The sequence below is a fragment of the Methylomarinovum caldicuralii genome (assembly GCF_033126985.1).
GTDB lineage: Bacteria > Pseudomonadota > Gammaproteobacteria > Methylococcales > Methylothermaceae > Methylohalobius > Methylohalobius caldicuralii.
This window is the reverse complement of the sequence record NZ_AP024714.1, coordinates 2177176-2234109: the sequence shown is the minus strand read 5'-3', so window position 1 is coordinate 2234109 and position 56934 is coordinate 2177176. Positions and strand designations below refer to the sequence as shown.

General features: G+C 64.8%; 52 protein-coding genes and 1 CRISPR repeat array (2 of these 53 cut by a window edge). Of the genes, 30 read left to right on the top strand and 22 right to left on the bottom strand.

The window, feature by feature from the left end; all coding sequences use genetic code 11:
• The 5 genes in view from cas7e to cas2e are tightly spaced (each overlapping or abutting the next) and all read left to right on the top strand, a layout consistent with a single transcriptional unit that may run on beyond the window.
• Positions 1-992 carry the 3' portion of a type I-E CRISPR-associated protein Cas7/Cse4/CasC gene (gene cas7e / locus MCIT9_RS11350; protein WP_317704994.1) on the top strand. It extends 172 nt beyond the left edge of the window, so 992 of the gene's 1164 nt are visible here — the last part of the coding sequence; its start codon lies beyond the left edge, outside the window; its stop codon occupies positions 990-992.
• Positions 989-1729: a type I-E CRISPR-associated protein Cas5/CasD gene (cas5e, locus tag MCIT9_RS11345; RefSeq protein WP_317704993.1), complete on the top strand. Its 741-nt coding sequence runs from the start codon at positions 989-991 to the stop codon at positions 1727-1729. The genes cas7e and cas5e overlap by 4 nt, the downstream gene beginning before the upstream one ends.
• The gene (locus tag MCIT9_RS11340) at positions 1726-2436 is read left to right on the top strand and encodes a type I-E CRISPR-associated protein Cas6/Cse3/CasE (protein WP_317704992.1); all 711 of its coding nucleotides are present in this window, start codon (positions 1726-1728) and stop codon (positions 2434-2436) included. Before cas5e ends, MCIT9_RS11340 begins: the two co-directional genes overlap by 4 nt.
• Positions 2433-3329, top strand: a complete 897-nt coding sequence (cas1e, locus tag MCIT9_RS11335) for a type I-E CRISPR-associated endonuclease Cas1e (protein ID WP_317704991.1) — start codon at positions 2433-2435, stop codon at positions 3327-3329. Before MCIT9_RS11340 ends, cas1e begins: the two co-directional genes overlap by 4 nt.
• Positions 3301-3609, top strand: coding sequence for a type I-E CRISPR-associated endoribonuclease Cas2e (gene cas2e, locus MCIT9_RS11330; protein ID WP_317704990.1), 309 nt, complete (start codon positions 3301-3303; stop codon positions 3607-3609). The genes cas1e and cas2e overlap by 29 nt, the downstream gene beginning before the upstream one ends.
• Positions 3610-3669: 60 nt before the next feature.
• Positions 3670-5769: a CRISPR direct-repeat array (repeat unit 28 nt; unit sequence GGCTCCCCCGCGCCCGCGGGGATCGACC).
• A 70-nt stretch (positions 5770-5839) separates the two neighbouring features.
• Here cas2e and MCIT9_RS11325 read toward each other — a convergent pair.
• Positions 5840-7159 carry an IS4 family transposase gene (locus tag MCIT9_RS11325; protein WP_317706681.1) on the bottom strand — a complete coding sequence of 440 codons (1320 nt, stop codon included), beginning with the start codon at positions 7157-7159 and terminating at the stop codon, positions 5840-5842.
• Positions 7160-7590: 431 nt separating this feature from the next.
• Between MCIT9_RS11325 and MCIT9_RS11320 the strand changes: the two genes are divergently transcribed.
• A complete protein-coding gene (locus tag MCIT9_RS11320; RefSeq protein WP_317704989.1) occupies positions 7591-8229 on the top strand; it encodes a hypothetical protein in 639 nt (212 codons plus the stop codon).
• Positions 8230-8326: 97 nt separating this feature from the next.
• Here MCIT9_RS11320 and MCIT9_RS11315 read toward each other — a convergent pair whose 3' ends face one another.
• The gene (locus MCIT9_RS11315) at positions 8327-9604 is read right to left on the bottom strand and encodes a hypothetical protein (protein WP_317704988.1); all 1278 of its coding nucleotides are present in this window, start codon (positions 9602-9604) and stop codon (positions 8327-8329) included.
• A gap of 72 nt (positions 9605-9676) precedes the next feature.
• On the opposite strand from MCIT9_RS11315, the gene alaC reads away from it, so the two are divergent.
• The 9 genes from alaC to MCIT9_RS11270 are packed head-to-tail and all read left to right on the top strand — an operon-like array spanning position 9677 to position 17153.
• Positions 9677-10861 (top strand): alanine transaminase, encoded by a 1185-nt coding sequence (gene alaC, locus MCIT9_RS11310; RefSeq protein ID WP_317704987.1) that lies wholly within the window; start codon positions 9677-9679, stop codon positions 10859-10861.
• Between the two features lie 28 nt (positions 10862-10889).
• Positions 10890-11078, top strand: coding sequence for a type II toxin-antitoxin system HicB family antitoxin (locus MCIT9_RS11305; RefSeq protein ID WP_317704986.1), 189 nt, complete (start codon positions 10890-10892; stop codon positions 11076-11078).
• Between the two features lie 15 nt (positions 11079-11093).
• The gene (locus tag MCIT9_RS11300) at positions 11094-12404 is read left to right on the top strand and encodes a homoserine dehydrogenase (protein WP_317704985.1); all 1311 of its coding nucleotides are present in this window, start codon (positions 11094-11096) and stop codon (positions 12402-12404) included.
• Positions 12405-12408: 4 nt separating this feature from the next.
• Positions 12409-13479 (top strand): threonine synthase, encoded by a 1071-nt coding sequence (gene thrC, locus MCIT9_RS11295; protein WP_317704984.1) that lies wholly within the window; start codon positions 12409-12411, stop codon positions 13477-13479.
• Entirely contained in the window at positions 13476-13709 is a 234-nt protein-coding gene (locus MCIT9_RS11290) for a DUF433 domain-containing protein (protein WP_317704983.1), read from the top strand. Before thrC ends, MCIT9_RS11290 begins: the two co-directional genes overlap by 4 nt.
• A gap of 2 nt (positions 13710-13711) precedes the next feature.
• On the top strand, positions 13712-14080 hold the full coding sequence (locus MCIT9_RS11285) for a DUF5615 family PIN-like protein (RefSeq protein WP_317704982.1): 369 nt from the start codon (positions 13712-13714) through the stop codon (positions 14078-14080).
• 6 nt (positions 14081-14086) lie between these two features.
• Complete coding sequence (gene recJ, locus MCIT9_RS11280; protein ID WP_317704981.1) at positions 14087-15787, top strand: single-stranded-DNA-specific exonuclease RecJ; 1701 nt, start codon at positions 14087-14089, stop codon at positions 15785-15787.
• Complete coding sequence (gene nadC / locus MCIT9_RS11275) at positions 15787-16614, top strand: carboxylating nicotinate-nucleotide diphosphorylase (protein ID WP_317704980.1); 828 nt, start codon at positions 15787-15789, stop codon at positions 16612-16614. The genes recJ and nadC overlap by 1 nt, the downstream gene beginning before the upstream one ends.
• Complete coding sequence (locus MCIT9_RS11270; RefSeq protein WP_317704979.1) at positions 16611-17153, top strand: hypothetical protein; 543 nt, start codon at positions 16611-16613, stop codon at positions 17151-17153. The genes nadC and MCIT9_RS11270 overlap by 4 nt, the downstream gene beginning before the upstream one ends.
• Here MCIT9_RS11270 and MCIT9_RS11265 read toward each other — a convergent pair.
• Genes MCIT9_RS11265 through gltA form a run of 3 tightly spaced genes read right to left on the bottom strand, consistent with a single transcriptional unit; the run spans position 17150 to position 20708 of the window.
• Positions 17150-17515 carry a YraN family protein gene (locus tag MCIT9_RS11265; RefSeq protein WP_317704978.1) on the bottom strand — a complete coding sequence of 122 codons (366 nt, stop codon included), beginning with the start codon at positions 17513-17515 and terminating at the stop codon, positions 17150-17152. The two genes, MCIT9_RS11270 and MCIT9_RS11265, sit on opposite strands and share 4 nt — an antisense overlap.
• On the bottom strand, positions 17493-19340 hold the full coding sequence (locus MCIT9_RS11260; protein WP_317704977.1) for a penicillin-binding protein activator: 1848 nt from the start codon (positions 19338-19340) through the stop codon (positions 17493-17495). Before MCIT9_RS11260 ends, MCIT9_RS11265 begins: the two co-directional genes overlap by 23 nt.
• Positions 19341-19343: 3 nt before the next feature.
• Positions 19344-20708 (bottom strand): citrate synthase, encoded by a 1365-nt coding sequence (gene gltA / locus MCIT9_RS11255; protein ID WP_317704976.1) that lies wholly within the window; start codon positions 20706-20708, stop codon positions 19344-19346.
• Between the two features lie 125 nt (positions 20709-20833).
• Here gltA and MCIT9_RS11250 point away from each other — a divergent pair, with 125 nt between their 5' ends.
• Together MCIT9_RS11250 and MCIT9_RS11245 are read left to right on the top strand one after the other, a co-directional pair.
• A complete protein-coding gene (locus MCIT9_RS11250; protein ID WP_317704975.1) occupies positions 20834-22414 on the top strand; it encodes a peptide chain release factor 3 in 1581 nt (526 codons plus the stop codon).
• A 303-nt stretch (positions 22415-22717) separates the two neighbouring features.
• The gene (locus tag MCIT9_RS11245) at positions 22718-23155 is read left to right on the top strand and encodes a c-type cytochrome (RefSeq protein WP_317704974.1); all 438 of its coding nucleotides are present in this window, start codon (positions 22718-22720) and stop codon (positions 23153-23155) included.
• A 61-nt stretch (positions 23156-23216) separates the two neighbouring features.
• Here the strand turns inward: MCIT9_RS11245 and MCIT9_RS11240 are convergent, their stop codons facing one another.
• Both MCIT9_RS11240 and cysG read right to left on the bottom strand, forming a co-directional pair.
• Entirely contained in the window at positions 23217-24176 is a 960-nt protein-coding gene (locus tag MCIT9_RS11240; RefSeq protein WP_317704973.1) for a WD40 repeat domain-containing protein, read from the bottom strand.
• Positions 24173-25564, bottom strand: coding sequence for a siroheme synthase CysG (cysG, locus tag MCIT9_RS11235; RefSeq protein WP_317704972.1), 1392 nt, complete (start codon positions 25562-25564; stop codon positions 24173-24175). Before cysG ends, MCIT9_RS11240 begins: the two co-directional genes overlap by 4 nt.
• A gap of 56 nt (positions 25565-25620) precedes the next feature.
• Between cysG and MCIT9_RS11230 the strand changes: the two genes are divergently transcribed.
• Positions 25621-25848, top strand: coding sequence for a sulfurtransferase TusA family protein (locus tag MCIT9_RS11230; RefSeq protein ID WP_317704971.1), 228 nt, complete (start codon positions 25621-25623; stop codon positions 25846-25848).
• Here the strand turns inward: MCIT9_RS11230 and MCIT9_RS11225 are convergent.
• On the bottom strand, positions 25845-26561 hold the full coding sequence (locus MCIT9_RS11225) for a histidinol-phosphatase (RefSeq protein WP_317704970.1): 717 nt from the start codon (positions 26559-26561) through the stop codon (positions 25845-25847). The two genes, MCIT9_RS11230 and MCIT9_RS11225, sit on opposite strands and share 4 nt — an antisense overlap.
• An 88-nt stretch (positions 26562-26649) precedes the next feature.
• Between MCIT9_RS11225 and MCIT9_RS11220 the strand changes: the two genes are divergently transcribed.
• From MCIT9_RS11220 to MCIT9_RS11210, 3 genes are read left to right on the top strand one after another with little or no spacing between them, the layout of a single operon-like run.
• A complete protein-coding gene (locus MCIT9_RS11220) occupies positions 26650-27165 on the top strand; it encodes an RNA pyrophosphohydrolase (RefSeq protein ID WP_317704969.1) in 516 nt (171 codons plus the stop codon).
• A 57-nt stretch (positions 27166-27222) separates the two neighbouring features.
• Positions 27223-27663: a hypothetical protein gene (locus MCIT9_RS11215; RefSeq protein ID WP_317704968.1), complete on the top strand. Its 441-nt coding sequence runs from the start codon at positions 27223-27225 to the stop codon at positions 27661-27663.
• A 24-nt stretch (positions 27664-27687) separates the two neighbouring features.
• Positions 27688-28878, top strand: coding sequence for a TonB-dependent receptor (locus MCIT9_RS11210; RefSeq protein WP_317704967.1), 1191 nt, complete (start codon positions 27688-27690; stop codon positions 28876-28878).
• Here MCIT9_RS11210 and cpdA read toward each other — a convergent pair.
• The 6 genes from cpdA to MCIT9_RS11180 form a co-directional block, all read right to left on the bottom strand.
• Complete coding sequence (cpdA, locus tag MCIT9_RS11205) at positions 28875-29702, bottom strand: 3',5'-cyclic-AMP phosphodiesterase (protein ID WP_317704966.1); 828 nt, start codon at positions 29700-29702, stop codon at positions 28875-28877. The genes MCIT9_RS11210 and cpdA overlap by 4 nt on opposite strands.
• Positions 29693-31000, bottom strand: a complete 1308-nt coding sequence (gene argA, locus MCIT9_RS11200; RefSeq protein WP_317704965.1) for an amino-acid N-acetyltransferase — start codon at positions 30998-31000, stop codon at positions 29693-29695. The genes cpdA and argA overlap by 10 nt, the downstream gene beginning before the upstream one ends.
• A gap of 140 nt (positions 31001-31140) precedes the next feature.
• Entirely contained in the window at positions 31141-32838 is a 1698-nt protein-coding gene (gene ilvD, locus MCIT9_RS11195) for a dihydroxy-acid dehydratase (protein WP_317704964.1), read from the bottom strand.
• A 28-nt stretch (positions 32839-32866) separates the two neighbouring features.
• The gene (locus MCIT9_RS11190; protein WP_317704963.1) at positions 32867-33538 is read right to left on the bottom strand and encodes a TIGR04211 family SH3 domain-containing protein; all 672 of its coding nucleotides are present in this window, start codon (positions 33536-33538) and stop codon (positions 32867-32869) included.
• Between the two features lie 84 nt (positions 33539-33622).
• Positions 33623-34516: an ornithine carbamoyltransferase gene (argF, locus tag MCIT9_RS11185; protein ID WP_317704962.1), complete on the bottom strand. Its 894-nt coding sequence runs from the start codon at positions 34514-34516 to the stop codon at positions 33623-33625.
• Positions 34513-35688, bottom strand: a complete 1176-nt coding sequence (locus tag MCIT9_RS11180; RefSeq protein WP_317704961.1) for an acetylornithine transaminase — start codon at positions 35686-35688, stop codon at positions 34513-34515. Before MCIT9_RS11180 ends, argF begins: the two co-directional genes overlap by 4 nt.
• Positions 35689-35881: 193 nt before the next feature.
• Here MCIT9_RS11180 and MCIT9_RS11175 point away from each other — a divergent pair, with 193 nt between their 5' ends.
• From MCIT9_RS11175 to miaA, 3 genes are read left to right on the top strand one after another with little or no spacing between them, the layout of a single operon-like run.
• Positions 35882-37180 (top strand): N-acetylmuramoyl-L-alanine amidase, encoded by a 1299-nt coding sequence (locus MCIT9_RS11175; RefSeq protein WP_317704960.1) that lies wholly within the window; start codon positions 35882-35884, stop codon positions 37178-37180.
• The gene (gene mutL, locus MCIT9_RS11170) at positions 37177-38946 is read left to right on the top strand and encodes a DNA mismatch repair endonuclease MutL (protein WP_317704959.1); all 1770 of its coding nucleotides are present in this window, start codon (positions 37177-37179) and stop codon (positions 38944-38946) included. The genes MCIT9_RS11175 and mutL overlap by 4 nt, the downstream gene beginning before the upstream one ends.
• The gene (gene miaA, locus MCIT9_RS11165) at positions 38946-39890 is read left to right on the top strand and encodes a tRNA (adenosine(37)-N6)-dimethylallyltransferase MiaA (protein ID WP_317706741.1); all 945 of its coding nucleotides are present in this window, start codon (positions 38946-38948) and stop codon (positions 39888-39890) included. The genes mutL and miaA overlap by 1 nt, the downstream gene beginning before the upstream one ends.
• On the opposite strand, the gene MCIT9_RS11160 is transcribed toward miaA, so the two are convergent.
• The 8 genes from MCIT9_RS11160 to MCIT9_RS11125 form a co-directional block, all read right to left on the bottom strand.
• On the bottom strand, positions 39867-42665 hold the full coding sequence (locus tag MCIT9_RS11160) for a TonB-dependent receptor (RefSeq protein WP_317704958.1): 2799 nt from the start codon (positions 42663-42665) through the stop codon (positions 39867-39869). The genes miaA and MCIT9_RS11160 overlap by 24 nt on opposite strands.
• 327 nt (positions 42666-42992) lie before the next feature.
• Complete coding sequence (locus MCIT9_RS11155) at positions 42993-44147, bottom strand: tetratricopeptide repeat protein (protein WP_317704957.1); 1155 nt, start codon at positions 44145-44147, stop codon at positions 42993-42995.
• Positions 44148-44149: 2 nt separating this feature from the next.
• The gene (locus MCIT9_RS11150) at positions 44150-44803 is read right to left on the bottom strand and encodes an energy transducer TonB (protein ID WP_317704956.1); all 654 of its coding nucleotides are present in this window, start codon (positions 44801-44803) and stop codon (positions 44150-44152) included.
• Complete coding sequence (locus MCIT9_RS11145; protein ID WP_317704955.1) at positions 44800-45204, bottom strand: ExbD/TolR family protein; 405 nt, start codon at positions 45202-45204, stop codon at positions 44800-44802. Before MCIT9_RS11145 ends, MCIT9_RS11150 begins: the two co-directional genes overlap by 4 nt.
• On the bottom strand, positions 45197-45787 hold the full coding sequence (locus MCIT9_RS11140) for a MotA/TolQ/ExbB proton channel family protein (RefSeq protein ID WP_317704954.1): 591 nt from the start codon (positions 45785-45787) through the stop codon (positions 45197-45199). Before MCIT9_RS11140 ends, MCIT9_RS11145 begins: the two co-directional genes overlap by 8 nt.
• Before the next feature lie 15 nt (positions 45788-45802).
• Positions 45803-47254, bottom strand: coding sequence for a MotA/TolQ/ExbB proton channel family protein (locus tag MCIT9_RS11135; protein ID WP_317704953.1), 1452 nt, complete (start codon positions 47252-47254; stop codon positions 45803-45805).
• Positions 47251-48006: a DUF3450 family protein gene (locus tag MCIT9_RS11130; protein WP_317704952.1), complete on the bottom strand. Its 756-nt coding sequence runs from the start codon at positions 48004-48006 to the stop codon at positions 47251-47253. Before MCIT9_RS11130 ends, MCIT9_RS11135 begins: the two co-directional genes overlap by 4 nt.
• 78 nt (positions 48007-48084) lie before the next feature.
• Positions 48085-49710: a hypothetical protein gene (locus tag MCIT9_RS11125; protein WP_317704951.1), complete on the bottom strand. Its 1626-nt coding sequence runs from the start codon at positions 49708-49710 to the stop codon at positions 48085-48087.
• A 234-nt stretch (positions 49711-49944) separates the two neighbouring features.
• Here MCIT9_RS11125 and gap point away from each other — a divergent pair, with 234 nt between their 5' ends.
• The 6 genes from gap to fba (MCIT9_RS11095) form a co-directional block, all read left to right on the top strand.
• On the top strand, positions 49945-50958 hold the full coding sequence (gap, locus tag MCIT9_RS11120; RefSeq protein WP_317704950.1) for a type I glyceraldehyde-3-phosphate dehydrogenase: 1014 nt from the start codon (positions 49945-49947) through the stop codon (positions 50956-50958).
• A 3-nt stretch (positions 50959-50961) separates the two neighbouring features.
• Complete coding sequence (gene pyk / locus MCIT9_RS11115; protein ID WP_317704949.1) at positions 50962-52434, top strand: pyruvate kinase; 1473 nt, start codon at positions 50962-50964, stop codon at positions 52432-52434.
• 28 nt (positions 52435-52462) lie between these two features.
• The gene (locus MCIT9_RS11110; protein WP_317704948.1) at positions 52463-53494 is read left to right on the top strand and encodes a class 1 fructose-bisphosphatase; all 1032 of its coding nucleotides are present in this window, start codon (positions 52463-52465) and stop codon (positions 53492-53494) included.
• 87 nt (positions 53495-53581) lie between these two features.
• Positions 53582-55588 (top strand): transketolase, encoded by a 2007-nt coding sequence (gene tkt / locus MCIT9_RS11105; RefSeq protein ID WP_317704947.1) that lies wholly within the window; start codon positions 53582-53584, stop codon positions 55586-55588.
• Between the two features lie 21 nt (positions 55589-55609).
• Positions 55610-56656, top strand: coding sequence for a class II fructose-bisphosphate aldolase (fba, locus tag MCIT9_RS11100; RefSeq protein WP_317704946.1), 1047 nt, complete (start codon positions 55610-55612; stop codon positions 56654-56656).
• An 80-nt stretch (positions 56657-56736) separates the two neighbouring features.
• A protein-coding gene (fba, locus tag MCIT9_RS11095) for a class II fructose-bisphosphate aldolase (protein ID WP_317704945.1) crosses the window boundary here: on the top strand, positions 56737-56934 show its 5' portion. It continues 867 nt past the right edge of the window; the window shows 198 of its 1065 coding nt (coding positions 1-198); the start codon lies at positions 56737-56739; its stop codon lies off the right edge, out of view.

Below are 56934 nucleotides of genomic sequence, written 5' to 3'. Positions count from 1 at the left end.
GGGGGTTCCGCTCCCGCCATTTCTTCAGCCGGATTTTGAAACCCAGGCTGATGGAGGCGGGGATGGACGAGGAACAGGCCCATGAACTGATCCTGCATCTGGCCAAGGGAATTCTGACCGCAGCGGGAGAGAAGGACGCGCTCGACAAGGAAACCCTGGAAATGAAGCAGCCGGTCCTGTTCGGCCAGCCGGAGGCAGAGTATCTGCTTGCCTTGCTGAAAGAGGCGGCAGCGCAGCAAGATCCCAAAGCCTTTCTCGACCAGAAGATCAGGGAAGGAAAAAAGAACTTCCAGGCCCTGCTGCGTGAAGCGGGCCTGAAAGATCCGGCTGCCGGTTTCGAGGGCGCCCTGTTCGGGCGTTTTGTCACCTCCGACGTGCTCGCTCGGGTCGATGCCCCGGTGCATGTGGCCCACGCCTTCACCACCCACGCCCTCCAGACCGAGGTGGATTTCTTCACCGTGGTGGACGATCTGGCATGCGACGAGGAAACCGGTGCCGCCCACGCCAACGACATGGAGCTGGGGGCGGGTATCTTTTACGGCTATGTCGCGGTGGACGTACCCCTGCTGGTTTCCAATCTGACCGGCTGCGAGCGGGAAGAATGGCGTGGGCAGGATCACAGCGACGCCCGCCGTCTGCTCGAGCGGCTGGTCCAGGCCATCACCCAGGTGACCCCGGGGGCCAAACTGGGCGCCACCGCCCCCTATGCCCACGCCGAGTGTGTGCTGCTGGAGGCAGGGGATGCCCAGCCCCGCAGCCTGGCCAACGCCTTTCTCGACCCGGTGCGGCTCTCCCGGCAGCAGCATCCCATCGCCCAGTCGGCGGCGGCCATGGCCGATTACCTCAATCGCCTCGAGGGCATGTACGGCGGCAATGGCGAACGCCGCTTTCTTTCCTCCCTCCATCCCTGGCCCCGGGAGCAGGAACCGGCGCTGCCGCTGCCGCAGGCCATCGATGGGGCGCTGGAAGCGGTGTTCGGAGGCGGGGCATGAAAGCCCTGGTGCTGCGCCTGGACGCACCCCTGCTGAGTTTCGGCACCGTGATGGTGGACCAGCACGGCTTCATCGACCGTTTTCCAGGGACGGCGATGCTGACCGGACTCATCGCCAACGCCCTGGGGTGGCGCCACGGGGACTTCGGCCTGCTGCAGCGGCTGCAGGACCGCATCCGGTTCGCGGCCCGGTGGGACGTTCGGCCCCAGCCCATTGTCGATTACCACACCGTCGATCTGGGGCAGGGGAAGATGCGCCATCCCGGTTGGACCACCCGCGGCTGGCCCGAGCACCGCGCCGGCGGCCAGGATGCCCGCTTCGGTATCCACCAGCGCTACCGCCATTACTGGGCCGACGGCTTGATGACCTGCGTCCTGACCCTGACCGGCGCTGACGCGCCGGATCTGGACGCCGTGCTTGCGGCCCTGCGCCGGCCCGCCCGCCCCCTGTTCCTGGGGCGCAAGACCTGCCTGCCGGCCCGGCCCCTGCTCGATCCCGAAATGCCGGTGGCGGAAGGGGAAAGCCTGCTTGAGATTCTCAGGCGCGTGCCGGTATGGGACCGGCAGGGATGTCCAGTGGCGCAGGCGGGAAAGCGGGAAGCCTGCTGGCCGCCGGAGGCGGAAGCCGGGGCGTGCGGCGAAATCCGCCGGGTGTACGATCTGCGCGACTGGGCCAACCAGCTGCCGGCGGGAAGCCGGCAGCGGGTCGACGGCCTGATCGGGGATGGGGAGTCATGAGTCAGCTGTTCATGGTCGAGCTGCGGCCGGACCCTCGGCGGTTGATGCGCTTCCTGTATGGGCAGAGGCTGGGGAGCGGCAACGACGGAGATTTCGGCTACGGCATCCATGCCTGGCTGCGCGCCGCCTTCGCCGACCTGGCGCCCCAACCGTGGCGCCTTTTGGACGGGCGCGGAATGCCCGGGCGCATTCTGGCTTACAGCCGTCACGATGCCGAAGCCTTACGCCTGCAGCTGCAAGGGTTTGCCGATCCCTTGACGTTTGAAGCCTGTCCGCCCCAGGCCATCGCCGGCAAACCGCTGCCGGCCTGGCGGGCTGGGCAAAGGCTGGGTTTTGAGGTGCTTTGCTGTCCGGTGGGACGCAAATCGGCGACCGGAATCGAAAAGGATCTGTTCCTGGTCCATGCCGACAGTGGCGGCGAAATCCAGCGGGACCAGGTCTATTGTGACTGGGCCCGCGCCCGGCTTGAGCGGGACGGCGCCGCCGAGGTGACGGAGTTGCGCCTCGAGGGTTTCCGGCTGGTCCGCCAATTGCGCAAAAGCCACGGCCAACGCCGGAAAAAATCGGCCTTGCTGCGGCCCCAGGCCCTGATCCGGGGAAGTCTGACCGTGGCCGATCCCGATGCCTTCACCGGACTGCTCGCCCGGGGAGTGGGGCGCCACCGGGCCTTCGGCTACGGCATGGTGCTGGTGAAGCCACCGGCATGAGCAGGACGACCTTGTTCCCCGGCCGCCTGGGACTGGCCGAATCGCGGATTCCCCATGCCGACCGCCACGGCCTGTTGTGGCTGACGCGGGGGAACCTCTATGTGGATGATGGCACCCTGCATTTTCTTGCCGCCGGCAGCGACGATATCGCTCCCGGGGATTACGCCATCCCCTATCAGACCATCTCGATGATTCTGCTCGGTCCCGGAACCAGCATCACGCACGATGCCCTGCGCATTCTGGCCCGGCACGGCACCCTGTTGGCTGCGGTGGGTGAAGGCGGAGTCAAGTTTTACACCGCCCCACCGATGGGGCAGGGGCGTTCCGACATCGCCCGTGCCCACGCCCGATTGTGGGCGGACAAGAGCAAACGTCTGGACGTGGCGCGGCGCATGTACGCCTTCCGTTTCGGTAAGGTGTTGCCCCACAAGGATATTGCCGTCCTGCGGGGAATCGAGGGCGGACGCCTGAAGAAAGCCTATCGGATCATCGCCGACCGCTACGGGGTCAAGTGGAAAGGACGCCACTACGATCGCGAGAATCCGGAAGCGGCTGATCCGCCCAATCAGGCGATCAACCATGCCGCCACCTTCGTCGAGGCGGCCGCCGACATTGCCATCGCCATGGTAGGGGCATTGCCGCCGCTGGGTTTCATCCATGAGGATTCCAGCAATGCCTTCACCCTGGACGTCGCCGACATGTGGCGGGTGGAAATCACCTTGCCCCTGGCCTTCTCCGTCACCGCCCGGGTGGCCGGGAACCCGGAGCTTTCCCTGGAGCGCGAGATCCGTTACGAGGCGGCCAAATGGTTCAAGAAACACAAGCTGATCCCGGCCATGATCGACCGGGTCAAGGAGTTGCTCCATGTCGATGACCGTGGTGGTAACCCGTAACGTTTCCGACCGTGTTCGTGGGTTTCTGGCCTCCTCGATGCTAGAGCTGGCCCCTGGTGTTTACAGCGCACCCAAACAGTCTCCTGCGGTCCGGGACCGGATATGGGCTGTCCTGACGGAGTGGTTCCGGTATGAGGAGGAAGCATCCGTCATTCAGATCTGGCAGGACAGCCAAGTCCCCGGTGGACAGTCGGTGCGGGTTTTGGGGCTGCCGCCGATTGACTTGGTGATGCTCGATGGCATCGTCCTGAGCAGAAGACCTGGAAAATCAATCAGTTAAGTCGATGACCTGGGGCTTTTTAAAAATTTGGGTTATATTTTCAAGCGCTTAAGGCCATGAGGCTCCCCCGCGCCCGCGGGGATCGACCCGATATTGCCGGATGCATCATCCATTGGATAGTGGCTCCCCCGCGCCCGCGGGGATCGACCGTTCGAAATCACCTGTTCCACCGTGGTATGCCGGGCTCCCCCGCGCCCGCGGGGATCGACCTTGCATAAGTGCCGGTAGCGGTCATGGTGAAACGGCTCCCCCGCGCCCGCGGGGATCGACCTGTGGAACAAGTGGAACAAACCGCGGCCGCCCTGGCTCCCCCGCGCCCGCGGGGATCGACCCATCCGCATTCTTTGGTCAGTATTATGGTGAACGGCTCCCCCGCGCCCGCGGGGATCGACCTCGTACTGTCTGAATGGGACCAGTCTATACCGGGGCTCCCCCGCGCCCGCGGGGATCGACCAGACCCTCGCGGAAGCTCCAGGCCTCGGCCAGGGCTCCCCCGCGCCCGCGGGGATCGACCCCTGACCACAAGACCACACATGCAGAGACTGAGGCTCCCCCGCGCCCGCGGGGATCGACCTCCGTCTGCCGCTGCCGGGCGGCGAGCACGATCGGCTCCCCCGCGCCCGCGGGGATCGACCCAGACTCAACAGCATTACGCGGAATCCCATGTTGGCTCCCCCGCGCCCGCGGGGATCGACCCGGGCCGGCGATGATGAAATTGAAGCGCACCGGGGCTCCCCCGCGCCCGCGGGGATCGACCTCTGATGGAGTGGTGGCTGTGCCTGGTCATGCCGGCTCCCCCGCGCCCGCGGGGATCGACCTTGTCCGCCCCCCAGGTGCGACAGCTCCGTCAGGGCTCCCCCGCGCCCGCGGGGATCGACCCCGCCTACACCCAGACCTGGTCCGACATCGAGGGGCTCCCCCGCGCCCGCGGGGATCGACCCAGGTCGTAAAGCCCCGGATTGGCCCGTTGCAGGGCTCCCCCGCGCCCGCGGGGATCGACCCAGTACCGCCTCGGCAAGCGGGGACGGCCCCGGGGCTCCCCCGCGCCCGCGGGGATCGACCCTATAAACTTTCGCCCCATGCGGGAGGAGGAAGGGCTCCCCCGCGCCCGCGGGGATCGACCGCAGGAGGGGGAGGTTGCTGCAAGGATCTATTCGGCTCCCCCGCGCCCGCGGGGATCGACCCCGCTTTTGGACCAGTTCGGCCCGTTCCTGCTCGGCTCCCCCGCGCCCGCGGGGATCGACCTGGGGCATAGCCAATGTACCCCGCCCTCATAGCGGCTCCCCCGCGCCCGCGGGGATCGACCCGCCGGCAGGGACGCGATTGCGGAGCTGGCCGCGGCTCCCCCGCGCCCGCGGGGATCGACCGCCGCGACTAGTCCGCCGAAAAGAGTCAGACACGGCTCCCCCGCGCCCGCGGGGATCGACCCCCACAAATATTCACGCTGGCCGCCCAGGGCACGGCTCCCCCGCGCCCGCGGGGATCGACCTCGCAGTAGCGTTTAACGATTTGGCTTACTGCGGGCTCCCCCGCGCCCGCGGGGATCGACCCTGGACGTCATGCGGAACATATCGACAGCGACCGGCTCCCCCGCGCCCGCGGGGATCGACCCTAAATCTGCCATCCTGCCCGTTTCGTTACATGGGCTCCCCCGCGCCCGCGGGGATCGACCCGTACAGCACATCCCCGGATGCCGGGACGCCGCGGCTCCCCCGCGCCCGTGGGGATCGACCCTCCTTGAGACCCTCCACGGCGTCGTTCCCGGTGGCTCCCCCGCGCCCGCGGGGATCGACCATTGTGGTATGTACTGGTATCGTCGCGAATTGCGGCTCCCCCGCGCCCGCGGGGATCGACCCATAGACAGCGCGTTGCGTCCGATCAGCCAACGGGCTCCCCCGCGCCCGCGGGGATCGACCGTTGCCGGTCAGGGGTGAGCGCGTGGTGAAAGAGGCTCCCCCGCGCCCGCGGGGATCGACCCGCGCAGACCGTCGAGAGAAGAGGCAAGAAAAAGGCTCCCCCGCGCCCGCGGGGATCGACCCGGCGCTATTAAATAGTAACGAAAACAGCAAAAGGCTCCCCCGCGCCCGCGGGGATCGACCTTGGACAAAAAGACCCGGGAGCTGCTGGTACGGGGCTCCCCCGCGCCCGCGGGGATCGACCGGCGTGCTGGCGGCGCGGCGGATTCCTTAAAGCCACCCTATTACCCGTATCTTCCCCCTTCTCATAGGAATCAATGTCTTATCCGTTTTCTCTGAGGGAACTTGATCTCGGCCGCCCGGATGGCGGTCACGGCCTCCACGTAGGCGCTCAGTTTGGTCATGCCCTGCCACAGGGCTTTGGGACCGGGCGGGGGATCGTTCTTGCGCCCCAGCCAGCCGCCAAAGCCGGCCACGATGCGGACGATGGTGCCCAAATCCGGCGGCGTCGCGGGCGGCGGGGTGCGATGGTGGATGGCCCAGGCGGTCTGCCATTCTTCGACAGAGAACACCACTTCACAGCACCACTCGGGATGTTCCCGCCCGAGCGTCATCAGCATCAGGATGCGCCAGGCGACGATCAGATACAGCACCAGGGCCCGTTCCAGGCGTTCCCGGGTGCGAAGTTGCAGGGCTTCGATGCGGCAGCCGCTTTTGAGGATGCGGAAGTAGACCTCGATCCACCACCGTTTGCGGTACCATTCGATGCGCGCTCTGGCCTGTTCCAGGGTGGTGATTTCTTCGTTGGTGATCAGGCACCATTCGACCGCTTCCTGGCCTTCGGGGGGCGCCTCTTCCCGGGCCAGGATGACGGTGACTTGGGGACCCGGGCCGCTTCGGGTCTTCAGTTCGACCCGGGCGAGCCGGATTGTTTGTGTGACCTGCCGGGCCGGGCGGTTGCCGCCGGCCGGCAGGTCAAAGGCGATCGTCCCCAACACCGGCTGGGCTTCGACCGCGGCCCGCAGTTTGCCATCGAGGGGGTCATTGAGCTTACGGTCGTGCTGCACCCGGATCAGGTAATCGGCGGCAAAGCCCAGCTGTTCGGCCCGGTCGATCAGGGCCCGAAGGTCACCTTCGCGGTCGGCGACATACACCAGCCGGGTCTCGGGCGCCAGGGCGGCCATCTCGGCCACCCGCTCATAACCTTCCACCCAACGCAGGCTTTCGGCCAGGTCCGGTTCCCCCTTGGGCAAACGCGCCCAGTGCCAGCAGTCGGTCACCCCCAGGGCCACGCCCGCCTCACTGATCACCAGCGTCGGATGCAGGTACAACCCCTGACGCTGCTCGTAATTCAGCCGTCCCAACCCCGCCATCGACGGCCGCCCGGAATAATCCAGCTCGGTGGTGTCCTGCAGGCACAGCACCCGCGACTGCTGCCGGATCCGTTCCAGGGTCGGCACACTGTGGGCCCGCAACACCTCCCGAAAATCCAGCCTGGCATTGTCCAGCAGCCGGTAGGCCGCCTTGGTCTCCGCCCAGCCACCCCCGCAGACGTTGGGAACGCTCGCCATCGGATCGCTTGCCATCGCTTCTATCACCCGGCACAGCCGCCGGTTCAGGCGGGCATCGCCCAGCGCCAGGGAAAAAATTCTTGTTCAGCCCAGCTCATGTCAACGCCTATCCAAAGAAATCAATATCTTACTACAGGGGCGAGAGATGTGGGTAATAGGGTGTCCTTAAAGCGGCTCCCCCGCGCCCGCGGGGATCGACCCGTCACGCTCATCTGGAACGTTCTCCACCCCCTGGCTCCCCTGGGGGCAAGATTCAATAAGAGTTGTTCCCGGGTGGTTATTGGCGCTGGAAATCATTTGTCACTTGGTTTACGGGTAAGGATCGGAATAGCCGCTGTGCAAACAATGCCTGGATTCTCTCTGCCCCCATGCCGAACTAATCATTTGACCGGTGGGAAAGCGCCGACTTGGAGCTCTGGCCTTATCAAACCAGGCGGGTTAAGATGCGGAATATGAAAATCCCTGAAGAGATTATCCATCTCCTGGAAGCGCATTTGGAGCCGAAAGAAGCGGTCAGAGCGATCAACGCCCTGAATGACCTGCTTTTCAATTTGGAGAGTCGGTTTCAGGCGCAGCAGCTGCGCTTCATGGAGGAACTGAAGGTCTGGTTGAGCACCGAGCTGGCCACCAAGAGCGAGGTGGCCAGTATTGAAGTGCGGATCAGGGAGGACATCAGTGCCCTCAAGGAAAGGATGAGCGCCATTGAGGAGAAAATGGCAGCCACGGCCACCCGGGAGGATTTGGCGAGGATCGAAGGCCGGATGGAATCCCTGGCCGCCAAGGATGCGCTGACTAAAGTGGAAAGCTCCCTGCGGGAGGATCTGGCGAGGATCGAAGGCCGGATGGAGTCCCTGGCCACCAAGGATGCGCTGACAAAAGCGGAAAGCTCCCTGCGGGAGGATCTGGCCAAAGTGGAAAGCTCCCTGCGGAAGGATCTGGCCAAAGTGGAAAGCTCCCTGCGGGAGGATCTGGCGAGGATCGAAGGCCGGATGGAGTCCCTGGCCACCAAGGAGGAATTGGCTAAGCTCAACACAAGGATGATCGTGGGCTTCCTGATCCTGCTGTTCACGATCATCTTTCTCAACCAGAACGCTCTGGAATTCATCGCCCGTCTTGTCGGGTTGGTGAAATGAATTGCTCCCGCCAACCCGGTGCAATATAGAAATTTCGTGCTTTAGCGGAACCCTACGCAAGGATAAATTTAAGGCTGGCGTTCGTACCCGGACCCAACTAGAACATCCCTGCCACCCATACCGTTACCTGATTTCCGTACCCCGTCCCACCTCTCTGAAGGCCAAAGTTGTGGGCGTAGTCCACGACCAGTAACAATCGGCCGGGCAGGCCGGTGCTCAGGCGCATGCCAGCGAAGGGCATCAGGGTGTTGTGGCGCTGGCGTTTGCCGTGGCGGTATTGGATAGGGTCCAGATGGGCGGCGCCGCCGTAGAGGTGGACGAAGCTGAAGAAGGTGGGGGCGAAGCGGTATTCGCCGTAGCCGATGGCATAATGGCGGGGGAAGAATTCCAGGTAGGCCGCGCCCGGGAGAACGGGAAAGCCGGTGGTGTGGAAGTCCATCCCCAGGGGGTTGACGCCGCCGCTCAGACGGCGGGTGATGCTGCGGTTGAAGCGGTCGGGGTGGTGGGTGATGCCGGCGTTGACGGCGGCGATCAGGCGATGGCGTCCGCTGGCGAAGGGAACGGGCAGGGCGGCCAGGGCGTAACCGCTTCCTGTCAGGTAGTGGCGGTGACCGTTTTCCCGTCTGTCCACGCCGAAATCCCGCCAGCGTGCCCGCCAGCCCCATGCCCCGTCGGCACCGAAGGCGAAGCCCCGGTCCGGCAGGCTGAGGAGGTTGCGGCGCAGCCGGTCCCAGCGCAGTTGCAGCCGGGAACGCAGTTCGAAGGTGTCCTTAGGCGGCTTGAAGCGGTTGGCGTGGTCGCCAAAGTAAAGCAATCCCGGTTCCACGATCAAGTCGGCGGCGGCCATGTTGTCTATCGCCGGACCCACCTGGCGCCGGTAGCCAAGGCCGATGCCGGGGCGCACGTATCCCCATTCAACTTCGCCGTCCTCGTCCTCCTCGCCCTCGATCAATTCCGCCTGCTGCAGCTTGGGCAGGGTATAACTTTCGAAGCTGGTGACCCATTCGAAAGGCGAACCGTCACGGAAGGCGTTGGCGTAGAACAAATGGTTGTAAACCAGGGCAATGTTGCCGTAGAGGAGGTGGCTGGGGTCAGGACGGCGCCACAGGTACAGGGAAGCGATCGGGTCAGCGGCACGCTCGCCGGGGGTGGGGAGGTTGATGGTGGTGCCAAGGGTCCAGGCGTTGAGACGGCGGCGGTCGAAGCCGGGGAAGCGGATCTCGCGGCCGAGGAAACGGGTGTGGAAGGGCTCGCCCAGGGCGGGGGGCTGGTCCGCCAATGCCGCCGCCGGCGTGAAGCCGCCGCTGGGCTGCGCCGCCAGCGCCGCACTGAACAGAGCCGCCGCGATTCCGTGAAACCAACGCCTTTTCGCCATCGTCTCAACTCCTGTTTGACAGTTGCAAACCACCCAAGTAACTTTAACCCATTTATCTCACCGACTAAACGGATGGAAGAATTCCAACGCATCAAGCGCCTGCCTCCCTACGTCTTCAACATCGTCAACCAGCTCAAGGCCAGGCAGCGGGCCGCCGGCGAGGACATCATCGACTTCGGCATGGGCAACCCGGACCAGCCGCCCCCGCGCCACATCATCGCCAAGCTGGTGGAGGCAGCCCAGCGCGACAACACCCACCGCTATTCCCTGTCGAAGGGGATTCCGCGCCTGCGCAAGGCCATCTGCGACTGGTACGCGCGCAAGTACGACGTCCAGCTCGACCCGGAAACCCAGGCCATCGTCACCATTGGCTCCAAGGAGGGGCTGGCCCATCTGGCCCTGGCGACCCTGGGGCCGGGGGACGTGGTGCTGGTACCCAACCCCGCCTATCCGATCCACCCCTATGGCTGCGTTATCGCCGGGGCCGACATCCGGCACGTGCCGCTGACCTCGGGTCGGGATTTCTTCGAGGAGCTGGAGCAGGCCATCGCCGACCTGTGGCCCAAGCCCAAGATGCTGATCCTCAACTTCCCCGCCAACCCCACCACCCAGTGCGTGGATCTGGATTTCTTCGAGCGCGTGGTGGCCATCGCCCGCGAGCACCGTATCTGGCTGGTGCACGACATCGCCTATGCCGAGATCGTCTTCGACGGTTACCAGGCGCCGTCCATCCTCCAGGTGCCGGGGGCGATGGATCTGGCGGTGGAGTTCTACTCCCTGTCCAAGACCTACAACATGCCCGGCTGGCGGGTCGGATTCATGTGCGGCAACCGCGAACTGGTGGCGGCTCTGGGGCGGCTCAAGTCCTATCTGGACTACGGTATGTTCACCCCGATCCAGATCGCCGCCATCACCGCCCTGGAGGGTCCCCAGGACTGCGTGGACGAGATCCGCGCCATGTACAAGCGCCGCCGCGACGTGCTGTGCGAAGGCTTGAACCAGCTCGGCTGGGAGGTGGAGAAGCCGAAGGCCACCATGTTCGTGTGGGCCCCGATTCCTGAAAGCTACCGGGCCATGGGGTCGCTGGAATTCTCCAAGAAGCTGCTGCTGGAGGCCAAGGTGGCGGTCTCCCCCGGCGTCGGCTTCGGTCAGTATGGGGAAGGATTCGTGCGCTTCGGCCTGATCGAGAACGAACACCGCACCCGCCAGGCGATCCGCGGCATCCGCCATATGATGCGCCGGGACGGGACGTTATAATGCTGCCCAGGAACGGGGGAAGATAACCGTGTTTCGCATCGAATTGGAGCAGGAGCAGGACGGACGCTGGATTGCCGAAGTTCCAGAGTTGCCTGGTGTCATGGTCTATGGGAAAAACCGCCGTGAGGCCATCGCCAAAGCTGAGGCGCTGGCATTGAGAGTGCTGGCGGACCGGATCGAGCATGGTGAGGAGATTCCGGCGTTGGTTTGTGATTGATAAGGAGTGAGGACATTGGAACCGGTCAAAGTCGGCCTTCTGGGGCTGGGAACTGTCGGCGGGGGCACGGTCAACGTGCTGGCCCGCAACGGCGAGGAGATCGCCCGCCGCGCCGGCCGGGCGCTGGTGATCGCCAAAGCCTTTACCCGCAGTCCGGACAAGCCGCGCATCTGCGACCTGTCCGGGATCGAGTTGGCGACCGATCCCTGGCAGGTGGTGGACGATCCTGAGATCGCCATCGTCGCCGAACTGATCGGCGGCACCGACATCGCCCGCGAGCTGGTGTTGGGCGCCATCGAGCGGGGCAAGCACGTGGTCACCGCCAACAAGGCGCTGATCGCCCTGCACGGCAACGAGATCTTCGCCAGGGCCTCGGAAAAAGGGGTGATGGTGGCCTTCGAGGCGGCGGTGGCCGGCGGCATCCCCATCATCAAGGTGCTGCGCGAGGGGCTGGCGGGAAACCGCATCGAATGGCTCGCCGGCATCATCAACGGCACCGGCAACTTTATCCTCACCGCCATGCGCGACCAGGGGCGCGACTTCGACGATGTCCTCGCCGAGGCCCAGCGTCTCGGTTACGCCGAGGCCGATCCCACCTTCGACGTGGAGGGCATCGACGCCGCCCACAAGCTCACCATCCTCGCCGCCATCGCCTTCGGCATCCCGCTCCAGTTCGACAGGGTCTATACCGAGGGCATCACCCGCATCACCCAGGAGGACGTCCGCTACGCCGAGGAACTGGGCTACCGCATCAAGCACCTGGGGATCGCCCGCCGCCGCGAAAACGGCGTGGAGCTTCGGGTCCATCCCTGCCTGGTGCCGGCCCGGCGCCTGCTGGCCAACGTGGACGGGGTGATGAACGCCGTGGTGGTCAAGGGGGATGCCGTCGGCCCGACCCTCTACTATGGCCCCGGCGCCGGGGCCGAGCCGACCGCCTCGGCGGTGGTGGCCGATCTGGTGGATGTGGTCCGTACCATGACCGCCGATCCGGAAAACCGCGTCCCCCATCTGGCCTTCCAGCCCGACGCCCTCTCGGACCTGCCGCCCCTCCCCATGGCTGCGGTGGAGACCGCCTATTACCTGCGCCTGCGGGTGGCCGACCGCCCCGGGGTGCTGGCCGACGTGGCCCGCATCCTCGCAGGCGAAAACATCAGCATCGAGGCGGTGATCCAGAAGGAGCCCCAGCTGGGCCAGACCGACGTGCCGCTGATCTTCCTGACCCACCGGGTGCAGGAGTGTGCCTTCGACGCCGCCCTGGAACGCATCACCGCCCTCGACAGCGTCAAGGCCCCGCCGTACCGTATCCGCCTGGAAACTTTGGAGTGAATCCGTGACCCGTTACACCGGCCTCATCGACCGTTACCGCGACCGTCTGCCCCTGCAGCCCGCCACCGTCCCGGTCTCCCTGTGCGAGGGGGACACGCCCCTGATCCGGCTGGAGAACATCCCCAAGCTGATCGGGCGGAATGTGGATCTGTACGTCAAGTTCGAGGGGCTCAATCCCACCGGCTCCTTCAAGGACCGCGGCATGACCGTGGCGGTGACCCGCGCGGTGCGCGAAGAGGGCAGCCGGGCGATCATCTGCGCCTCCACCGGCAACACCTCCGCCTCGGCGGCGGCCTATGCGGCCCGCTGCGGCATCAAGTGCTTCGTGCTGATCCCGGAAGGCAAGATCGCCCTCGGCAAGCTGGCCCAGGCCCTGATGCACGGGGCCGAGGTGATCCAGATCCAGGGCAACTTCGACGACGGCATGCGCATCGTCAAGGAAATCGCCGACCACGCCCCGGTGTCCATCGTCAACTCCATCAATACCTACCGCATCGAGGGCCAGAAGACCGCCGCCTTCGAGATCGTGGACGCCCTGGGGGACGCCCCCGACTACCACTGCCTGCCGGTGGGCAACGCCGGCAACATCACTGCCTACTGGAAGGGATACAAGGAATACCACGGCGACGGCGTGGCCTCGAAGCAGCCGGTGATGTGCGGCTACCAGGCCGAGGGGGCCGCGCCCTTCATCAAGGGCGCGCCGGTGGCACACCCGGAAACCGTCGCCACCGCCATCCGTATCGGCAATCCCCAGTCGTGGGAGGGTGCCCTGACCGCCCAGCGCGAATCCGGCGGCTGGTTCGAGGCCTTCTCCGACGCGCAGATCCTCAAGGCCCAGAAGCTGCTGGCCGACCGCGAAGGCATCTTCTGCGAGCCGGCCTCGGCCACGTCGATCGCCGGCGCCATGCACGATCTGAAGACCGGCAGGATTCCCGAGGGCAGCACCGTGGTCTGCACCCTCACCGGCAACGGCCTCAAGGACCCGGACACCGCCATCCGCCAGTGTCAGGTGGCTCCGGCTGCGGTCCCGGCAGATCTGGAGGCGGTGAAACGGGCGATTTTGGAACGGCTATGAAACGCTTTGAAAGGATTACCCTCGATCCCAAAGTCATGGGTGGAAAACCCTGCATTCGCGGAACGCGCGTGACCGTAGGGAATATCGTTTCCTTGCTGGCGGCAGGGCATAGTGAGGCGGAAATCCTGAAGGCTTACCCTTATCTAGAAAAAGAAGACATTCGCGAGGCGTTGGCCTATGCTGCCTGGCGCGCCGAGGAAATGGACGTCGAATTAGAGGAAGCTTCCTGACGGTGAAGTTACTTCTGGATATGAATTTGCCGCCAGGTTTTGCAATTCAACTTCAGGCGCGAGGATGGGACGTTGTTCACTGGATTGAGGTAGGGCGGCCTGAAGCGGATGACAGAACGATCATGCGTTATGCAGCGTGTCATGGCTATGTGGTTGTCAGCCATGATCTAGATTTCGGGGCGTTGCTGGCAGCAACCCAGGCAGAGGCCCCAAGTGTCATTCAATTACGTGTTCAGAATGTGCTTTCATCGGTGTTTTTGGAAACTTTAGATGAGGCGCTTCGGCGTTTTGCTCCCCAATTGGAACACGGTGCCTTGATTGTGGTAGAACCCTCGCGCTCGCGGGCCCGTGTTCTGCCTTTGTTGGGATGATGGCCAATGCGTAAGCGCCGATTGCGGCTTCGGCCCCTGCCGGATGAACCACATGATCTTCCTTCCCACCTCCATCCTGTCCTGAAGCGCATTTATCTGGCCCGAGGGATACGCCGGGCGGAGGAACTCGCTTACACCTTGAAGCGCCTGCCGCCGCCCGGCACGCTAAGCGGTATAGAAACGCTGACCGCGCGCCTGGCGGCGGCCATCGAGCGGGATGAGGCCATTCTGGTGGTGGCCGATTACGACGCCGACGGGGCGACCGCCTGCGCCCTGGCGGTGTCAGGGCTGCGGGCCCTGGGCGCCCGGCGGGTGGATTTCATCGTCCCGGACCGTTTCAAGCTCGGTTACGGCCTGACGCCCGGTCTGGTGCGGGAGGCGCTGGCCCGCCGCCCCGACGTGCTGCTGACGGTGGACAACGGCATCGCCAGCCTTCAGGGGGTGGCGGCGGCCAAGGAAGCCGAGCTGGACGTACTGATCACCGACCATCATCTTCCCGGCGAGGCGCTGCCTGAGGCCGACGCCATCGTCAATCCCAATCTTCCCGAAGATGCCTTCCCCGGCAAGGCCCTGGCTGGGGTGGGAGTGATGTTCTACGTCCTCATCGCCCTGCGGGCAGAATTGCGGGCGCGGGGGCGGGCGGCGGAGGTCAATCTGGCCGACTGGCTCGATCTGGTGGCACTGGGCACGGTGGCCGACGTGGTGCCCCTGGATACGGTTAACCGCATTCTGGTCCACCAGGGCCTCGAACGGATGCGGCGGGGGCGGCTGCGGCCCGGCATCCGGGCGCTGCTGGAGGCGGCCGGGCGCAGCCTGGCGGACCTGGTGACCAGCGACCTGGCTTTCGCCGCCGGCCCCCGCCTCAACGCCGCCGGCCGCCTCGAGGACATGACCGTCGGCATCCGCTGCCTCCTCAGCGACGATCCAAACGCGGCCCGCCGGCTGGCCGCCCGCCTCGACGCCCTCAACCGCGAGCGCCGCGACATCGAGGCCCAGATGCAGGCCGAGGCCCTGCAGATTCTGGACAGCCGCGACTGGGACGGGGGCAACGCCGCCATCTGTCTTTACGATCCCGGCTGGCACGAAGGGGTGGTGGGGATTCTGGCCTCGCGGATCAAGGACCGCACCGGCAGGCCGGTGATCGCCTTCGCCCCCGGCGAGGACGGCCTGCTCAAGGGGTCGGCGCGCTCGGTTCCGGGGCTTCACATCCGCGACGTGCTCGCCGCCATCGATGCCGCCCGGCCGGGTCTGATCGCCCGTTACGGCGGCCACGCGATGGCGGCGGGTTTGAGCCTGGCACCGGAGCATCTGGACCGTTTCGCCGCCGCCTTCGAGGCCCAGGTGGCCGCCGCCGGAATCGCCGCCGATGAGATCCTGGCCACCGACGGCACCCTCGCGCCGCCGCAGTTTTCCCTGGAGCTGGCCGAGACCCTGCGCCGGGCCGGCCCCTGGGGACAGGCGTTTCCGGAGCCCCTGTTCCACGGCGATTTTGCCGTGTGCCAGGCGCGCATCGTCGGCGAGCGCCATCTGAAACTGACCGTGGTCCCGCCCGCCGGCCCGGCTCTGGACGCCATCGCTTTCAATCTCGACGACCCGGCCGCCTGGCTGGAGTGTGCCCAGCTGCGCCTGGCCTATCAGCTCGACGTCAACGAATTCCGCGGCCGCCGCAGCGTCCAACTGAAAGTCGATTATCTGGAGCCTTTGTAATGATCGTCGATCGCGAGCAGATCCGGGCCTGGCTGGCCGAGGACGTGGGCAGCGGCGACCTCACCGCCGCCATCATCCCGCCGGAACGCCGCGCCCGGGGCCGGGTCGTCACCCGCGAGCCCATGGTGCTGTGCGGCCGCGACGGATTCGAGGCGGTCTTCGCCGAGGTCGATCCCGCCTGCCGCATCCACTGGGAGGCGGCCGAGGGGGAGGCGGTGGCCGCCGATGCCGTCCTGTGCCGGCTCGAAGGCCCGGCCCGGGCGCTCCTGACCGCCGAGCGCACCGCCCTCAACTTCCTCCAGACCGTGTCCGCTACCGCCACCGTCACCCGCCGTTACGCCGGGGCCGTCGCCGGCACCGGCGCGGTGGTGCTCGACACCCGCAAGACCATTCCGGGGCTTAGGCGCTGGCAGAAGTACGCGGTCGAGGTGGGCGGCGGGGTCAACCACCGCATGGGGCTGTACGACGGCATCCTCATCAAGGAAAACCACATCGCCGCCGCCGGTTCCATCGCCGCCGCGGTGCGGCAGGCCCGGGCCCTGGAGACCGGGCTGCCGGTGCAGGTGGAGGTGGAATCCCTGGCGGAGCTGGAAGAAGCCTTGGCAGCCGGCGCCGACATGATCCTGCTCGACAACTTTTCCCTGGAAGACTTGCGGACGGCGGTGCGGCTGAATGCCGGGCGGGCGCTGCTGGAGGCTTCCGGCAACATCGGCCTCGACAACATCCGCGAGGTGGCCCTGACGGGGGTCGACCGGATTTCCGTCGGCGCCCTGACCAAGCACGTGCGGGCGGTGGACCTGTCGCTGCGCCTCACCCTGGCGGAATGAGCAGGTCGCGCTGGAGCCGGAATTTCGTCTTCCCACTGTTCACCGTCACGGCGGCGGTCCTGGCGGTGGCTTTCTGGCTGTGGCCGCCGCTGCTGGTGGGGCTGAAGCAGTACTGGCTCTGGGTGCTGTCCGTGGGTGTGGTGACGGTGCTGCTGGTATTGCTGCAGGCCAAGCGCGGGCTGCTGTCCCCGGCGCGGTGTTACGATCTGCTGCTGTGGGCCTCGCTGTGGCTGTGGCTGGGCGGTTGGCTCAATGTGTTCTTTCCCGAAGCGCCGCTGTTCAAGATCTACCCGGTCTATTTCGTGCTTCTGGACGTATTCGTCGGCCGCTTCCGCTTCGCCGCCGAAATCGGCTTCGCCGATCCCAAGGAGCGGGAACTGGTGGAAACGCTGCTGCGCCAATGGTGGTTCAGCGCTCCGGTGTGGGCCGGCATTGTGCTGCTGTCCCTGCTGTTTCCCCAGCGCTATCTGGTTTATCCGCTGGCGGTGAGCGTGCTGACCCTGCGTCTGTCTCTGGGGTGGGTGCTGGAGGAGGATTAACCCTTGCCCTCGATGGCGTTGCGGATCCATTCGATCCGGTAGCCGTCCCGGTCGGGGGTGAGGGCGACCACGTCGAAGCGCGCCGGACAGTCTCCGTGGCGGGCCAGGAACAGCGCGGCCCCCTGCCGCAGCCGCCTCTGTTTGCGGCGGTCGATGGAGGCGGGGCCGTCGGCGAAGGGGTTGGGACGGCGGCAGCGCACTTCCACGAACACCAGCCATTCCCCTTCGCGCAGGATCAGGTCGATCTCCCCGCCGCGCCAGCGCCAGTTGCGGGCGACCAGGGTCAGGCCCCGGCGCTGCAGCCAAGCCAGGGCCGCGTCCTCCGCCGCCCTGCCGATATCACTGGGGGCGCGGCGCGGCATCGGTGAGCGCTTCCGGCGCCAGGCCGTACACTTCCGGCACGCCGTGGCGGAATTCGGCGCAGGTCAGGCGGCGGCGGATGCGGCCTTCCGGGCCCAGGCTCAGCAGGCCGGTCGCGCCCTGGACCGGCTGCTGGTCCACCAGCAGGGTGAAGGGCAGCTGCCAGGCGTCCATCCCCAGGGCCGCCAGGCGCAGCCAGCCGCCCGAATGCAGCCCGTGCTCGGCCTCGAAAGCGTCCACGGTGGGAAGGTTGCCGACATCGCCGCCCAGCAGCCAGGGAATGTCGCAGAAACGGATGCCGTCCAGATCCTGGTCCCGCTGCGGGTCGGGATGGCCCTGGTAGATGTCGCGGGTGGCGTAGACCGGAAGGTGCTCGGCGCGGTGGAACCGCAGCTGCGGGCGGATCAGCCGCCCTTGGCCCGGATCGGCCTGGAGGAAGATGAAATCCGCGTCGCGCCGTACCCGGGGCTGGAATTTCACCTCCCACACGACTTTGCGCAGACGCCGGTAGCGGCGCTTGCTTTCGTCGATGTTGAGCACCTTTTCGATCGCGGCGGTGTGATCGGCCTGGGCGGGATCGTAGCGGGCCGTTTCCAGCAGGCGGCCGCCCAGATTCTCCCAGGTGGCGGCGAAGTGGCCGCCGATGCGTTCCCCCGTCGGCGTGTCCGGCAGCAGCGCCAGGGCGCGGCGGTGATCGTGCATCCAGGCGCTGGCGGCGACCTGCTCGATGCTCTCTTCGGGAGCCAGCGCCAATTGGTAGAGTCCGGGGCGGGCTGTCTGCGCGAGCCGGTTGAGCGCCAGCACCGGGGGATTGAAGCCGGCCAGCGCTGCCAGGCGTTCCAGCTTGGGCTTCAGCAGCGGGCCGAGGACCATCTGCGCGCCCTGTTCCGCCGCCTGGCGGTAAAGCGTTACCGGATCGCCGGATTCGCTGTCGTAAAGCACAAAATCGGCCTCCCAGGCCGTCGGCTGGCGGCGCAGGGCTTCGATGCCGGCCAGCACCGCCTCGCCGGCCTGCCGGTAGGGGCCGGAGGTTGGCAGCAGGGCGGCGATCTTTTCCGGCCGCTGCAGCGGCGGGGCCAGGGTGGTCAGATAACGTTCGAGAAAGCGATGGCGGTCGGCCGGATGATAGGGATGGCGGCTGCGCCATTCGGCGACGGCGGCATCCAGGGCCGGTGAGCGGTTGGGATAGCGGCGCAGGATCCGGGCCAGCTCGACCCACCCGGCCAGTTCCCGGTCGCCGCTTTGGGCCAGGGCCTGCAGCGATTCCTCCGGCAGATGCAGCAGCGCTTCGAGGATGGCGGCGTTGTTGTCGCTGACCGAGCGCGGGTCACGCAGGAAACGGGCCAGGACGACGCGTTCGCGCACCTGGCCGGCCAGGTCGCCGGTGAGGGCGTAGGCGCGGGCCTTGAGTTCGTGCAGTTGCCGCTGGCGGATGGGCGGCAGCCGGCGCGGGTCGATGCGTTCCAGATGACGCAACGCCAGTTCCGGCCGTTCCGCCGCCAGCGCCAGGCGGGCGCTGAGGAAGGCGTAATCGAGCTGTTCCTCCGCCGGCAGGCGGGCGGGTTCGATCGTCGCCAGCAGCCGGCGGGCGTGGGCGGTTTCCCCGGCCCGGTACCAAGCCTCGGCGGCGTAAAGGCGCGCCCGCAGGCTTTCTGCGGGCGGCAGGTTTCCGGCCTGGCTTTCATAGAGCAAGGCGGCCTGGCGGTACTGGCCGGCCTGGTACAGGTTTTCCGCCTGGCGCAGGGGCGACGGGGGGGCGGGGCGGTGGGGGACGGCGCAGGCGCTCAGCAGTAACGCCCCCAGGCCGGAAAGCAGCAGACGGCGCATGGGCTACTTTTCCCCGCCGCCCCAGAACCGGCTCCAGGTGCGGTGTCCCGGTGCGGGGCGCTTTTCCATCGGCACGAAGGGACGCTGGGGGGCGCCGACGTAGAGCTGGCGCGGGCGGCCGATCTTGGACTCGGGATCGGAGATCATCTCCTTCCAGTGGGCCACCCAGCCGACGGTGCGGCCGATGGCGAACAGCACCGTGAACATCCGGGTCGGAAACCCCATGGCGCGCAGGACGATGCCGGTGTAGAAGTCCACGTTGGGATAGAGCTTGCGTTCGATGAAGTATTCGTCCTGGAGGGCAACCTTCTCCAGCTCCATCGCCAGCTCCAGCAGCGGGTCGTCCTCGTGTCCCAGGGCCTCCAGCACCTCGTAGCAGGTCTCGCGCATGATGGCCGCGCGCGGGTCGTAGTTCTTGTAAACCCGGTGGCCGAAGCCCATGAGCCGGAAGGGATCGTTCTTGTCCTTGGCGCGGGCGATGTATTCGGGAATGCGGCGCTTGTCGCCGATCTCCATCAACATCTTCAGCACCGCCTCGTTGGCACCGCCGTGGGCCGGCCCCCACAGGGAGGCGATGCCGGCGGAGATGCAGGCGAAGGGATTGGCGCCGGAGGAACCGGCCAGCCGCACCGTGGAGGTGGAGGCGTTCTGCTCGTGGTCGGCGTGGAGGATGAGAATGCGGTCCAGCGCCCTAACCAGCACCGGATCGGGGCGGTATTCCTCCGACGGCACCGAGAAGGTCATGTAGAGCAGGTTCTCGGCGTAGCTGAAGTCGTTGCGGGGATAGACGAAGGGGCGGCCGATGGTGTAGCGGTAGGCGTAGGCGCCGATGGTGGGCATCTTGGCGATGATGCGGTAGGCGGCCAGCATGCGCTGCTCGGGATCGTAGATGTCGGTGTCCTCGTGGTAGAAGGCCGACAGCGCCCCCACCACCCCGACCATGATCGCCATCGGATGGGCGGCGCGGGTGAAGCCGCGGAAGAAGTGCATCAACTGGTCGTGGATCAGGGTGTGGCGTTTGATATCGTTGACGAATTCCGCCTTTTCCTCCGGCGAGGGCAGTTCGCCATAGAGCAGCAGGTAGCAGACCTCCATGTAATCGCTCTGGGTGGCCAGCTCCTGGATCGGGTAGCCGCGATAGAGAAGCACCCCCTCCTCACCGTCGATGAAGGTGATCGCCGACTTGCACGAGGCGGTGGAGGTGAAACCGGGATCGTAGGTCAACACCCCGGCCTCGCCGTAGAAATTGCGGATGTCGATGGCCGGCGGTCCCAGGGTGCCGTGGAGCAGGGGGCGCTGGTAGCGTTTGCCGTCGCGTTCGTCGATCAGGGTGAAGCGGTCGTTCGTCCGGGTCTGGTTCTCCGCCATGACGAAAACCCTCGTGGTCGCTGAGAGGATTTAAGGTTACCACGAATCCCGGCAGGGAATGAAAGGCGGCGCTGCCGATCCAACAGCCGGTATAATCGAAGGCTTTTTTCAGACCAGAACCACCCATGACCGATCTGCACCAGGAAATCGCCAAACGCCGCACCTTCGCCATCATTTCCCACCCCGACGCCGGCAAGACCACCCTGACCGAGAAGCTGCTGCTGTTCGGCGGTGCCATCCAGATGGCCGGCGCGATCAAGGGCCGCAAGGCAGCGCGCCACGCCACCTCCGACTGGATGGCGCTGGAGAAGCAGCGCGGCATTTCCGTGACCACCTCGGTGATGCAGTTCGAGCACGGCGGCTGTCTGTTGAATCTACTCGACACCCCCGGGCATGCCGACTTCTCCGAGGACACCTACCGCACCCTGACCGCGGTGGACTCGGCTCTGATGGTGATCGACAGCGCCAAGGGGGTGGAGGAACGCACCATCAAGCTGATGGAGGTGTGCCGCATGCGCGACACCCCCATCATCACCTTCATCAACAAGCTCGACCGCGAGGGGCGCGAACCTATCGAACTGCTCGACGAGATCGAGGCGGTGCTCGGCATCGCCTGTGCGCCGCTTACCTGGCCTATCGGCATGGGGCAGCGTTTCAAGGGTGTCTATCATCTGGAAGAGGACGCCGTGCATCTGTTCGACGCCAGGCACCGCGACCGGGTGGTCAAGGGGGAGATCATCGAGGGACTGGACAATCCCCTGCTCGATGAACGTCTCGGGGAGCAGGTCGGCGAACTGCGCGAGGAGATCGAACTGGTGCGCGGCGCCAGTCACCCCTTCGATCACGCGGCCTATCTGCAGGGCCGGCAGACACCGGTGTTCTTCGGTTCGGCGATCAACAACTTCGGCGTGCTCGAACTGCTCGACGCCTTCGCCAAATATGCGCCGCCGCCGCGGCCGCGGGCCGCGCTCGAGCGGGTGGTGTCGCCGGACGAGCCCAGGTTCAGCGGTTTCGTGTTCAAGATCCAGGCGAACATGGATCCCCAGCACCGCGACCGCATCGCCTTCCTGCGTATCTGCAGCGGCAGCTACCGCAAGGGCATGAAGCTGTACCACGTGCGTTTGGGGAAACAAATCACCGTCGCCAACGCCATGACTTTTCAGGCCGCCAGCCGCCAGCACGTGGAGGAAGCCTGGCCCGGCGACATCATCGGCCTCTACAACCACGGCACCATCCAGGTGGCCGACACCTTCACCCAGGGAGAAAAGCTCAAGTTCGGCGGCATTCCCTATTTCGCCCCGGAGCTGTTCCGCCGTGTGGTACTCAAGGATCCGCTCAAGGCCAAGGCGCTGCACAAGGGCCTGCTTCAGCTCAGTGAGGAGGGGGCGACCCAGGTGTTCAGGCCGCTGAAGAACAACGATCTGATCCTGGGTGCCGTGGGGGTGCTGCAGTTCGACGTCACTGCCTTCCGCCTGCGGGACGAGTACAACGTGGAATGCGGCTACGAACCTGTCAACGTCGCCACCGCACGCTGGATCGAGTGCGACGATCCCAAGGTGCTGGAGGAGTTCAAGCGCAAGAACTTCGAATATCTGGCCGAGGACGGCGGCGGTTTTCTGGTCTATCTGGCGCCGACCCGGGTCAACCTGCAGCTGGCCGAGGAACGCTGGCCGGATGTCCGCTTCAAGGCGACGCGGGAACTGTAAAAACTCATCACCTATTCCTTCTGCCGGAGGGGCTGGAAAGGGGCTGTCGGCGGCCAGGGACGGTCGCTCCGGGCCTAAATTCAGGGAAGAATTTCGGTCCGGCAGCCCTTTTCCAGCCCTGGATTTGTAAGTCGATAGGTGTCAGGCTGTGAAAATTTCCCGCCGGGGGTGGCTTTGGGCTTTGCTATAATTTTTTTCTTGTGTACCTGTTTCAGGATAGAGGTCCCAAGGGGGTTCAGTGAGGATTCAGAGGATGGCCGCTATCCTGTCACTACCGACAATCCGCAAAGGAGGACCTGACTGATGAAACTGCGTAAACTGATCATGGGTGTGGCGATGGCAGCCGGCATGGGCCTGACTGCCCAGGCGTTCGCCGTCGAGTTCACCCAGGACGAAATGCTGTGGCTGGGGATGAAGATCTACGAGCGTACCGCCGGCCGTGGCTGTGGTACCTGCCACGACGTGCGTCCGTTCCCGGATCTGACCGAGAGCATCAAGAAACTGAGCAAGGAAGAATTCCTCAAGGTGGTCAAGGAAGGCCGTCCGGGTACCATCATGACGCCGATGGCGCCGCAGATCATGAAGATCGGCCTGGTGGAAAAGGCCTGCATGACCGAAGATCAGGCCCTCGACGCCCTGTACGCTTATCTGAAGGCTTTGTCCGATGGCAAGATTAAGGGCAAGGTCAAAAAGCCCAAGACTCTGAAGGATAAGATGAAGGCCTGCAAGGCAGGAAGCTGAGCCGTCACGGCATCACATTAAGGAGGCGGCCCGGTCATCACCGGGCCGTTTTCGTTGGGCGTCACTTTTTCTTTTTGCCGCGGATCGTCCACAGCTGGACGGCGCCGTCAGAGGTGGCGCTGAGCAGCTGTTTTCCCCCCTTCACGAAGCGCAGCGCCAGCACCGGTGCCGAGGTGGGTTTGAGAATGCCGGCCTGACGCGGCAGAAACTGGCGCAGCAGCTTGCCACGTTTGAGACTCCAGAGCCTGATGCCTTGGGAAGGATGGCCGGTAGCCAGCAGCCCCTCCGAGGGGGTGAAGGCGGCACGGGTGACGGTGACGTATTGGGGCCCGAGTTGCCGTTTCAATTTGCCGTCGGCAGTCTTCCAGACCTGGATCGGACCGAGGAGCGGATTGGTCAGGGCGTAGGTGCCGCGGTCGGAAAGGGTGACGGCGGCCAGTTTGCCCCGTTGTCTCCAGCTGTAGCGCAGCCTGCCGTCTTGCAGATCCCACAGTTTGGCGCTGCCATCGTCGCTGCCGGTGAGGGCGAAACGGCCCTGGCGGTCCAGAGCCACGGTCTTGACCGCGCGGTCGTGGGGGAAGGCGAAACGGGTCTTGCCGTGGCGCAGGGAGAAATAGACCGCCCGGTCCCCGAGACCGATCAGCGCCCACCGGCCGTCGGCCGACAGCGCCAGGCTGTGGATGTCTTCCAGGGCCCAGGAGGCCAGGGGCCGCCCGCTGCCGGTGTCCCACCAGGCCAGGCCGTTGCGGTCGGCGGTGACTGCGAAACGGCCGTCGGCGGTGACCGCGACGGCGATCATCTCCTGCTCTGCCTGGCCGTGACGGAAACTGTGGAGCAGCTTTTTCGGTTTCAGTTGCCACCACTGGGCTCCCTGGTCGATGCTGGCCAGCAGGGCATGGTTGTCGGCCACCGCGGCGGCGGTGATACCGCCGGGAACCAGCTTCCAGGTCTTCAGGGGCGGATTGGCATCGCCACAGGCGCTCAGAAGCAGGGTCAACAACAGGGACAGAATCATTTTCATCGCTGATTTCCTTGGAACCAGGCCAGTTTGTCATGCAGGCGCACCACTTCGCCCACGATCACCAGGGTGGGCGGGACAACGCCGGCTTGTCGGGCCCTGTCCGCCAGCGTCGCCACGGTGGCCACCACCACCTGTTGCTGCGGGGTGGTGCCGGCCTGAACCAGGGCCGCGGGCATGGCCGGATCCATGCCGTGGGCGACCAGAGCCTGACAGATCTCCTCTAAGCCTAGCAGACCCATGTAGATCACCAAGGTCTGACGGGGAGCGATGAGCCGGTTCCAGTCCAGGTTGGGGCGGTCGCCGCGGCGGTGGCCGGTGACGAACAGGCAGGAGTGGGCATAGTCGCGGTGGGTCAGGGGAATGCCGGCGTAACTGGCGCAGCCGGAGGCGGCGGTGATGCCGGGGACCACGATGAAGGGAACGCCTTCGTCCGCTAGGGTTGCGATCTCCTCGCCGCCGCGGCCGAAAATGAAGGGGTCGCCGCCCTTGAGGCGCACCACCCGCTTGCCCTGTTTCGCCAGCCGCACCAGCAGCGTATTGATGGCATCCTGGGGCAGGGTGTGGTCGGCGCGGGCCTTGCCGGCGTAGATCTTTTCCGCATCGCGGCGGATCAGTTCCAGAATCGGTTGCGACACCAGGCGGTCGTAGACCACCACATCGGCTTCCTGAAGCAGGCGCAGGGCGCGCAGGGTGAGCAGCTCGGGATCGCCGGGGCCGGCCCCCACCAACGCCACGTAGCCGGGGAGGGGGCGGTCCGTTTCCGCGGCCTTCAGGGCCTGCTCCAGGGCCCGGGCGGCGGCCTGTTCCTGACCGGCGTGCAGCAGTTGAGCGGGGGCGCCGTCGAAGACCTGCTCCCAGAAACGCCGCCGCCTCTGGACCGGGAGACGGCGTTTGACCGTTTCCCTGAAACGCCCGGCCAGGGCCGCCAGCCGTCCCAGACTGGCTGGCAGCAGGGTTTCCAGCCTGGCCTTCACCAGCCGCGTCAGGACCGGTGCCCGGCCACCGCTGGAGACGGCGACCACAACCGGGGAGCGGTCGACGATGGCCGGCAGGATGAAATCGCAGTCGTCCGGTTGATCGACGGTGTTGACCCAGATGCCGCGCCGGCGTGCCTCGGTCGCGATACGGCGGTTGAGGGCGAGGTCGTCGGTGGCGGCGATGACCAGCGCGGCGCCGTCCAGGGCGGCGGGGGTGTAATCCTGACGCCGCAATTGGATTTCGCCCTTACGGGAGAGGGTTTCCAGTTGCGGGTGGAACCGGGGGGCGATGACGCTGACTTCGGCGCCCGTCCGGCGCAGCATTTCGGCTTTCCGCAGGGCCACCGCGCCACCGCCGACCACGAGACAGGGGCGGCCGGTGAGTTTCAGGAACAGCGGCAGGTAGTCCATCGGCGGCAGACCGGTTTTGCTATTATTGGCATCTGACGGGAAAATTTCGATGCATCATGGAATCCGATCGCGAACTGGACACCAGCGGGCTGCATTGCCCGCTGCCGCTGCTCAAACTGAAAAAAGTTCTCAACGAGATGGCCCCGGGCCAGATCGTCCACGTCATCGCCACCGACCCGGCGTCGGAGCTGGATTTCGGCGTCTTCTCCGAGCAGAGTGGCAACGAGATCCTGCAACGCCGCCGGGAAGACGGGATATTCCATTACTGGATCCGCAAGGCTTAAGACGTCTCCCGTTTCACCGGTTCCGTACCTTGGCGCAGGCTGAGGATGGGCCAGCCGCGCGCCGAGGCCTGCGCCGCCAGGGTCGGGTCGGGATCGACGACGACCGGGTGGCCGACCTGCTCCAGCAGCGGCAGGTCGTTATGGGAATCGCTGTAGAAGGTCGCCCGGCGCAGATCGTAATCGTGGTGCTGCAACCACTGGCGCAGGCGTACGACCTTGCCTTCCTGGAAGCAGGGGGTGCCGACAAAATCCCCGGTGTAGCGGCCATCCTTGAATTCCGGCTCGGTGGCGATCAGGTCGTCGACGCCGAAGCGGGCGGCGATGGGGGCGGTGACGAAGGCGTTGGTGGCGGTGATGACCACCAGCCTGTCGCCGCGGCGGCGATGGCAGTCCACCAGCTTTTGTGCCGCCGGCAGCAGGATCGGTTCGATCTTCTCGGCAAGGAACTGTCGTCGCCAGGTCTCGAGCTGTTCAGGATCGTGTTCGGTCAGCGGTTTCAGGGCGAAGCGCAAGAAGGCGCGGATGTCGAGACGGCCGCGGCGGTAGTCGTCGTAGAAGCGCCGGTTGGCGGCCTCGTAGTGGTCGCGGTCCACCAGGCCCCGCTCGACCAGGAACTGGCCCCAGAGATAATCGCTGTCACCGCCCAGAAGGGTATTGTCGAGATCGAAGAGCGCCAGGGCGGGCGCACGCTGAGGGTCGGATTCGGGAATCACGAAAGTTGCCTGTGGTACCGGGTGAGTGTAGCTTATAAAGAATGGAGAACGTAAATTCTATCACCGAAAGCGATTTGCAGGCTTAGACATGATTGATGCCGATGGATTCCGTCCCAATGTGGGGATCGTGCTCTGCAACGATGCCGGCCGGGTGTTCTGGGCCCGGCGAGTGGGAATGCGGTCGTGGCAGTTTCCCCAGGGAGGCATCAAGCGCTGCGAGGACCCTGAGGCGGCGATGTACCGGGAACTGTATGAGGAGACCGGCCTGTCCGTGGACGATGTCGAGGTGATCGGCCGGACCCGCGACTGGTTGCGCTACCGTCTGCCGGCGCGCTACATCCGGCGTCATTCCCTGCCGCTGTGCATCGGCCAGAAACAGTTGTGGTTCCTGTTGCGCCTGCGGGCCGACGAAACCCGGATCTGCCTTGACCGTTGCGGCAGGCCGGAGTTCGACGCCTGGCGTTGGGTGGAATATTGGCACCCGCTGCGCGAAGTCGTCTATTTTAAGAAGGAGGTTTATCGCCGGGCGCTGACCGAACTGGGACGGTTGCTGGTTTCGGCTTCGGTGCCGATCGATCCCCGGGGGTTTCTGGCGGCGGACTAGGGCCGTTCCCGTGGCTTGCGCCCGGCCTCCCGATTGACTGGAGGAAGCTTGTTCGTTTTGGGACGTGTTTGGCGGCTTACGGTTTTTCTGCTGATCGGCCTGGTGCTGTCGGTGGGGGAGGGGGGCGAGGACCCGGTGCAGGACGTCGTCGTCGCCGTTCATCCCGGTGTTTCCGTCACCCGCCTTTCCCGCAACGAGCTGCGCGCTATTTTCGCCATGCGCCGGCGTGTCTGGCCTGACGGCACGCCGGTCCGGCTCTATGTGCTGCCGGACGATCATCCCCTGCACCGGGCTTTTTGCAAACGTATCCTTCACGTCTATCCCCACCAACTGCGCCGGATCTGGGACCGCAACGTCTATTCGGGAACCGGTCAGGCACCGGTCGAGGTTGACGACGTGAAAACCCTGCATGCGCGTATTGCCGCCAACCCCGGGGCGATCGGTTATCTTCCCCCCGAATGGATCGACGAACACGTGAAGCCGGTCGAGGTTCGGTGAGGGGATGGACACTATACTCGAAGCATGAAATTCGTACGCAAGTGGCTGCCGATTCTGATTGTCGCCTGGGGGGCAGTGCCGGTTTCCGCCTGGGAGGTACCGGGTGCGGACGGCCTCCAGGTTCACGGTTTCCTCAGCCAGGGCTTCACCTGGACTTCCGGCAATCGCTGGTATGGCAGGAGCGAGGACGGCAGCCTGGATTTTCTCGAGGCCGGGCTCAATGTCTCCTACCGCCCTACCGCCAGTCTGATGCTGGCGGCCCAGGGGCTCTACCGCCGGGCCGGTCGGGTGGATCCCAATCAGTTGCGCCTCGACTACGCCCTGGCCGACTGGACCTTCTGGTCTCGATCCGTCGGCCGGGCCGGGTTGCTGCTGGGGCGGGTCAAGAATCCCTTCGGCCTGTACAGCGAAACCCGCGACGTCGCCTTTACCCGCCCCACCATCTTCCTGCCCCAGAGCATCTATTTCGATCGCACCCGCAATCTCGGGCTCGCCAGCGACGGGGTGCAGTTCTACGGAGAACGTTACAGCGACTGGGGCGACTGGTTCCTGCGCCTGGGACTGGGATGGCCCAACGGGGTCGGAGACAAGGAATTCGAGCGCCTGACTCTGGGCGGGGACAGAGCGGGGGATTTCGATCCTCATCTGTCCTACATCGGCCGTCTCAGTTACGAATACCAGGGAGGGCTGGTACGGCTGGCAGTGACCGGAGCCATCGTCAATGACCGTTACCAGCCGGGGCGGGACGATTTTTTCAGAGCCGGGGAGCCGCGTTTGAAACCGCTGATCTTCTCCGCCCAGTACCACGGCGAGCGGCTGTCGCTGACCGGCGAATACGCGTTGCGCTTCCTCGACATCCACGGTTTCGGCCGTCACTTGCCCGACACCGAAATCACCGGGGAGAGTTACTACCTGCAGGGCAGCTACCGGGTGCTTCCCAAGCTGGAGGCGGTGTTGCGTTACGATGTCTATTTCGCCGACCGCGACGACACCAGCGGCCGCCGTTACGCCCGCCTCACCGGCAGGCCCCGCCACGCCCGCTTCGCCCGTGACTGGACCGTGGGGCTGCGCTGGGACGTCACGCCCTGGTGGATGCTGCGGGCCGAGTGGCACAAAGTGGACGGCACCGGCTGGCTCGCCGCTTCCGAGAACGACATGCAGGGACGCCAGCGGCGCTGGCACCTGTTCGCGCTGCTGACCTCGTTCCGTTTCTAATAGCCCCCGGCATCGAAGTCCAGCCCGCCGGGGAGATCGGCCAGGCGTTCCACCCAGGTGCGGAGACGGCCGTGGGGTGACAGTTCGAGCCAGCGCCAGCCGGGGGGCAGGGCGTCGAGGGCGAAGTCGTCGCTGCCGGGTTTGAACTGAAAGCAGGTGGAGGGTGCGCTCCACAGGGGGATATCCCGACAGCGGCCGTTGAATGCCTGGTGGACGTGGCCGAAGACGATGCCCTTGACCTGGGGGTGTCCTTCCAGCCGCCGCCAGAAGGTTTCGGCGTTCTGCAGTTGCATGGTGTCCATCCAACGGCTGCCGACGGCGATTGGGGGGTGGTGGAGGGTGATCAACGCCGGCAGCCGGCAGCGCTCGAGACAGCGCCGGAGCCAGTCCAGCTGGGAAGGGGCGAGCCTGCCGGCGTGGGAGCCGGGCAGGTGGCTGTCGAGGGCGATCAGCTGCCATGCGTCGCCCAGAATGACCTGACCGGCGCAGTGATGGCTGTCTCCACAGAGAATCTGCTCCAGCAGCCGGGGATCGTCATGGTTGCCCGGAAGCGCCAGCCAGGGACAGGGAAGCGGGGCCAGGTAGCGGTGCAGGCGCCGGTAGGGGGGGGGCAGGGGTTCCTGAACCAGATCGCCGGTGAGCAGGAGGAGGTCCGGCGGCCAGGGGGGGTGGCGTCGCAGGGCTTCGAGGACGGCTTGAAAGCTCTTTTCGGTGTCGACGCCCATCAGGGTGTCCCCCGGTTGGGGGAGAAAATGGCAGTCGGACAGTTGCAGCAGCCGCAACGGGGAACGGTCAGCCGGCAGCCGCCAGGTGGTCAGAGACATTTGATCAGCACCTTGGAATTGCGCTGGGCATTGTAGCAGCGCTGGCGCTGGACCGGCAGATCGGCGAAGGTGGCCGGCTGGAAGCCGCGTTCCCGGAACCAGTGCAGGGTACGGGTGGTGAGGACGAACAGCCGCTCCAGCCCCTGGCGGCGGGCCCGGTCCTCGATGTGTTCCAGCAGCCGCTGGCCGCGGTTTTCCCCCCGGTAGTCCGGGTGCAGGGCCAGGCAGGCCAGTTCCCCCATCTTCACTTCCGGGAAGGCGTGCAGGGCGGCGCAGCCGATTACCAGGCCGTCGCGTTCGATGACGCAGTAATCGGCCAGGTCCGTCTCCAGTTTCTCCCGGGAGCGTTTGACCAGGACCCCTTCCCGCTCCAGGGGTGCGATGAGTTCCAGGATGCCCGGGATGTCGTCAAGGCGGGCCGGGCGCAGGGATTCGAAGGGCTGGCGGGAGATCAGGGTGCCGGCGCCGTCGCGGGTGAACAGTTCCAGCAGCAGGGCGCCGTCGAGATGGCGGTCGAGCAGGTGGGCGCGTTCGACGCCGCCTTCCACGGCGGTCACGGCCGCCTCCACGTGGGAGGCGACCGGTGCCGGGAAACGCTTCCGGTGCAGGTGGGTTCTGGCCTCGCTGCTGGTCAGCTGGGCCACCGGCTCGTCATCTAGGCGGCAGGGTTGTTCCATCAGGATCAGGAATTTGTCGGCCCTGAGGGCGGTGGCGACGGCGGTGGCCACGGCCTCGGCGCGGAGGTTGAAGACCTCGCCGGTGGGGGAGTAACCGAGCGGGGGGATCAGCACCAGACGTTCCTGGGCCAGCAGCGCCTGGATGCCCGGCGCGTCGACCCGGCGCACCTCGCCGGTGTACTGGAAGTCGATGCCGTCGATGACGCCCAGGGGTTTGGCGGTGATGAAGTTGCCGGAAACCACCGGCAGGCGCATCCCGGCCATGGGGGAATCGGCCACCCCCAGCGACAGCCGGGCCTCGATTTCCACCCGGACCTGGCCTGCGGCTTCCTTGACGCATTCCAGGGCGGCCGCATCGGTGATCCGTTGTCCCCGGTGGTAGCGGCAGGCGATACCGCGCTGCTGCAGGCGGGCTTCGATCTGGGGGCGGATGCCCGGGACCAGCACCAGGCGGATGCCAAGGCCGTGGAGCAGGGCGATGTCGTGGACCAGGCTGGCGAAGCGGGGTTCGTCGGCCACCGCCTCGCCGCCGAAATGGATCACGAAGGTCCGTCCGCGATGTGCATGGATGTAGGGCAGGGCACCCCGGAACCAGCGGACGAAGGCGGCCGGATCGATCATGGCCGGCGTGTTGGCGGGTGTGGGATTTCCGGGATGCCGTGAACCCTTCTCTGGGGGCCCGGACCCGGCCGTCCAGGCCGGTTACGCCCTTCAGACCCTTCCCCGCGGCCGCCGGTGCCTGCGCGGTTCCTGCCCACGGATCAGAGCTTGTCGGCAAGATCCTTGTCGGTGACGGCGCCTTCCGAGGCGGAGCTGACCAACGCCGCGTACTTGGCGAGGATGCCGCGGGTGTAGCGGGGAGCGGGTTTGCGCCAGCGGGCCAGGCGGGCCTGGATTTCCTCGTCGCTCAGGTGCAGGCGCAGCTCCCGGGTTTCGGCGTCGATGGTGATGGTGTCGCCGTCCTTGACGATGGCCAGGGGGCCGCCGACGTAGGCCTCCGGGGTGATGTGGCCGACCACGAAGCCGTGGGTGCCGCCGGAGAAGCGGCCGTCGGTGATGAGGGCCACGTCCTTGCCCAGCCCCTTGCCCATCACCGCCGAGGTGGGGGACAGCATCTCGCGCATGCCGGGGCCGCCCTTGGGCCCTTCGTAGCGGATGACGATGACATCGCCCTTCTGCACCGTGCCGTCAAGAATGCGCTGCAGGGCTTCCTCCTCGCACTCGAACACCCGGGCGCTGCCGGTAAAACGCAGACCTTCCTTGCCGCTGATCTTGGCCACCGCGCCTTCCGGGGCCAGGTTGCCCTTGAGGATGACCAGGTGGCTGTCCTTCTTGATGGGGTTGTCGAGGGGGCGGATGATGTCCTGGCCTTCCGGGTAGGGGGCGACATCGGCCAGGTTCTCCGCCAGGGTCTTGCCGGTGACGGTGAGGCAGTCGCCGTGCAGCAGGCCGGCGTCGAGCAGCGTTTTCATCAGCGGCTGGATGCCGCCGATCTCGATCAGGTCGGCCATGTGGTAGCGGCCGCTGGGTTTGAGGTCGGCCAGCACCGGCACCTGCCTGCCGATGCGGGTGAAGTCGTCCAGGCTCAACGGCACGCCGCAGGCCTCTGCCATCGCCAGCAGGTGGAGGACCGCATTGGTGGAGCCGCCCAGGGCGATGACCACGGTGATGGCGTTCTCGAAGGCCTGGCGGGTCATGATGTCGCGGGGCTTGAGGTCCAGCTCCAGCAGCCTGAGCACCGCTTCGCCGGCACGTTCACAGTCCTGCTGCTTTTCCGGGGAGACGGCGGCCTGGGCCGAGGAACCGGGCAGGCTCATCCCCAGCGCCTCGATGGCCGAGGCCATGGTGTTGGCGGTGTACATGCCGCCGCAGGCACCGGGGCCGGGGATGGCCTGGGATTCGATCTCGTGCAGGGCGGCGTCGTCGATCTGGTCGTTGGCACGGGCGCCGACGGCTTCGAACACCGAGACGATGTCCAGTTTCCTGTCGCCACAACTGCCGGGCAGGATGGTGCCGCCGTAGACGAACACCGCCGGGCGGTTGAGGCGCGCCATGGCGATCAGGCAGCCGGGCATGTTCTTATCGCAGCCGCCGATGGCCACCAGGCCGTCGTAGCCCTGGCAGCCCATCACGGTTTCGATGGAATCGGCGATCACCTCGCGGGACACCAGGGAGTACTTCATCCCTTCGGTGCCCATGGAGATGCCGTCGGAGATGGTGATGGTATGGAACAGGATGCCCTTGCCGCCGTTTTCCTCGATGCCGCGGATGGCATACTGGGCCAGCTGATTGATGTGCATGTTGCACGGGGTCACCATGTTCCAGGTGGAGGCGACACCGATCTGGGGTTTCTGGAAGTCCTCGTCCTTGAAGCCCAGGGGATGAAGCATCGCCCGGCTGGGGGCGCGCTCGTAACCGTCGACGATCTGGGAGGAATGGGGGCGTTTCTTGTCGGTCATGGTGGGTTGGATCTCCGTTGCGAATCGGTTAAAGAGAGGACAGGGAGTCCCAGCCGCGCTTGCGGCGCCAGCCCAGCCGCGGCAGGATCAGCCCCAGCAGGATGCCGCCGCCGAGAACCCCGGCGCCGATGAGGAACCAGCGCTGCGAGTTCTCCCGGCTCAAAGCCTGGTTTTCCAGCTGCAGCTGCTTGAGCTGCCGCTCCAGATCGGCGACCCGCTCGCGCAGACGGTTGCGTTCGTCCTGGATTTCCAGGGCGTGGGCGGCGGCGTTGCGGATGCGCTGCAATTCCGCCTCCAGCTGGGCGCTGCGCTGGGCCAGCTGGGTGCGTTCGCTGCTCAGACTGCCCTGCTGCGACTTCAATTCGGTCAGTTCCTGCTTCAGCGCGGCGTTTTCCTGGCGCAGCCGTTCCAGAGCCGCCTGGGCCTGGGCCAATTGTTGACGGGCGCTGGGCTGGTCGGACAGGTAGCGAGTCAAGATCCAGCCCTCGGTGCCGTCGCGGAGGCGGATGCGGGAATAGCCGCTGTTGCGATCGCGCTCCAGCACCGTAACCGGATAGCCGCTGGGGAGGCGGCGCAGGATCTTGTACTGGGTGCCCTTGCCGGTCCGCACCAGCACCTCGACCCGGTCGGTGACGTAGGCGGTTTCAGCCGCCAGGACGAGCGCCGGCAACCAGGCCAAAAGAAATATCAGAACTTTCACGGCAGCTTCCTGGACCTAGGGTGAAAAACAGGCATTGTAAATCCTCTGGGGACAATGCCAAAGACGGTGCGGGACGGAAAAGGTTTACCCCGCCAGGAATTCCATCAATGCCTTCTGGGCGTGGAGGCGGTTTTCCGCCTCGTCCCAGACCACGCTTTGCGGTCCCTCCAGTACTTCGGCGGCGACTTCCTCGCCACGGTGGGCCGGCAGGCAGTGCATGAACAGGGCGTCCGGCTTGGCCAGGGCCATCAGCGCGGGGGTGACCTGGAAATCCCGGAAGGCGGCGATGCGTTGCTGCTGTTCCTCCTCCTGCCCCATGCTGGCCCAGACGTCGGTGACCACCAGGTCGGCGTCACGGGCGGCCGCCTTGGGATCGTGGCCGAGGGTGACGTGGTCGCCGGCCTCGGCCACCAGCTGCGCCTCGGGCTCGTATCCGGAGGGGCAAGCGATGTGGAGATGAAAATCGAACAGCACCGCGGCGTTGATGTAGGACTGGCACATGTTGTTGCCGTCGCCGATCCAGGCCACCTTGCGGCCCCGGATGTCGCCGCGGTGCTCGACGTAGGTCTGCACGTCCGCGAGCAGCTGGCAGGGATGGAAGCGGTCGGTGAGGCCGTTGATGACCGGCACCGCAGAATGGTTGGCGAAATGCACCACGGTGTCGTGACGGTGGGTGCGCAGGACGATCAGGTCCACCATCCGCGACATCACCCGGGCGGTGTCCTCCAGCGGTTCGCCGCGGCCGAGCTGGGAATCACGCGGCGACAGAAACACCGCCGCCCCGCCGAGCTGGACGATGCCGGCTTCGAAGGACACCCGGGTGCGGGTGGAGGCCTTTTCGAAGATCATCCCCAAAAGCTTGTTGCGGAGGGGCTCGTAGGGCGCCTTGAGGGCCTTGAGGGCAATGGCGCGGTCGATGAGGTGACGCAGTTCCTGCGGGCTCAGGTCGCGCAGGGTGAGAAAGTGGCGTGGTTTCACGGTTTGTCCAGGGTGTTCACGATGAGGGTTGAAAGGGTGTCGAGCAGCTGCCCCGCCTGGTCGTCGTCGAGGATCAGGGGCGGCAGCAGCCGGACCACGGAGGTGGCGGTGACGTTGATCAAAACGCCCGCCGCCAGCGCCTGGGATACCAGCATGCCGCAGGGGCGGTCGAGTTCGATACCGAGCATGAGGCCCTGGTGGCGGATGTCCCGGATGCCGGGGAAATCGCCGAGACGCTCCCGGAAGCCGGCGGCCAGCTGCCGGCCCAGGGTCTGGGCCCGGGGGAGGAGGTCTTCCGCTTCGATGATGTGGAGCACCTCCAGGGCCACCCGGCAGGCGAGGAAGTTTCCGCCGAAGGTGGAACCGTGCATCCCCGCCTGCAGCACCTCGGCCGCCTCCCCCCGGGCGAGGCAGGCGCCGATGGGAAAGCCGTTGCCCAGGGCCTTGGCCAGGGTCATGACGTCGGGAACGATCCCGGTGCGCTGATGGGCGAACCAGTGACCGCAGCGGCCGATGCCGGTTTGCACCTCGTCGAGCATCAGCAGCCAGCCGTGGCGGTCGCAGAGCCGGCGCAGCCGGGCCAGATAATCCGCCGGCGGCACCCGTACCCCGCCCTCGCCCTGGACCGGTTCCACCAGGACGGCGACGATGTCGGGATCGTCCGCCAGGGCCGCGACCGCTTCCGCCTGTCCGAAGGGACAGTGGACGAAACCCGCCACCAACGGCTCGAAACCCTGCCGGACCCTGGGATTGCCGGTGGCGCTGAGGGTTGCCAGGGTGCGGCCGTGGAAGCTGCCTTCCATGACGACGATCTTCGGCGTTGCGATGCCGCGGCGGTGGCCGTAGGCGCGGGCCAGCTTGATCGCCGCTTCGTTGGCCTCGGCGCCGGAATTGCAGAAGAAAACGTTGTCCATCGCCGCCAGCCGGGTCAGCTCGGCCGCCAACTGCTCTTGGAGCTCGATGCGGTAGAGGTTGGAGGTGTGCCACAGGCGCTTGGCCTGGTCGCACAGGACCTGAGCCAAACGCGGATGGGCGTGCCCCAGATTGCACACGGCGATGCCGGCCAGCGCGTCCAGATAACGCCGGCCTTCCGTGTCCCACAGCCAGGCGCCTTCGCCGCGGACGAAGGCCACCGGCAGACGGGCGTAGGTGGGCATGACGGCGGAGGTCATGATCACTTTCCTCGCGTTCAGTGAAAAACAAAAAGGCAGCCGCGCGACTGCCTGAAATGCAGAATTCTAACGGAATGGGTCGGCAGGGAACAAGCCGTGGGCGGAAAGCGACCAAAAATCGGGGTTTTCGCCACGATCCCCTCAGAATTGACGATATAATCAGAACACTGAGCGCGAGATTGCGGAGGGCGCCATGGGATTGAGGGTCTGGCTGGGCCTGCTGCTGGGATTGCTGATGCAGGCCGGATGGGCGCTGGAGGTTTACGGGGTGCGTTACTGGAACGCGCCCGATCACGTGCGCCTGGTCCTGGACGTTTCCCAGCCGTTCAAGCCGAAAGTGTTCGGCTTGGAGAATCCCAGACGCCTGGTGCTGGACCTGCCGCAGGGCCGCCTCAAGGCCGCCCTGCCGCGGATCGACGCCAGCGTCCCTTACGTGCGGCGGATTCGCAGCGGTCATCCGCACAAGGGTGTGTTGCGCCTGGTGCTGGACCTGAAGACGGCGGTACGCCCCAAGGTGTTCACCCTGCCGCCCGGCGATCGCTACGGCCACCGGCTGGTGGTGGATCTCTACGGCGCCAAGGGGGCCGCGCCGTCCCGTCCGGCACCGAAGCCTCCCCGGCCGCCACAGGCGCTTCGGGATGTGGTGGTCGCCATCGATCCGGGGCACGGCGGGGAGGATCCCGGCGCCATCGGCCGCCACGGCACCCGGGAAAAGGATGTGGTGCTGGCCATCGCCCGCAAGCTGGCCAAGCTCATCGACGACACACCGGGGATGCGGGCGGTGCTAATCCGCAAGGGGGATTATTACGTCCCCCTGCGGCGCCGGATCGCCCTGGCGCGTCAGGCCAAGGCGGATCTGTTCGTTTCCATCCACGCCGATTCCTTCAAGAATCCCCGGGCCAGCGGCGCGGGGGTTTACATTCTGTCCGAGCGCGGCGCCTCGAGCGAGGCGGCCCGCTGGCTGGCGGCGCGTGAGAACGCTTCCGACCTCGTCGGCGGCGTCAGTCTGGACGACAAGGACGAGACCCTCGCCAAGGTGCTGCTCGACCTGTCCCTGACCGGCACCCGTGAGTACAGCCAGCGTCTGGCCCGGGAAGTGCTGGAGGAACTGAAGCGCATCGGCCGCATTCACCACAGTGGCGTGCAGCAGGCCGGTTTCGTGGTGCTGAAATCCCCCGATATTCCTTCGATCCTGGTGGAAACGGCATTCATCTCCAACCCCGCCGAGGAGCGGCGGCTGCGCAGCGGCAAGTACCAGTGGTACTGGGCCAGGGCGCTGCACCGCGGCATCCGCGATTACTTCCAGCGCCACGCCCCGCCGGGGACTTATCTGGCTGCGCGGGCGCGGCGGCACGTGATCGCCCGCGGCGAGACCCTGTCGGAAATCGCCCAGCAGTACGGCGTCAGCCTGCAGGCGCTGATGGAATACAATGCCCTGGAAGGCAGCCGGGTGCGGGCCGGACAGGTGCTCAGGATTCCGGTGGGCGGATGACTCGGATTCGCTTGCTGCCGCCCCAGCTGGTGGGGCAGATCGCCGCCGGCGAGGTGGTGGAACGGCCCGCCTCGGTGGTCAAGGAGCTGGTGGAGAACAGTCTCGACGCCGGGGCGCGCCGGGTGGACGTGCAGGTGGAGGCCGGCGGGGTCGGTCTCATCCGGGTGCGGGATGACGGGATTGGCATCGCCCGCGAGCATCTGCCGCTGGCGCTGGCGCGCCACGCCACCAGCAAGATCGCCACGGCAGAAGATCTGCTCCAGGTGCGCACCCTGGGATTCCGCGGCGAGGCGCTGGCGAGCATCGCCGCCGTCTCGCGCCTGGAGCTGATTTCCCGCACCGCCGCCGAGCCTTGCGGCTGGCGCCTGGCGCTGGCGGGGGGTGACGAAATACCGGAGCCGGTGCCGGTGGCCCATCCCCGCGGCACCACCGTGACCGTGGCCGATCTGTTCCACAGCGTGCCGGCGCGGCGCAAGTTTCTGCGCAGCGAGCGCACCGAGTTTTCCCACATCCAGCATTTTCTCGAACGCCTGGCGCTGAGCCGCTTCGACGTCGGTTTCTCCCTGCGCCACAACCAGCGTGAGGCCTGGAAGCTTCCCCCGGCGCCGGGGGAGGATCAGTGGTCGCAGCGGGTGGCGGTGGTATGGGGCAAGGAATTCGTCGAACAGGCGCTCCTGATCGAATGGAACCACGGGCCGCTGCGGCTGTGGGGTTGGCTGGGGCTGCCGGCGGTGGCACGGCGCCAGGGGGACCGGCAGTGGTGGTACGTCAACGGCCGGCCGGTGCGCGACAAGCTGCTCCTGCACGCGCTGCGTCACGGTTATCGCGACGTCCTCGGCGGCGACCGCCAGCCGGCGGCATTGCTGTATCTGGAGCTGGATCCGGCCCTGGTGGACGTCAACGCCCATCCCGCCAAGCTGGAAGTGCGGTTCCGGGAGCCGCGCCAGGTGCGCGATTTCATCGCCCAGTCGGTGTACCGTTCCCTGGGGCAGGTCCGTCCCGGCCCCAGCCCGCCGCCGAAGCCGCCCGCACCGGCCGTCTCCGGTTCTTCTTCGTATCCACCGCCCGCCGCCCGGCCGCAGCCTCAGGTCAACGAGGCCCTGGCCTTCTACGAGGCCCTGCACCCGCCGCCTGCACCCGCCGCACCGGCGGAGCCGGCCGCCGATACCGGAACGGAGGCTGCGCCGCCTTTGGGTTATGCCCTGGCCCATCTGCACGGCATCTACATCCTGGCGGAAGCCGAAGGCGGGTTGGTGATCGTCGATGCCCACGCCGCCCACGAGCGCATCGTCTACGAGAAGTTCAAGCGCCAGCTGGAGCGCGGCGAGGTGGTGCGCCAGCCGCTGCTGTTGCCGGTGAAGCTGCAGGTGGGCCGAGGGGAAGCCGAACTGGCCCAGCAGCACCAGGACCTGCTGCTGAGCCTCGGCCTGGAGGTGGACCGCCTGGGTCCGGAAACCCTGGTGGTGCGGTCGCTGCCGGCCCTCCTGGGGCGGGCGGACGCGGCGGAGCTGGTGAAGGGGGTACTGGCGGAACTGGCCCGCTTCGAGGCGGTCACCGGGGTCGAGACGGCCGTCCGCGAGCGTCTGGCCACCTGTGCCTGTCATCGGGCGGTGCGGGCCGGGCAGCGCTTGAGCCGGGAGGAGATGAACGCCCTGTTGCGGGAGCTGGAATGCACCGAGCGCGGCGGCCAGTGCAACCACGGCCGCCCCACCTGGGTCAAACTCGATTTTCAGACCCTGGATCGCTTTTTCCACCGCGGCCGTTGATGTCCCGTCCGAAGATTTTGCTGCTCATGGGGCCGACGGCGGCCGGCAAGAGCGATCTCGCCATCGAACTGGCACGGAGGCTCGGGGGCGAGATCGTCAGCGTCGATTCCAGCCTGGTCTACCGCGGCATGGACATCGGCACCGCCAAGCCGCCGCCGGCGCTGCGGGCCGAAATTCCCCATCACCTCGTCGATATCCTCGACCCTGCGGAAAGCTATTCCGCCGGCCGTTTCCGCCGCGATGCCCTGGCGGCGGTCGAGGCGATTCTGGCCCGCGGCCGCCGGCCGATCCTGGTGGGAGGGACGATGCTGTACTTCAACGCCCTGCTGCGCGGCATCGCCCCGCTGCCGCCGGGCGATGCGGCGGTACGGGCCGCCATCGACCGGGAGGCGGCCCAGGTCGGCTGGGTGGAACTACACCGCCGGCTGGCCGCCCTCGACTCGGAGGCGGCGGCCCGCATCCATCCCAACGATCCCCAGCGGATCCAGCGGGCCCTGGAGGTCTGGCGCCTCACCGGCAGACCCCTGAGTTGGTGGTGGCGGCAGGTGGGACAGGAAACACTGCCTTTCCAGCCGCTGAAGGTGGTGATCGCCCCGCGTGACCGCCAGGCACTGCACCGCCGCATCGAAGCCCGCTTCCACGCCATGCTGGAGGCAGGTTTGATCGAGGAGGTGGAGCGTCTCTACCGCCGCGGCGATCTCCATCCCGGCCTGCCGTCGATGCGCAGCGTCGGCTATCGTCAGGTCTGGGGATATCTGGCCGGGGAATACGATGACGCCGCCATGATCGACAAGGCCGTCATCGCCACCCGCCAGCTGGCCAAACGCCAGTTCACCTGGCTGCGGCGCGAGCGTGACGCGCTTTGGCTGGAAGGTGGCCAAAAAGAGGAGGGGGTTGCGTGTCTGGTGGAACGCATCAAATCAGAATTGGAAGTTAATGACTAAGGCGAATTCGCGCCCACGGCGGAAAGCACGGACCGTTTTCGGCCCTTGGGTGAAGCGTACGGTACTGTCCAACAAATTCCGCAGGCGCACCTGAGTGGACCAATGACGGTTCCATTTCTGCTTTACGATGAAATCCAACTGATGAAAAGGCTCCTCATAGATATCCGGTGCGCCCAGTTGTCCCACCTGGGCGATACGGCGGCTGGGGAAGTTGTAGAGCAGGGTGGCCTGGGTGCCCAGATCTTCGTTGTCGTAACCGAGGCGGGCGTTGAGGATGTGTTTGGAAGCGCCCTGCAGCGGCCGTTTGGGCGTGGTCAGTACCTGTAGGTTCTCGGGCAGCAGGGTGACCTCGGATTTGGCAAAAGTGTAGTTACCGCTGAAGAAGAAATTTTCGAACCATGGGTGGATGAAATCCAGATTTTTACGGAACTCGATTTCGAACCCTGTCAAGGTGGCGTCGCCGGTGTTCTGCAATTGTGCCAGATCGGCAGGACCGGCGAGCAATACCTTCTCGATCGGGTTGGTAATCTCCTTGTGGAAGAATGCCAGGGTCAGATTCTCCTTGGGGGAGAAATAATATTCCCAGCGGGCGTCGTAGTTCATGATTTCCGCTTGTTGCAGATCTGGATTGCCGACGGTCTCCTGCAGGGTGTTGGGATCGGTGAAGGGAGCCGGTGACAGTTCGCGGAAGTCCGGCCGGGAGAGGGTCTTGCTCCAGGCCAGACGCAATTGCTGGTCTTCGGAAATCAGCCAGGTGAGGGTGACCGAGGGAATGGCGTCGCGGCTGTCCAGCGTCGAGACGATGGGCTGGTTGTCGGGGGCGAACAACTCGAAGGTCGTGACCGTCTGTTGGTTCTCCTCGATTCTGACCCCTCCGGTCAGGCGCAGCAGGTCGAAGAAGGTGGAATCCAGTTTGACATAGTAAGCCTGGAGATCCTGGGAGGCGCTGTAGTTATCGGTGGAGCGGGTCACTTCGGTCAGGGTGAAGCGCCCCGGCCCGATGTTTTCCGGCGTCAGGATGTCTTCCAGCGGTTGGGCGAGCAGGTCGGGGGAGACGTTGCCGGCATAGCGGAAACGGCGGATGTTCGAATTGCGTTCCCGTTGCGTGGACCAGTAACCGGAAGCCAGCGAACCTTTCAGGCGATCATCGAAAAAGTGATAGGGGAGGGTAAGGTCGATGCGCCAGCTGTCTTCCTGGTCGTCCAGATCGCTGTAGATGATCTGGTTGTTGTCGGTCTTGTTGGAAAATTCGAAGACACCGCCTTTGTTGAGGTTCTGATCGTAGCGGTAGCGCCGTTCCTTGGGGGCGTAACGGCTGGCGACGGCGTGGGAATAGAGGAACTTCAGGTTCAGGTCGTTGAGAAAAGCGAAGGTTTGGTCGGTGCCCGCCTGCCAGTTGAACAGCTCGTTTTCCCGATACCACAGGCGTACCCGGCGCAGGCCGGCGCCTTCGGTGTTGCTGAAGCCTTCTCGGATGCGGGTGAAGTCGGTGCTTTGACGCAGCAGCATGACCCGGCCGAACAATTTGTGTTTTTCCCGCCAGGTGCTTTCCACATTCAGATAGGCGTTGGTATTGACTTCCCGGACGGTGCGGAAGACTTTCATGTCTTCTGCCAGCTGTAGTTCCTGGCCGTTGCGGACGGGGACGAATTTGCGCCGGATTTCATGGAAGGTCCGCCAGTTCTGATTCCAGCGGGCAAAGGCATAATAGCCGAAACTGAAATCGCGCCAATGCAGTTTGTCCCCCAGCGCCGCGCTGATTCTGCCGTTAGGGGGAAGGGTATCCCGTTTGACGTTCCATACGTCGGACAAATCTTCGCCGAAGCGTTCGAACTCTTCCTGCGTAAATCCTCCTTTGGCAAAACGGGTTTTGGGCCGGAGTTTGGTGCTGCCGGAAAGACCGCCCAAGGCGTTTTCCAACGATTTCGGGAGCGCCCGGGTGCCGTCGTCCACACCGATCCAGTCGTAATCGCCGCCTTGGTAACGCAGTCCCTTTTCGAACGTCGTGCCGTCGATATAGCTGATTTTTCCGCTCAGGCGGAAAAGAAATTCATCCGGCGTCGAGCGGGTGCGAAGATTGATGATGCCGCCGGAGAATTCCCCGGGCAGGGGGGCGTCATGGGTCTTTTGGACCTGGATGCTGTCCAGCATCGCCGAAGGAAAGAAATCCAGCGGCACCACCCGGCGGGTGGGGTCAGGGGAAGGCATGCTGATGCCGTTGATGAGGATATTGGCATAGCGTTCTCCCAGGCCCCGGATATACGGAAATTTGCCGCGTACGATCGTGACCCCGGCGACGCGCTTGAGCGCGGCAGCCACGTTGCTGTCGCCGGCGCGGCTGATCTGTTCGGCGCCAAGGATATCAGTGACGCCGCTGGAAACCCGCTCTTCGCTGATCGCCGAGGCGACGCTGCCGGCCAAATGGGGCTCGACAACCACGAAAGGCGGCATCTCGATGCCGGCGGGCGTCAGCTTCAAGGTCACCTGCAGGGGTTTCTCACCCGCCACCCGGATGCCTTCTTTCACCATCAGGTTGTAACCGGGGGCGGAAGCCGAGAGGCTGTAGGTGCCGGCCGGAACCTTGACCTGGAAACGTCCCTGGCGGTCGGTAACCACAGGTTGATTCAAACCGCTGATGTAGACCTCGGCGGCGGCAAGCGGTTTGCCGTTGACGGCGCTGATCACCTGGCCTTCCAGAATGGCTGTCGGTTTTTTTTTGGGCTTTCCCGGTGGTTTGCGGCGCTGGGGCCGAAGCGGCTGAGCTTTCCACCGCAATCCGGGGCGGACGGCCGTCGCTGCGGGCATTGATCAAAATCTGCAGGTCTTCCCCAGCCTGGAAATTCCGTTCAATCACCGCAAGGGTGGCGTGTTTCTCGAGGGTGATGCGGTGCTTGCCGGCAGGCAGCGTAATGTCCAGATGGCCATAGGTATCGGTCTGGCCGAGGTGGCGGTCGTCCACCAGTACGCGGACTTGGGGCAGGGGCGTCTGATCCAGGAATACGTAGAGCTGAACGCGGGCCGCATCGGCCCAGGCGGCCAGCGGCAGGGTCAACAGCAGAAGAATAGCGTAGTGCATGTCAGATCGTTTTGTCGCGGATTCGGTCAGGCGCAGCGCCAGGGTTGTTGTTCGCACTGCTGGATCAGGCGGCGCAGTTCCGCCGCCTGGCGGAAGATCTTGGGATCGCGGATGCCCTGCAGCAAAGTTTCCGTCTGCGTGAGACGGCCGGCCTTGAAAGCGGCATAGGCCAATGCGTAGCGCACCGCATCTTCTTGTAACAAGCCGATGCGTCGCAACGGCCTTTGCATGGCCAGGGCCTCCTCGTAACGCTTGAGTGCCAGCAAGATAGCCAGGCGCTGGCGGCGTTTGCGTTTCGGATCGGGAATCTTGCCGTTGAGGTTCAGGGCTTCGTAGAGAGCGCCGGCGCGGCGGTACAGTTCGGCGGCATCGGCATACAGGTTCGGATCGAGGCGGGCGGCCTGTTCCAGGACGAGCGCGGCGGCCAACGGCATGTCACGGCGGATATAGCTGTGAGCCAGTAACTTGGCCAGGATCGGATCGTCAGGATGGCGCAGACGGCCCTTTTCCAGGACGACAGACGCTAAGGACGGTTCGCCGCCGCGCAGCAAGGCGTTGCCCAACGCCGCATAAGCTTTGGCGTCTCCCTGGACTTGGTTCAGGTAGGCCAGTCCCAGCTCGGCCGCCTGGCGGTAGAGCTTCTTGTCCAGCAGGAAATAAACCTGGCGTTTGAGGAATCGGGCGTCCTGGGGAAACTTGCGGCGCGCTTGGGCCAGCGTTTTCCAGGCGTCTCCTTCCTGTTTCAGTTTCCACTGGCTTTGGGCTTTGAATTCGTACAATTGGGGGTATTTATCCAGCAATGCGCCGGTCTGGTCGATCGCTTCGATGGTCTTGGCATAATCGCCAAGACGGTAATAGACCTGCGCCAGATAAACGTAAAGCAGGGGTTCGGCTTCACCTTCAGCCAGTGCTTGCAGCAGTTCGTCCCGGGCTTTGGGATACTGCTGCAACCCTAGATAGGCCAGGCCGGCGATGGTGTGGTAGCGACGGCGGAAGGCCACGTCTTTGTCGCTGTCCCCTTCAGGAAGGGATTGTTTCAGCAGGATTCCGAGCGCACGGGTGTAATGACGGTCCTTGACCATGCGTGCAGCCAGATCCAATTGTGCTGCCGGATCGGCGGGTTTGGCCAATACGTGGCCTGCCAGCATTGCCAGCAAGAGGAAAATGATAAGGTGGCGCATGCTTATCCCAGTTGGAAGACGATTTTCTGCTGGACCCAGGTTTTGACCGGTTTGCCCTGGTAACGGGCCGGCGAGAAACGCCAACGCCGGATGCCTTCCAGGGCGCTGGCATCGAAGATGCCGGGCGGTGAGGATTCCAGTACCTCCGCTTCCACGACGCTGCCGCTTTCGTCGATCAACAGGGACAATATCACGTAACCTTGAATGCCCTTTTTCTTGGCCTGCGGCGGATACCGGAATGGTGCGGTTGAAATTACCTGTGGCGGTTGGTCGACCGTTTCCTGCGTCATGGCATCCACATTGGTGTTGCCGAGCAGGCTGTCGTCGGCGCCAAATTCCAGGCCGACATCGGGGAGGCCGAAGTCGATGCCCGACAGGGCCGCACCCAGATCGGGCGTGGGAACCGGCTTCAAACGCTTACGTTCGACACGCTTGCGTGGCTTGGGCTTGGGTTTCGGTTTGGGTTTCGGTTTGGGGGGCGCCACGTCCAGGGGGGTGAAATGCTGCCGGTGCTGCCGGTCAGGGGCCTTGGCGGCCTCGTTCATCCAGACCACCAGCGTCATGACGGCAGTGGTGCCGACCACGGCGCTCAGCAGCGCCGCACTCCATAAACGCCAGCGGGGTTGGAATTCAGGCTGCAGCTGAATCACCTTCACCCCGCCTCCTGCTCGGTCGCGACGCCGACGTTTTTGGCGCCCGCCAAGCGGGCCTGGTCCACCACCTCCACCAGACGGCCGGACGGTACTTTTTCATCCGTGACCACCAGGACACTATCTGCGCCTTCGTGGAGGAGGCCACGAACCCGGCTTTGCACCATCCAGACCCGTACCGGTTGATTGTCGATATAGACCTGCCCCTGGCTGTCGATATAGATCCGTACCGCCTTGCTCGGCGCCAACGAGGCGCTGGCTGCGGAAGGTCGCTCGATCTCCAGATTCATGTCCTTGACGAAAGTGGTGGTCACCACAAAGAAGATCAGCAAGATGAACACCACATCGATCAGAGGCGAGATGTCGATGTGGCTTTCGGTTTCGCTATCCTGTCTCAATCTACGCATGACTGTTCTCGTGCAGGGATTCGTGAAGCAGATCTTGCAGCTTGAGCAGATCGCTCTCCAGGTTCTTGCGGCGCCGTTGCAGCACCGCCAGGAGGAAATAGCCCGGAATCGCCACCGCCAGCCCCATCTGGGTGGTGAACAGCGCTTTGGAGATCCCGCCGGCGATTCCCCCTGACTGGCGGAAGAGGGCCATCTCCGCCAGTGAATCGAAAGTCTCGATCATGCCGGAAACGGTGCCTAGCAACCCCAACAGGGGCGCGATCACCACCAGTGCCTTGGCGGTCGTTTCAAAGCGCGCCAGCCGTTTGCGCACCGCATAAAACAGGGTATCCAGTGCACTGAAGCGGCTGGGGTCACGCTGAACGATCTCGGCCGCCAGGCGGCACGTGCAGGGGAGTATTCCATGCCCGCGGGGCGTTTTCCCCTGCAGAATCTGCCGGCACAGTTGCTCAATCTCGGTACGGGTGCCGCGTTGCAGCAGCATGAAGCGATAACCGATGATTAACCAAAGGAGAAAGAGGGTTGAGCCCAAAAGCGGCATCACCCAGCCGCCGGCCTCCAGATAGGCCAGCAGATGCGTCATCGAGATCGGCACGATTCAAGCTCCTGAAACGGCGTATCGGGCAGCGGCGGCGTTTTGCGCGGTATCGCCGCCAGAAGAATCACTCTGGCTGTCGTGTTCCTTGTATGTTTCCCGCAATTCCAGGGCGGCCATTTCCAGGTTGTCCTTGATGCTCTTGGCCCAGCCGTTGAGGACGTTGCCCAGCAGCAGCAGAGGAATGGCGACGATGAGGCCGACCTGGGTGGTGATCAGCGCAACGGCGATGCCGGTGGCCAGGAGCTTGGGGTCCCCGGTACCGAAGCGGGTGATGACGTCGAAGGTGGCGATCATGCCGGTGACGGTACCCAAGAGTCCCAGCAGCGGAGCCACGGCGGCGGCTACCAGAATCAGACTGCCAAAGCGGTCAAGTCGAACCGACTGTTGTAACAGCGCGTCGGAAACGGCGATCTCCCATTCGTCTTCCGGCAGATGCAAGTGCGTCAGACTGGCCCGCATCACGGCCGGATAGGCACCGGAAGCCTTCTCGACGGTGGCCAATGCCGCGGATAGATTACCCTGCGCCACCGCGTCCACCACTTTGCCGAGACAGGATTTTCCACCCCAGCCGGCTTGTGTCAGAATCGCCATGCGCAAGAGCGCCAAAACCAGGCCGATGACGCCAAGTGCAGCAATGATCCACGCAATAGGGCCGCCATCGTCCAAGATCTGTTTCCAGGTTTTTTCCTGTTCCAGCTCCACCGCCTTGTTCAGATTCTCGAACAGAAACAGTCTAAGTAAGGAGGGGGACTCACCGTTGGCCAGTGCTTTGGCGGTTTCTGCACCGCCAGGCTGGTCGATCAGTTTCAAGTGACCGTTGCCGGCGGGGATCAGGATGCCGCTGCCAGCATCGCTCAAACCGTAGGCGGCGATATTTCCCAGGAAAATCAGGGTGCCTTGCACTGCGCGCCCGTCTGCCAGAAAGAAATGCCCATCGTGTCGGTGCAGGCGGCTGCCTTCGTCCAGCGCGCCGCGGGCCAAAGAGAACAATTTCCCCAGTTTGTCCGAATCGCTGCCTTCCAACGCCGGAACCTCCAATCCGGCGTCTTTGAGACTGGTTTTTGCCTGGGTCAGGGTCATTTCCAGCAGGGAGGCGTTTTCCTGCAGGGATTGCTGTTGTTTCTCCGCCTCCAGGATCGCCTCTTCAAGGCGCTTGGCCTCGAGCGTCAGATCGAGAATCTGGCGTTGCAGACGGTCGATCTGGTTTGTCAGGCGGGCTTTTTGGCGCTGGTTGTCGTGTTGCAGTGTCTGCAACAGGCGCTGCAGTTCCCGCCGCTGGGTGTCCAGAAAGGCGAACTCCCGCTTATAGGCCTGCTCCAGGGTTTCCGGTTCTTCCATTTTTTGGCCGGTTTCCGCTTTGGGCGCAGGAGCAGGCGCCGGCGGCGGTTCGGCAGCCGCTGCCAGGGAGGTGAAGGCACTGAGGAAGGCAAACAGTAAAATTTTAATGTTCATGGGGTCAGTCCCGGATTGGGAAGTTCGAAATAGCCTTGGCGGATTTGTTTACGGAGCGAATCCATCAATTTGGCGATGCGTGCTTGGTCATCGCCGCCGGAGAGGGTTTCAAAACGCCAGCCGCCGTCCTGTTGGCGCCGGGCCAGGCCGTAGCGGCCGTCAGGCGTCTGGAAATACAGCATGACCATGCCGAGTTTGGCGACGTCCACCAGGGCGCTGTCACCGTCAATCGGGACGATTTGCTGATAGAGGCCGTTTTCCCGCGTCAGGTGCAGCTCGTCTTCAAAGAGCGCCCAGAGCCGGTTCGCCAGCTTCTTCGCTGGCACGCTGCCACTTTGGAGTTGACCTTCCAGTTTCGCCACCGCTTGCAGGCGGTCTTCGGTTTTAAAGGGCAGGCCGGTGCGGATATAGTCCTTCAGTGCGGCAATGCCTTGCTCCAGAACCGGCTTTAAGGTTTCGTCCTCTACCCGGTTGGTGGGAATTTTGGCTAACGCTGATTCCAATTCGTGCTGCAACTTGGCCACGGTAAGTTGCTGGCGGCGTTTTTCCGCCTCCAGTTGGGCCAGTTGCGCGCCTAGCGCATCCATCTGCTGGTGGTGTTCGCTCTTCGTCTGTTCGATCTGCTGCTGCAGCCGATCCACTTCAGCGCGCAGTTTCGCCAGGCGTTCAGCCAGGCGGTCCAGATCGGCCGCCCAGACAGGGGAAGCGAGCAAAAGCGTGAGTAGAAAAGACCGGGCGATGCTTCGTTTCATGCGTCATTCACTAAAAAAGGAGGCGCAATCCCTTGCGCCTAGATGCTTCCTGCGGTTGGAAGAAAGGTTGGAGCCTGCTTATTCCCACGTGGTCCAGTATTTGGTCCAGTCGTGCTCGGCATCCTGGACGGCGCCGATATAGGTGGTGCCGAGAATGGTGCTGTCATTGCCCGGCACCGTAATCGTGAAGCTGTCGCCTGCGCCACCGGTAAGGAGCGGCGAACCGGCGCCCGGGAGATAGCCGTCCAGCAGCGGATCGGCTTCCACGTTGCCGGGCTGGGCGCGGAACCAGTCGGCGACTGAGAAGGTGGCGCCTTTGCCGTCCTTGAAGTTGGTGGGGCAGTTGACGTAGCTGTATTCGATGGTCAGCTTGCCGGTCAGGTTGTCCGGAGTGCCGGCGTTGTCATAGGTTTCCTTGTCGTCGATCTTGAGACAGACCGGGGTGTCCACGAACACCGAATCGACGATGTTGGCGCCGGTGCCGCGGCGCAGCATCACTGCCTGGCTGCCGTTAGGATTGCCGATGCAGGTCATGTTGGCGATGACCGGTTGCGCCCGGGGGGTGCTGTCGAAGTTGTTCTCGTTGTTGTCGGCTTCGATGCAGCGGTCGGAGTCGTTGGTCTGTTTGATCACCACGAACTGAGCGCTGCCGCGCCAGCCCCAACCCCAGTCGACGCTGTCGTCGTGGACGTTCACCAGCACGACATGGCGGATGTTGTCGGTGCCGCCGAAGTGTTCGATGCCGTCGTCGGCGGCTTCGAAGACCTCGATGAAGTCCAGCACGGTGCCGGATCCCACGCCGGTCAGGGTCAGGCCGTTGAGTTCCTGGTCGGGACGGACGGGGTAGCCGGCGTAACGGATCTGCAGGTATTTGATGATCCCGCTGCTGTCTTTCGGATCGCTGCCGCCGTAGGGTTCGCTGCTCAGTGCTTCATTGAACTGGACGCAGGGATCGACACCGGGGTTGCAGCCGTTGACCGGGGCGTTGCCGGCCAGCACCAGGCCGCCCCATTCGCCGGGCGTCTGTTCCAGCGGCCCGGTCATGATGATCGGCTGCGACGGCGTGCCGACGGCGTGGATTTTGGATCCGCGGCGGATATAGAGGAAATCGGCGGCTTGCTGGCCTTCGATGCGGGTACCGGGCTCAATGGTGAGGGTGGCGCTGTTCGTGTTGTCGCCGCCGACGAACACGCCGCCGGAGAGGAGCCATGTAATCTCGTTAGTCAGGGTGACATCCTGATTGATTTCACCTTGCAGCAGGCAGGCGCCTTGGTCGAGCGGTTGGGCGAAATCGGGACATTGGGTGAATTGGGTCGGATGCAGGCGGATGACCTGGAAGCGCAAGGGAATGCTGCCCGGAATCAACTTCAGGGTGGCGGCGTATTCGTTGCTGCCCACGGTTACCGAGGGGATGAAGGCTTCGCCGGTGGTGGCGTCGAAACCGGAACGGATGCCTTCCGGCGTGGTGATGGTTTGGGCGCCGGTCAGTTCCAGCTCGATCGGATCGGTACCCGGCACCAGCTTCAGGGTGGCGCTGAACGTCTTGACGACGCCGTCCGTTGTTCGGGGTACGTCGACAGCGCTGATGGTCACCGTTTGGGTGGCGGGATCGTAACTGGCGTTGGCCGCCAGCGCCTCTGTCGAGACGAAAGCGCCGGCAAGCAAAGCGAGTGAAATGGCACGATGGAGTGGCTTCGTGGTCATGTGATTCTCCTGCTACTTGGAAGTTTCCAGAAGTTCTCGTAGAGCTCGAGAGGGATGCAGAATTGTGAGGGCAATTTGTTACGGTAATATTAAAAACCCGATGGTTTGCCGGCCGGTGGACGCCGTCTGGACTGATTTGGTATAGTGCAACGATGCCGAGCCGTACCTGAATCCAAGAATTTTTAATCGTTTCAGTTGCTTGATATTCAACTCAACCTGGGGGACGTGATCCTTATGAGCATCAAAGTTGCAATCAACGGTTATGGCCGGATCGGCCGCAATGTGCTGCGGGCCCTGTTCGAATCCGGACGCACCGACGAATTTGAGATCGTTGCTATCAACGACCTGGGGGATGCCCAGACCAACGCCCACCTGACCCGTCACGACACCGTCCACGGCCACTTTCCCTTCGAGGTGGCCGTGGACGGCGATTACCTGGTGGTCAACGGCCACAAGATTCGGGTCCTGGCCGAGCGTGATCCCGCCAAACTGCCCTGGGGCGAGATGGGGGTGGACGTGGTGATGGAATGCACCGGCCTGTTCACTTCCAAGGAAAAGGCTTCGGCCCACCTGCAGGGGGGTGCCAAGAAGGTGCTGATCTCCGCCCCCGGCGGCAAGGATGTGGACGCCACCGTGGTCTACGGGGTCAATCATACCGTGCTCAAGGCTTCCGACACCGTGGTCTCCAACGCCTCCTGCACCACAAACTGTCTGGCGCCGCTGGTCAAGCCCCTCAACGATAAGCTCGGCGTCGTCAACGGGCTGATGACCACCATCCACTCCTACACCAATGACCAGCGTCTGATCGACGTCTTTCACAAGGATCTGCGCCGAGCCCGTGCCGCCGCCCACAACATGATCCCCACCAAGACCGGCGCCGCCACCGCCGTCGGCCTGGTGCTGCCGGCGCTGGCCGGCAAGCTCGACGGTTTCGCCGTGCGCGTGCCCACCATCAACGTCTCCCTGGTGGATCTGACCTTCCAGGCCGCCCGCGCCACCACCAAGGAGGAGATCGACAGTATCCTCAAGGAAGCGTCGGAAGGCGAGCTCAAGGGCATCCTGGCCTACAACGACGAGCCGCTGGTGTCGATGGACTTCAACCACAATCCCCATTCCTCCATCTACGAGTCCACCCTGACCAAGGTCATCGACGGCACTCTGGTGAAGGTGCTGTCCTGGTACGACAACGAGTGGGGCTTCTCCAACCGCATGCTCGACACCGCCAAGGCCATGATGGAGGCCCGCTGATCCATGGCTGAAATCTACGTGCCGAGACGCACCAAGATCGTCGCCACCCTGGGGCCAGCCAGCGACAGCCCGGAAGTGCTGGAGCGGCTGATCGATGCCGGGGTCGATGTCTTCCGCCTCAACTTCTCCCACGGCACCGCCGACGACCATCGCCGGCGGGCCCGGCTGGTACGGGAAATCTCCGAGAGCAATCGGCATTACGTCGGTATCCTCGCCGATCTTCAGGGGCCCAAGATCCGCATCGGCCGTTTCAAGGATGGCAAGGTCTTTCTCGAGGAAGGGGCCCGTTTCGCCCTCGACGCCGACTATCCCCTGGATCAGGGGGACGAAACCCAGGTCGGGCTGGTCTATCGCGATCTGCCCAGGGACGTCCGGCCCGGAGACGTGCTGCTGCTCGACGATGGGCGGGTGGTGCTCAAGGTCGACAAGATCGTCGGCAACCGCGTCGAATGCATCGTCGTGGTAGGCGGCGCCCTGTCGGACAACAAGGGCATCAACAAACAGGGTGGGGGGCTGTCGGCCCCGGCGCTGACCGAAAAGGACAAGGAGGACATCCGCACCGCGGTGGAAATCGAGGCCGATTACCTGGCCGTTTCCTTCCCCCGCAGCGCCGCCGACATCCACCTGGCGCGGCGCCTGCTGCGCGAGGCCGGCGGCGAGGCGGGCATCGTCGCCAAGATCGAACGCGCCGAGGCGGTCCAGCCCGGGGTGATGGAGGAGATCATCGAGGCTTCGGACGTCATCATGGTGGCCCGCGGCGATCTGGGGGTGGAAATCGGCGACGCCCGTCTGCCCCAGGTGCAGAAGGACCTGATCTCCAAGGCCCGCGACATGGACCGGGTGGTGATCACCGCCACCCAGATGATGGAGTCCATGATTGAAAGCCCCCTGCCGACCCGCGCCGAGGTGCTCGACGTCGCCAACGCGGTGTTCGACGGCACCGACGCGGTGATGCTGTCGGCGGAAACCGCTTCCGGCAAGTATCCGGTGGAGGCGGTCAAGGCCATGCACCGGGTGTGCGTCGAGGCGGAGAAAAGTCCGCGGGTGCGGCGCTCTTCTCACCGCATGGACCGCCAGTTCAAGCGTACCGACGAGGCCATCGCCATGGCCTCCATGTACGTGGCCAACCATTTCCCGGTCCGTGCCATCGCCGCCCTGACCGAAAGCGGGGCGACGCCGCTGTGGATGTCGCGCATCCGCTCGGGGATTCCGATCTACGCCCTGACCCGGCATCTGAAGACCTGCCGCAAGGTGAGGCTGTACCGCGGTGTCTATCCCATTCTGTTCCGGTGCGACACCACCGAGCACGCGGTGCAGAACAAGGCCGCGCTGGAGGAGCTGCTGTACTACCGGGCGGTGACCGAGGAGGACCGGGTGCTCATCACCAAGGGGGATCTGACCGGTGTGAGCGGCGGGACCAATACCCTGAAGATCGTCAAGGTCAGGGATGCCCTGGCTTTGACGACGGCGGCCTGAAGCCGCCCACAACGAAGAGGAGGATGCTATGCAAGGTCAAGGGGTTTCCTTAACCGAATTTCTGATTCAACAGCAGCGCAAGGTGGCCGGCGCCACCGGCGAGCTGACGCTGCTGATCAGCGACATCGCCCGCGCCTGCAAGGCCATCGCCCGCGAGGTGCGCTACGGCGCGCTGGTGGGCAATCTGGGCCAGGTGGGCGAGGAGAACGTCCAGGGAGAGGTGCAGCAGAAGCTGGACGTGCTCTCCAACGACATCATGATCGCCATTCTCAGCCGCAGCGGCCACGTGGCGGCGATGGCCTCGGAGGAGAACGAAGACATCATCGTCGTCCCCAAGGCCAACCGGGGCAAGTATCTGGTCTGCTTCGACCCGCTGGACGGTTCCTCGAACATCAACATCAACATGTGCATCGGCACCATCTTCTCGATCCTGCGCTGCCCCGAAGGTGTGGACGAGCCCGCCGAGGAGCACTTCCTGCAGCCGGGAACCGAGCAGGTGGCTTCCGGTTTCTGTGTCTACGGCCCATCGGTCACCCTGGTGCTGACCACCGGCGACGGCGCCTACGGCTTCACCCTGGATCAGGGGGTGGGGGAATTCTTCCTGACCCATTCCGACATCCGCATCGCCGAGGAGGCCAGGGAGTTCGCCATCAACATGTCCAACTGGCGCTTCTGGGAGCCGCCGGTGCGGCGTTACATCGAGGAGTGCCTGCAAGGCAAGGAAGGCCCCCTGGGGCGTGATTACAACATGCGTTGGATTGCCTCCTTCGTCGCCGAAGCCTACCGCATCCTTCAGCGCGGCGGTTTTTGGACCTATCCGCTGGACGAAAAGCTCAAGAAACAGGGACAGGCCGGGCGCCTGCGCCTGATGTACGAGGCCAATCCCATCGGCTTTATCATCGAGCAGGCCGGCGGGATCGTTTCCACCGGACGCGAGCGCGTCCTGACGCTGCAGCCGACTCACATCCATCAGCGGGTTCCGCTGTTCATCGGCGCCCGGAAAGACATCGAGACCATCGAAGCCTATCACCGGGAGTGGGATGCCCAACAGCAATCCTGAAATTGCGCCGATACGCCAGCCGTTTTAAGATTCGGTTCCAAGCGGTTTCAAGAACAACAGTCAAACGATAACTTGGGAGAGACAACCATGCCTTCACGCCGAGAACTCGCAAACGCCATTCGTGTCCTGGCCATGGATGCGGTCCAAAAGGCCAAATCCGGCCATCCCGGCGCCCCCATGGGGATGGCGGACATCGCCGAGGTGCTGTGGAACGACTACATGCGCCATAACCCCAACAATCCCAAATGGGCCAACCGCGACCGTTTCGTGCTGTCCAACGGTCACGGTTCGATGCTGATCTATGCCCTGCTGCATCTGACCGGCTATGATCTGCCCATCGAGGAGCTAAAGAATTTCCGCCAGCTGCACTCCAAGACCCCGGGCCACCCGGAATACGGCTACACGCCGGGGGTGGAGACCACCACCGGTCCTCTGGGGCAGGGGATCGCCAACGCCGTCGGCATGGCCCTGGCCGAGAAAGTGCTGGGCGCCCAGTTCAACCGCGACGGCCATAACATCATCGACCATTACACCTATGTGTTCCTGGGCGACGGCTGCATGATGGAAGGGGTGTCCCACGAAGCCTGCGCCCTGGCCGGCACCTTCAAGCTGGGCAAGCTGGTGGCCTTCTGGGACGACAACGGCATCTCCATCGACGGGGAAGTGGAAGGCTGGTTCACCGACGATACCGCCAAGCGTTTCGAAGCCTACGGCTGGCACGTGATCCGCGGCGTCGACGGTCACAATCCGGATGCCATCAAGGCCGCCATCGACGAGGCCCGCAACGTCACCGACAAGCCGAGCCTGATCTGCTGCAAAACCATCATCGGCTACGGTTCGCCCAACAAGCAGGGTAAGGAAGAATGCCACGGCGCTCCGCTGGGTGAGGACGAAATCGCCCTGGCCCGTGAATTCCTCGGCTGGCCCTATCCGCCCTTCGAGATTCCGAAGGAAATCTACGACGCCTGGGATGCCCGCGAAAAGGGCGCGGCCTGGGAAAAGGAATGGCAGGACAAGCTCGCCGCCTATCGGGCCGATCTGCCCGATCTGGCCGACGAACTGCAGCGCCGCCTGGAAGGCCGGCTGCCGGCGGACTGGCCCTCGATCGCCGAGGATTACATCAGGGAAGTCAATGAAAAGGCCGAAACCGTGGCGACCCGCAAGGCGTCCCAGAACACCCTCAACGCCTATGCGCCGCACCTGCCGGAATTCTTCGGCGGCAGCGCCGACCTGACCGGATCCAACCTGACCAACTGGAAAGGCTGCAAGGATCTCAACATGCCCGGCAACAGCCACGAGGATGGCAACTACGTCCATTACGGCGTGCGCGAGTTCGGCATGGCGGCGATCATGAACGGTGTCTATCTGCACGGTGGCTTCCGTCCCTTTGGCGGCACCTTCCACGTGTTCTCCGACTATTGCCGCAACGGGATCCGCATGTCGGCGCTGATGAAGCTGCCGGTGATCTACGTCCTGACCCACGACTCCATCGGTCTTGGCGAGGACGGTCCGACCCATCAGCCGGTCGAGCATCATGGTTCCCTGCGCATGATCCCGAATCTGCACCTGTGGCGTCCGGCCGATGCGGTGGAAACCGCCGTCGCCTGGCGCGAGGCCGTGAACCAGACTGCGACTCCCTCGGCGCTGGCGCTGTCCCGTCAGGGACTGCCGCATCTGGAGCGGACGCCGGAGCAGATCGAGAACATCGCCAAGGGCGCCTACGTGCTGCGCGATTGCGACGGCAAACCCGATGCCATCATCATCGCCACCGGTTCCGAGGTGCATCTGGCTGACGAGGCCGCCAAGGTGCTGGCGGACGAGGGCAAGAAGGTGCGCGTGGTTTCCATGCCCTGTGAGGACGTCTTCGAGGCCCAGAGCGCCGAGTACAAGGAGTCGGTGCTGCCCTCCGATGTCACCGCGCGGGTGGCGGTGGAGGCCGGTGCCACCGACGGCTGGTACAAATACGTCGGTCTCAATGGTAAGGTGGTCGGTCTCGACCGCTTTGGCGAGTCGGCGCCCGGCGGGGTGCTGATGAAGGAATTCGGCTTCACCGTGGACAACGTGGCCAATGCGGTCCGGGAAGTGCTTTCCTAATCCGAACAGGAGGAGACTGTCATGGCACTCATCACGCTGAGACAATTGCTGGATCATGCCGCCGAAAACGGTTACGGCGTGCCATCCTTCAACATCAACAACATGGAGCAGGTCCACGCCATCATGGAAGCGGCCGCCGAGGTGGACAGCCCGGTGATTCTCCAGGTATCCGCCGGCGCCCGCAAATACGCCGGTGCCTACTTTATCCGCCACCTGGTGCAGGCGGCGGTGGAGCAGTGGCCGGACATTCCCATCGTGCTGCATCAGGACCACGGGGCCGATCCCGGGGTGTGCGCCCGTTCGATCCAGTCCGGCTTCACCTCGGTGATGATGGATGGCTCCCTGATGCCGGACATGAAGACCCCCTCCACCTACGAGTACAACGTCGAGGTCACTTCCAAGGTGACCGAGATGGCCCACGCCTGCGGCGTGTCGGTGGAAGGGGAGCTGGGCTGCCTGGGATCGCTGGAGAAGGGCGTCACCGACAAGGGTGAGGCCATCGACAAGGAAAAGCTGCTGACCGATCCGGAGCAGGCCGCCGACTTCGTCAAGAAGACCAAGGTGGACGCGCTGGCGGTGGCCATCGGCACCAGCCACGGCGCCTACAAGTTCACCAAGCCGCCCACAGGGGAGATCCTCGCTATCGACCGCATCAAGGAGATCCACGCCCGCATCCCCGACACCCACCTGGTGATGCACGGTTCCTCTTCGGTACCCCAGGAGTGGGTCGAGATCATCAACCAGTACGGCGGCGACATCGGTACGCCTTACGGGGTGCCGGTGGAGGAAATCGTCGAGGGCATCAAGCACGGGGTGCGCAAGGTCAACATCGACACCGACCTGCGCCTGGCCTCCACCGGGGCGATGCGCAAGTTCCTGGCCGAGAACCCGAAACAGTTCGACCCGCGCAAGATCTTCGCCGCGGCCACCGCGGCCATGAAGGACATCTGCAAGGCCCGTTACGAGGCCTTCGGCTGCGCCGGCCAGGCTTCCAAGATCAAGCCGATCTCCCTGGAAGAGATGTACAAGCGCTACGCATCCGGCGAGCTGGATCCGCGCATCAACTGATCTTCGACTTCAACCTGCCTTTGGTCGCCCGTCGGGTGGCCAAAGGCGCTTTTCTTTACCAATAGCAAGAGGCTTTTTGCATGGCACTCATTACCCTGAGACAACTACTCGATCACGCCGCCGAAAACGGTTACGGCGTGCCGGCGTTCAACGTCAACAACATGGAACAGGTCCACGCCATCATGGAGGCGGCCGCCGAGGTGGACAGCCCGGTGATCATGCAGGCATCCGCCGGGGCTCGCAAGTACGCCGGTGAGCCGTTCCTGCGTCACCTGATC

Bases quoted from the DNA above. Each gene is read 5' to 3' on its own strand.
- cas5e (WP_317704993.1), top strand. From the start codon at position 989: ATGAAAGCCCTGGTGCTGCGCCTGGACGCACCCCTGCTGAGTTTCGGC.
- MCIT9_RS11340 (WP_317704992.1), top strand. From the start codon at position 1,726: ATGAGTCAGCTGTTCATGGTCGAGCTGCGGCCGGACCCTCGGCGGTTG.
- cas1e (WP_317704991.1), top strand. From the start codon at position 2,433: ATGAGCAGGACGACCTTGTTCCCCGGCCGCCTGGGACTGGCCGAATCG.
- cas2e (WP_317704990.1), top strand. From the start codon at position 3,301: ATGTCGATGACCGTGGTGGTAACCCGTAACGTTTCCGACCGTGTTCGT.
- MCIT9_RS11315 (WP_317704988.1), bottom strand. From the start codon at position 9,604: ATGGCGAAAAGGCGTTGGTTTCACGGAATCGCGGCGGCTCTGTTCAGT.
- alaC (WP_317704987.1), top strand. From the start codon at position 9,677: ATGGAAGAATTCCAACGCATCAAGCGCCTGCCTCCCTACGTCTTCAAC.
- MCIT9_RS11290 (WP_317704983.1), top strand. From the start codon at position 13,476: ATGAAACGCTTTGAAAGGATTACCCTCGATCCCAAAGTCATGGGTGGA.
- recJ (WP_317704981.1), top strand. From the start codon at position 14,087: ATGCGTAAGCGCCGATTGCGGCTTCGGCCCCTGCCGGATGAACCACAT.
- nadC (WP_317704980.1), top strand. From the start codon at position 15,787: ATGATCGTCGATCGCGAGCAGATCCGGGCCTGGCTGGCCGAGGACGTG.
- MCIT9_RS11270 (WP_317704979.1), top strand. From the start codon at position 16,611: ATGAGCAGGTCGCGCTGGAGCCGGAATTTCGTCTTCCCACTGTTCACC.
- MCIT9_RS11265 (WP_317704978.1), bottom strand. From the start codon at position 17,515: ATGCCGCGCCGCGCCCCCAGTGATATCGGCAGGGCGGCGGAGGACGCG.
- MCIT9_RS11260 (WP_317704977.1), bottom strand. From the start codon at position 19,340: ATGCGCCGTCTGCTGCTTTCCGGCCTGGGGGCGTTACTGCTGAGCGCC.
- gltA (WP_317704976.1), bottom strand. From the start codon at position 20,708: ATGGCGGAGAACCAGACCCGGACGAACGACCGCTTCACCCTGATCGAC.
- MCIT9_RS11250 (WP_317704975.1), top strand. From the start codon at position 20,834: ATGACCGATCTGCACCAGGAAATCGCCAAACGCCGCACCTTCGCCATC.
- MCIT9_RS11245 (WP_317704974.1), top strand. From the start codon at position 22,718: ATGAAACTGCGTAAACTGATCATGGGTGTGGCGATGGCAGCCGGCATG.
- MCIT9_RS11240 (WP_317704973.1), bottom strand. From the start codon at position 24,176: ATGAAAATGATTCTGTCCCTGTTGTTGACCCTGCTTCTGAGCGCCTGT.
- cysG (WP_317704972.1), bottom strand. From the start codon at position 25,564: ATGGACTACCTGCCGCTGTTCCTGAAACTCACCGGCCGCCCCTGTCTC.
- MCIT9_RS11230 (WP_317704971.1), top strand. From the start codon at position 25,621: ATGGAATCCGATCGCGAACTGGACACCAGCGGGCTGCATTGCCCGCTG.
- MCIT9_RS11220 (WP_317704969.1), top strand. From the start codon at position 26,650: ATGATTGATGCCGATGGATTCCGTCCCAATGTGGGGATCGTGCTCTGC.
- MCIT9_RS11210 (WP_317704967.1), top strand. From the start codon at position 27,688: ATGAAATTCGTACGCAAGTGGCTGCCGATTCTGATTGTCGCCTGGGGG.
- cpdA (WP_317704966.1), bottom strand. From the start codon at position 29,702: ATGTCTCTGACCACCTGGCGGCTGCCGGCTGACCGTTCCCCGTTGCGG.
- argA (WP_317704965.1), bottom strand. From the start codon at position 31,000: ATGATCGATCCGGCCGCCTTCGTCCGCTGGTTCCGGGGTGCCCTGCCC.
- ilvD (WP_317704964.1), bottom strand. From the start codon at position 32,838: ATGACCGACAAGAAACGCCCCCATTCCTCCCAGATCGTCGACGGTTAC.
- MCIT9_RS11180 (WP_317704961.1), bottom strand. From the start codon at position 35,688: ATGACCTCCGCCGTCATGCCCACCTACGCCCGTCTGCCGGTGGCCTTC.
- MCIT9_RS11175 (WP_317704960.1), top strand. From the start codon at position 35,882: ATGGGATTGAGGGTCTGGCTGGGCCTGCTGCTGGGATTGCTGATGCAG.
- mutL (WP_317704959.1), top strand. From the start codon at position 37,177: ATGACTCGGATTCGCTTGCTGCCGCCCCAGCTGGTGGGGCAGATCGCC.
- miaA (WP_317706741.1), top strand. From the start codon at position 38,946: ATGTCCCGTCCGAAGATTTTGCTGCTCATGGGGCCGACGGCGGCCGGC.
- MCIT9_RS11155 (WP_317704957.1), bottom strand. From the start codon at position 44,147: ATGCGCCACCTTATCATTTTCCTCTTGCTGGCAATGCTGGCAGGCCAC.
- MCIT9_RS11145 (WP_317704955.1), bottom strand. From the start codon at position 45,204: ATGCGTAGATTGAGACAGGATAGCGAAACCGAAAGCCACATCGACATC.
- MCIT9_RS11140 (WP_317704954.1), bottom strand. From the start codon at position 45,787: ATGACGCATCTGCTGGCCTATCTGGAGGCCGGCGGCTGGGTGATGCCG.
- MCIT9_RS11135 (WP_317704953.1), bottom strand. From the start codon at position 47,254: ATGAACATTAAAATTTTACTGTTTGCCTTCCTCAGTGCCTTCACCTCC.
- MCIT9_RS11130 (WP_317704952.1), bottom strand. From the start codon at position 48,006: ATGAAACGAAGCATCGCCCGGTCTTTTCTACTCACGCTTTTGCTCGCT.
- MCIT9_RS11125 (WP_317704951.1), bottom strand. From the start codon at position 49,710: ATGACCACGAAGCCACTCCATCGTGCCATTTCACTCGCTTTGCTTGCC.
- gap (WP_317704950.1), top strand. From the start codon at position 49,945: ATGAGCATCAAAGTTGCAATCAACGGTTATGGCCGGATCGGCCGCAAT.
- pyk (WP_317704949.1), top strand. From the start codon at position 50,962: ATGGCTGAAATCTACGTGCCGAGACGCACCAAGATCGTCGCCACCCTG.
- MCIT9_RS11110 (WP_317704948.1), top strand. From the start codon at position 52,463: ATGCAAGGTCAAGGGGTTTCCTTAACCGAATTTCTGATTCAACAGCAG.
- tkt (WP_317704947.1), top strand. From the start codon at position 53,582: ATGCCTTCACGCCGAGAACTCGCAAACGCCATTCGTGTCCTGGCCATG.
- fba (WP_317704946.1), top strand. From the start codon at position 55,610: ATGGCACTCATCACGCTGAGACAATTGCTGGATCATGCCGCCGAAAAC.